This window comes from Hyalangium sp., from assembly GCF_045802625.1.
Taxonomy (GTDB): domain Bacteria; phylum Myxococcota; class Myxococcia; order Myxococcales; family Myxococcaceae; genus Hyalangium.
In genome coordinates, this window is sequence record NZ_JBJMQP010000124.1 from 1 (window position 1) to 55,782 (window position 55,782).

At 69.0% G+C, this 55,782-nt stretch carries 46 protein-coding genes and 1 pseudogene (1 of these 47 only partly in view); 21 read left to right on the forward strand and 26 right to left on the reverse strand.

Annotation, left to right across the window (positions count from 1 at the left end; translation table 11 throughout):
* Window positions 1–109 precede the first annotated feature (109 nt).
* The 3 genes from ACJ8AT_RS23325 to ACJ8AT_RS23335 form a co-directional block, all read right to left on the reverse strand.
* Window positions 110–292: an FMN-binding negative transcriptional regulator gene (locus tag ACJ8AT_RS23325; protein ID WP_407740028.1), complete on the reverse strand. Its 183-nt coding sequence runs from the start codon at window positions 290–292 to the stop codon at window positions 110–112.
* A gap of 82 nt (window positions 293–374) precedes the next feature.
* On the reverse strand, window positions 375–2,828 hold the full coding sequence (gene gyrB / locus ACJ8AT_RS23330; RefSeq protein ID WP_407740029.1) for a DNA topoisomerase (ATP-hydrolyzing) subunit B: 2,454 nt from the start codon (window positions 2,826–2,828) through the stop codon (window positions 375–377).
* Between the two features lie 170 nt (window positions 2,829–2,998).
* Entirely contained in the window at window positions 2,999–3,457 is a 459-nt protein-coding gene (locus tag ACJ8AT_RS23335) for a hypothetical protein (protein WP_407740030.1), read from the reverse strand.
* Between the two features lie 69 nt (window positions 3,458–3,526).
* On the opposite strand from ACJ8AT_RS23335, the gene ACJ8AT_RS23340 reads away from it, so the two are divergent.
* Complete coding sequence (locus tag ACJ8AT_RS23340) at window positions 3,527–4,330, forward strand: GNAT family N-acetyltransferase (RefSeq protein WP_407740031.1); 804 nt, start codon at window positions 3,527–3,529, stop codon at window positions 4,328–4,330.
* Here ACJ8AT_RS23340 and ACJ8AT_RS23345 read toward each other — a convergent pair.
* Window positions 4,308–4,673, reverse strand: a complete 366-nt coding sequence (locus tag ACJ8AT_RS23345) for a response regulator (protein WP_407740032.1) — start codon at window positions 4,671–4,673, stop codon at window positions 4,308–4,310. The two genes, ACJ8AT_RS23340 and ACJ8AT_RS23345, sit on opposite strands and share 23 nt — an antisense overlap.
* Window positions 4,670–5,146 carry a sensor histidine kinase gene (locus ACJ8AT_RS23350; RefSeq protein WP_407740033.1) on the reverse strand — a complete coding sequence of 159 codons (477 nt, stop codon included), beginning with the start codon at window positions 5,144–5,146 and terminating at the stop codon, window positions 4,670–4,672. The genes ACJ8AT_RS23345 and ACJ8AT_RS23350 overlap by 4 nt, the downstream gene beginning before the upstream one ends.
* Before the next feature lie 207 nt (window positions 5,147–5,353).
* Between ACJ8AT_RS23350 and ACJ8AT_RS23355 the strand changes: the two genes are divergently transcribed.
* The 6 genes and pseudogenes from ACJ8AT_RS23355 to ACJ8AT_RS23380 all read left to right on the forward strand — a co-directional run bounded on the left by ACJ8AT_RS23355 (window position 5,354) and on the right by ACJ8AT_RS23380 (window position 10,639).
* The gene (locus ACJ8AT_RS23355) at window positions 5,354–5,641 is read left to right on the forward strand and encodes a type II toxin-antitoxin system RelE family toxin (RefSeq protein WP_407740034.1); all 288 of its coding nucleotides are present in this window, start codon (window positions 5,354–5,356) and stop codon (window positions 5,639–5,641) included.
* A gap of 263 nt (window positions 5,642–5,904) precedes the next feature.
* Window positions 5,905–5,958: pseudogene (locus ACJ8AT_RS23360) on the forward strand (hypothetical protein); the annotation flags it as partial.
* Between the two features lie 76 nt (window positions 5,959–6,034).
* The gene (locus ACJ8AT_RS23365; protein ID WP_407740035.1) at window positions 6,035–6,352 is read left to right on the forward strand and encodes a B12-binding domain-containing protein; all 318 of its coding nucleotides are present in this window, start codon (window positions 6,035–6,037) and stop codon (window positions 6,350–6,352) included.
* Window positions 6,353–6,358: 6 nt separating this feature from the next.
* Window positions 6,359–7,069 carry a hypothetical protein gene (locus ACJ8AT_RS23370; RefSeq protein ID WP_407740036.1) on the forward strand — a complete coding sequence of 237 codons (711 nt, stop codon included), beginning with the start codon at window positions 6,359–6,361 and terminating at the stop codon, window positions 7,067–7,069.
* The gene (locus ACJ8AT_RS23375; protein WP_407740037.1) at window positions 7,066–9,114 is read left to right on the forward strand and encodes an ATP-binding protein; all 2,049 of its coding nucleotides are present in this window, start codon (window positions 7,066–7,068) and stop codon (window positions 9,112–9,114) included. The genes ACJ8AT_RS23370 and ACJ8AT_RS23375 overlap by 4 nt, the downstream gene beginning before the upstream one ends.
* Complete coding sequence (locus tag ACJ8AT_RS23380) at window positions 9,107–10,639, forward strand: response regulator (RefSeq protein WP_407740039.1); 1,533 nt, start codon at window positions 9,107–9,109, stop codon at window positions 10,637–10,639. The genes ACJ8AT_RS23375 and ACJ8AT_RS23380 overlap by 8 nt, the downstream gene beginning before the upstream one ends.
* 9 nt (window positions 10,640–10,648) lie before the next feature.
* On the opposite strand, the gene ACJ8AT_RS23385 is transcribed toward ACJ8AT_RS23380, so the two are convergent.
* Window positions 10,649–11,020 carry a helix-turn-helix transcriptional regulator gene (locus ACJ8AT_RS23385; RefSeq protein ID WP_407740040.1) on the reverse strand — a complete coding sequence of 124 codons (372 nt, stop codon included), beginning with the start codon at window positions 11,018–11,020 and terminating at the stop codon, window positions 10,649–10,651.
* A gap of 504 nt (window positions 11,021–11,524) precedes the next feature.
* On the opposite strand from ACJ8AT_RS23385, the gene ACJ8AT_RS23390 reads away from it, so the two are divergent.
* The gene (locus tag ACJ8AT_RS23390) at window positions 11,525–13,204 is read left to right on the forward strand and encodes a methyl-accepting chemotaxis protein (RefSeq protein ID WP_407740041.1); all 1,680 of its coding nucleotides are present in this window, start codon (window positions 11,525–11,527) and stop codon (window positions 13,202–13,204) included.
* A 21-nt stretch (window positions 13,205–13,225) separates the two neighbouring features.
* Here the strand turns inward: ACJ8AT_RS23390 and ACJ8AT_RS23395 are convergent, their stop codons facing one another.
* On the reverse strand, window positions 13,226–14,743 hold the full coding sequence (locus ACJ8AT_RS23395; protein ID WP_407740042.1) for an acyl-CoA synthetase: 1,518 nt from the start codon (window positions 14,741–14,743) through the stop codon (window positions 13,226–13,228).
* Between the two features lie 62 nt (window positions 14,744–14,805).
* Between ACJ8AT_RS23395 and ACJ8AT_RS23400 the strand changes: the two genes are divergently transcribed.
* Both ACJ8AT_RS23400 and ACJ8AT_RS23405 read left to right on the forward strand, forming a co-directional pair.
* Window positions 14,806–15,576: a 3-hydroxybutyrate dehydrogenase gene (locus tag ACJ8AT_RS23400; protein WP_407740043.1), complete on the forward strand. Its 771-nt coding sequence runs from the start codon at window positions 14,806–14,808 to the stop codon at window positions 15,574–15,576.
* 99 nt (window positions 15,577–15,675) lie between these two features.
* On the forward strand, window positions 15,676–17,052 hold the full coding sequence (locus tag ACJ8AT_RS23405) for an L-serine ammonia-lyase (RefSeq protein ID WP_407740044.1): 1,377 nt from the start codon (window positions 15,676–15,678) through the stop codon (window positions 17,050–17,052).
* A 53-nt stretch (window positions 17,053–17,105) separates the two neighbouring features.
* Here the strand turns inward: ACJ8AT_RS23405 and ACJ8AT_RS23410 are convergent, their stop codons facing one another.
* Both ACJ8AT_RS23410 and ACJ8AT_RS23415 read right to left on the reverse strand, forming a co-directional pair.
* A complete protein-coding gene (locus tag ACJ8AT_RS23410; RefSeq protein ID WP_407740045.1) occupies window positions 17,106–18,542 on the reverse strand; it encodes a hypothetical protein in 1,437 nt (478 codons plus the stop codon).
* 95 nt (window positions 18,543–18,637) lie between these two features.
* Window positions 18,638–20,071, reverse strand: coding sequence for an esterase/lipase family protein (locus tag ACJ8AT_RS23415; protein WP_407740046.1), 1,434 nt, complete (start codon window positions 20,069–20,071; stop codon window positions 18,638–18,640).
* A gap of 242 nt (window positions 20,072–20,313) precedes the next feature.
* Here ACJ8AT_RS23415 and ACJ8AT_RS23420 point away from each other — a divergent pair, with 242 nt between their 5' ends.
* Window positions 20,314–20,898 carry a hypothetical protein gene (locus ACJ8AT_RS23420; protein WP_407740047.1) on the forward strand — a complete coding sequence of 195 codons (585 nt, stop codon included), beginning with the start codon at window positions 20,314–20,316 and terminating at the stop codon, window positions 20,896–20,898.
* Here ACJ8AT_RS23420 and ACJ8AT_RS23425 read toward each other — a convergent pair.
* Together ACJ8AT_RS23425 and ACJ8AT_RS23430 are read right to left on the reverse strand one after the other, a co-directional pair.
* The gene (locus ACJ8AT_RS23425; protein WP_407740048.1) at window positions 20,887–22,146 is read right to left on the reverse strand and encodes an MFS transporter; all 1,260 of its coding nucleotides are present in this window, start codon (window positions 22,144–22,146) and stop codon (window positions 20,887–20,889) included. The genes ACJ8AT_RS23420 and ACJ8AT_RS23425 overlap by 12 nt on opposite strands.
* A gap of 45 nt (window positions 22,147–22,191) precedes the next feature.
* Window positions 22,192–23,229: a synaptic vesicle VAT-1 family membrane protein gene (locus ACJ8AT_RS23430; protein WP_407740049.1), complete on the reverse strand. Its 1,038-nt coding sequence runs from the start codon at window positions 23,227–23,229 to the stop codon at window positions 22,192–22,194.
* A 207-nt stretch (window positions 23,230–23,436) separates the two neighbouring features.
* Between ACJ8AT_RS23430 and ACJ8AT_RS23435 the strand changes: the two genes are divergently transcribed.
* Window positions 23,437–24,462, forward strand: coding sequence for a lipase (locus ACJ8AT_RS23435; protein ID WP_407740123.1), 1,026 nt, complete (start codon window positions 23,437–23,439; stop codon window positions 24,460–24,462).
* 41 nt (window positions 24,463–24,503) lie between these two features.
* Here ACJ8AT_RS23435 and ACJ8AT_RS23440 read toward each other — a convergent pair whose 3' ends face one another.
* From ACJ8AT_RS23440 to ACJ8AT_RS23465, 6 genes are all read right to left on the reverse strand, one after another.
* Entirely contained in the window at window positions 24,504–25,589 is a 1,086-nt protein-coding gene (locus tag ACJ8AT_RS23440) for an alpha/beta fold hydrolase (protein WP_407740050.1), read from the reverse strand.
* A 2-nt stretch (window positions 25,590–25,591) separates the two neighbouring features.
* Window positions 25,592–27,250, reverse strand: coding sequence for a hypothetical protein (locus tag ACJ8AT_RS23445; RefSeq protein WP_407740052.1), 1,659 nt, complete (start codon window positions 27,248–27,250; stop codon window positions 25,592–25,594).
* 51 nt (window positions 27,251–27,301) lie between these two features.
* Window positions 27,302–27,925 carry a hypothetical protein gene (locus ACJ8AT_RS23450; protein ID WP_407740053.1) on the reverse strand — a complete coding sequence of 208 codons (624 nt, stop codon included), beginning with the start codon at window positions 27,923–27,925 and terminating at the stop codon, window positions 27,302–27,304.
* Between the two features lie 90 nt (window positions 27,926–28,015).
* On the reverse strand, window positions 28,016–29,581 hold the full coding sequence (locus tag ACJ8AT_RS23455) for an acyl-CoA synthetase (protein ID WP_407740054.1): 1,566 nt from the start codon (window positions 29,579–29,581) through the stop codon (window positions 28,016–28,018).
* 36 nt (window positions 29,582–29,617) lie between these two features.
* A complete protein-coding gene (locus tag ACJ8AT_RS23460; protein WP_407740055.1) occupies window positions 29,618–30,613 on the reverse strand; it encodes a 3-oxoacyl-ACP synthase III family protein in 996 nt (331 codons plus the stop codon).
* The gene (locus tag ACJ8AT_RS23465) at window positions 30,610–31,320 is read right to left on the reverse strand and encodes a TetR/AcrR family transcriptional regulator (RefSeq protein ID WP_407740056.1); all 711 of its coding nucleotides are present in this window, start codon (window positions 31,318–31,320) and stop codon (window positions 30,610–30,612) included. The genes ACJ8AT_RS23460 and ACJ8AT_RS23465 overlap by 4 nt, the downstream gene beginning before the upstream one ends.
* Window positions 31,321–31,605: 285 nt before the next feature.
* Between ACJ8AT_RS23465 and ACJ8AT_RS23470 the strand changes: the two genes are divergently transcribed.
* Entirely contained in the window at window positions 31,606–32,352 is a 747-nt protein-coding gene (locus tag ACJ8AT_RS23470) for an SDR family oxidoreductase (protein WP_407740057.1), read from the forward strand.
* Between the two features lie 405 nt (window positions 32,353–32,757).
* On the opposite strand, the gene ACJ8AT_RS23475 is transcribed toward ACJ8AT_RS23470, so the two are convergent.
* From ACJ8AT_RS23475 to ACJ8AT_RS23485, 3 genes are all read right to left on the reverse strand, one after another.
* On the reverse strand, window positions 32,758–33,168 hold the full coding sequence (locus ACJ8AT_RS23475; protein WP_407740058.1) for a hypothetical protein: 411 nt from the start codon (window positions 33,166–33,168) through the stop codon (window positions 32,758–32,760).
* Window positions 33,169–33,226: 58 nt separating this feature from the next.
* Window positions 33,227–34,633 (reverse strand): S8 family peptidase, encoded by a 1,407-nt coding sequence (locus tag ACJ8AT_RS23480; protein ID WP_407740059.1) that lies wholly within the window; start codon window positions 34,631–34,633, stop codon window positions 33,227–33,229.
* 97 nt (window positions 34,634–34,730) lie between these two features.
* Entirely contained in the window at window positions 34,731–36,413 is a 1,683-nt protein-coding gene (locus ACJ8AT_RS23485) for a S8 family serine peptidase (protein ID WP_407740060.1), read from the reverse strand.
* A gap of 347 nt (window positions 36,414–36,760) precedes the next feature.
* Between ACJ8AT_RS23485 and ACJ8AT_RS23490 the strand changes: the two genes are divergently transcribed.
* Window positions 36,761–37,564, forward strand: coding sequence for a prolipoprotein diacylglyceryl transferase (locus tag ACJ8AT_RS23490; protein WP_407740061.1), 804 nt, complete (start codon window positions 36,761–36,763; stop codon window positions 37,562–37,564).
* A 32-nt stretch (window positions 37,565–37,596) separates the two neighbouring features.
* Here the strand turns inward: ACJ8AT_RS23490 and ACJ8AT_RS23495 are convergent, their stop codons facing one another.
* Entirely contained in the window at window positions 37,597–37,878 is a 282-nt protein-coding gene (locus ACJ8AT_RS23495; RefSeq protein WP_407740062.1) for a rhodanese-like domain-containing protein, read from the reverse strand.
* 150 nt (window positions 37,879–38,028) lie between these two features.
* Here ACJ8AT_RS23495 and ACJ8AT_RS23500 point away from each other — a divergent pair, with 150 nt between their 5' ends.
* The gene (locus tag ACJ8AT_RS23500; protein ID WP_407740063.1) at window positions 38,029–40,560 is read left to right on the forward strand and encodes an ATP-binding protein; all 2,532 of its coding nucleotides are present in this window, start codon (window positions 38,029–38,031) and stop codon (window positions 40,558–40,560) included.
* Window positions 40,561–40,574: 14 nt separating this feature from the next.
* On the opposite strand, the gene ACJ8AT_RS23505 is transcribed toward ACJ8AT_RS23500, so the two are convergent.
* Window positions 40,575–42,197 (reverse strand): ATP-binding protein, encoded by a 1,623-nt coding sequence (locus tag ACJ8AT_RS23505; protein ID WP_407740064.1) that lies wholly within the window; start codon window positions 42,195–42,197, stop codon window positions 40,575–40,577.
* Window positions 42,198–42,564: 367 nt separating this feature from the next.
* On the opposite strand from ACJ8AT_RS23505, the gene ACJ8AT_RS23510 reads away from it, so the two are divergent.
* The 4 genes from ACJ8AT_RS23510 (at window position 42,565) to ACJ8AT_RS23525 (ending at window position 49,729) form a co-directional block, all read left to right on the forward strand.
* Entirely contained in the window at window positions 42,565–45,462 is a 2,898-nt protein-coding gene (locus ACJ8AT_RS23510; protein WP_407740065.1) for a PAS domain S-box protein, read from the forward strand.
* A gap of 143 nt (window positions 45,463–45,605) precedes the next feature.
* Window positions 45,606–47,015: a vWA domain-containing protein gene (locus tag ACJ8AT_RS23515; RefSeq protein ID WP_407740066.1), complete on the forward strand. Its 1,410-nt coding sequence runs from the start codon at window positions 45,606–45,608 to the stop codon at window positions 47,013–47,015.
* Between the two features lie 17 nt (window positions 47,016–47,032).
* Window positions 47,033–48,136, forward strand: a complete 1,104-nt coding sequence (locus tag ACJ8AT_RS23520) for a hypothetical protein (RefSeq protein WP_407740067.1) — start codon at window positions 47,033–47,035, stop codon at window positions 48,134–48,136.
* A 102-nt stretch (window positions 48,137–48,238) separates the two neighbouring features.
* On the forward strand, window positions 48,239–49,729 hold the full coding sequence (locus ACJ8AT_RS23525) for a serine/threonine-protein kinase (protein WP_407740068.1): 1,491 nt from the start codon (window positions 48,239–48,241) through the stop codon (window positions 49,727–49,729).
* A 397-nt stretch (window positions 49,730–50,126) separates the two neighbouring features.
* Here the strand turns inward: ACJ8AT_RS23525 and ACJ8AT_RS23530 are convergent, their stop codons facing one another.
* The 4 genes from ACJ8AT_RS23530 to ACJ8AT_RS23545 all read right to left on the reverse strand — a co-directional run bounded on the left by ACJ8AT_RS23530 (window position 50,127) and on the right by ACJ8AT_RS23545 (window position 53,542).
* Window positions 50,127–50,690: an imm11 family protein gene (locus ACJ8AT_RS23530; protein ID WP_407740069.1), complete on the reverse strand. Its 564-nt coding sequence runs from the start codon at window positions 50,688–50,690 to the stop codon at window positions 50,127–50,129.
* A gap of 21 nt (window positions 50,691–50,711) precedes the next feature.
* The gene (locus ACJ8AT_RS23535) at window positions 50,712–52,403 is read right to left on the reverse strand and encodes an AHH domain-containing protein (RefSeq protein WP_407740070.1); all 1,692 of its coding nucleotides are present in this window, start codon (window positions 52,401–52,403) and stop codon (window positions 50,712–50,714) included.
* Window positions 52,400–53,077 (reverse strand): hypothetical protein, encoded by a 678-nt coding sequence (locus ACJ8AT_RS23540; RefSeq protein ID WP_407740071.1) that lies wholly within the window; start codon window positions 53,075–53,077, stop codon window positions 52,400–52,402. Before ACJ8AT_RS23540 ends, ACJ8AT_RS23535 begins: the two co-directional genes overlap by 4 nt.
* A gap of 168 nt (window positions 53,078–53,245) precedes the next feature.
* Window positions 53,246–53,542, reverse strand: a complete 297-nt coding sequence (locus tag ACJ8AT_RS23545) for a hypothetical protein (RefSeq protein ID WP_407740072.1) — start codon at window positions 53,540–53,542, stop codon at window positions 53,246–53,248.
* 227 nt (window positions 53,543–53,769) lie between these two features.
* Here ACJ8AT_RS23545 and ACJ8AT_RS23550 point away from each other — a divergent pair, with 227 nt between their 5' ends.
* A complete protein-coding gene (locus tag ACJ8AT_RS23550) occupies window positions 53,770–54,156 on the forward strand; it encodes a BlaI/MecI/CopY family transcriptional regulator (RefSeq protein ID WP_407740073.1) in 387 nt (128 codons plus the stop codon).
* A protein-coding gene (locus tag ACJ8AT_RS23555; protein ID WP_407740074.1) for a M56 family metallopeptidase crosses the window boundary here: on the forward strand, window positions 54,153–55,782 show its 5' portion. The gene runs 440 nt beyond the window's last position; the window shows 1,630 of its 2,070 coding nt (coding positions 1–1,630); its start codon is at window positions 54,153–54,155; its stop codon lies beyond the right edge, outside the window. Before ACJ8AT_RS23550 ends, ACJ8AT_RS23555 begins: the two co-directional genes overlap by 4 nt.

Here is a 55,782-nt window from a genome sequence, read left to right on the forward strand (position 1 = left end):
GAGAGCAGCGGACCGCCGGGCGCGCCAAAGAGGCTCTCGGTGCCGTTCAGGTAGCCCAGGTTGCCGTTGACGATCTCCGTGTAGTCCTGATCCAGGGGGAAGAAGAGGGTCAGGGAGCGCTTCTTGTGGAGGGCCAGCTTGTCGCCCGCCACGTCGTAGCTGATGACGGTGCTGTTCGAGGTGCCGCCCAGCAGCGGGGCGTCACCGTGACGAGCGTGGCGAAGCTGTAGCGCCGCATGAAGGCGAAGAGGCGCTCGGAGTCCTGCTCCTGAAACAGACGCGGGAGGTACATGGGACACCGACGTGCCCCAAGCCTCCCTCGCCGTCAACCCGGTAGCCCTCCCAGCCTCTTCAAGCCGGGAGCGCGAACCGGCTCAGATGTCCAGGTTCTGCACGTCCAGCGCGTTGCGCTCGATGAACTCGCGCCGCGGCTCGACCGCCTCGCCCATCAGCAGCGAGAAGATCTCGTCGCTCTCCACCGCGTCCTTGAGCTGCACCTGCAAGAGCGTCCGCGTGGCCGGGTTCATCGTCGTGTCCCAGAGCTGCTCCGGGTTCATCTCGCCCAGCCCCTTGTACCGCTGCAGCCCCAGCCCCTTCTGCGCGTCCTTGCGCACCGCCGCCAACACCTCCTGCACCGAGTACACCGTCAGCTCTCCGCTCTCCAGCTTCACCGTGTACGGCGGCCGGCCCAACGAGGCGAACGCCCCTCGCAGCCCCACCAGCTCCAGGTACTCCGGAGACGACAGGAACGCGTGATCCAACACCGTCTCCCGCATGCTCCCGTTGATCTCGGTGTGGAACACCAGCTTCTTCGTGTGGTGCTCCGGATCATCCCGGCGCTCGTGCTTCACCCGGCCCAGCACGTCCGGCATCCGCGTGCGGAAGTAGCTGTACATCCGCTCCACCTCCATTCCCAGCGCCGCCTCGTCCTGCAGCGTCTCCGCCGTCACCCGCGCCGCCTGCACCAGCGCGTCCACCACCCGCGCGTCCCGGCGCTTGGCCTGCTTCCCCAGCCTCTCCTCGTAGGTGATGACCTTCTCCAGCAGCGCCTTCAGCTCGCTGCCGCCCAGCTCCCCGGCCGGCGTCACCACCCGCGAGTGCTCCGAGGCGCTGCGCAGCAGGAACTCGTTCAGCGCCCGCTCGTCCTTGACGTACATGTCCTTCTTGTTGCGCGTCACTTTGTAGAGCGGCGGCTGCGCGATGTAGAGGTAGCCGCGCTCCAGCAGCTCGCGCATCTGCCGGTAGAAGAACGTCAACAGCAGCGTGCGGATGTGGCTGCCGTCCACGTCGGCGTCCGTCATCAGGATGATGCGGTGGTAGCGCGCCTTGTCCGGATCGTAGTCCTCCGCCCCAATCCCCGTGCCCAGCGCCGTAATCAGCGTGACGATCTCCGCGCTCGTCAGCATCTTCTCGAAGCGCGCCTTCTCCACGTTCAAAATCTTTCCGCGCAGCGGGAGGATGGCCTGGTTGCGCCTGTCTCTGCCCTGCTTCGCCGAGCCACCTGCCGAGTCACCCTCGACGATGTAGAGCTCGCTCTCACTGGGATCCCTACTCTGGCAGTCGGCCAGCTTGCCCGGCAGGCTGCCCCCGTCCAGGATGCCCTTGCGCCGCACCGTCTCGCGCGCCTTGCGCGCCGCGATGCGCGCCCGGCATGCGTCGCCGATCTTCGCCACCACCTTCTTGCCGTTGACCGGGTTCTCTTCCAGGTACGTGGCGAGCTGATCATTCACCATCTGCTCGACCAGACCCTTGATTTCACTGTTGCCCAGCTTCGTCTTCGTCTGCCCCTCGAACTGGGGGTTGGGCAGCTTCACGGAGATGACCGCCGCCAGGCCCTCGCGTGCGTCCTCGCCCGTGGGCGTCTCCTTCAAGTCCTTCCACAGCCCGCTCTTCTCCGCGTAGCTGTTCACCGTGCGCGTCAGCGCCGCCTTGAAGCCCGACAGGTGGCTGCCGCCCTCGTGCGTGTTGATGTTGTTGGCGAAGGTGTAGATGCGCTCGTCGTAGCCATCGTTCCACTGCATGGCCAGCTCCAGCGTCACCCCCTCCTTCTCCGCGCGGAAGAAGATGGGCTTGTCGTGCAGCGCCTGCTTCGACTTGTTCAGGTACTCCACGAACGAGACGATGCCGCCTTCGAACTTGAACTCATGCTCCTTGTTCGTGCGCTCGTCGCAGATGGTGATGCGCAGGCCCGCGTTCAAGAACGCCAGCTCGCGCAGGCGCTGGCTCAGCGTCTCGAAGTCGAAGTCCCGGGCCTCCATCACCTCGGGATCCGGCTTGAACCACACCAGCGTGCCCCGCTTGTCCGTGGTTCCAACTTCCTTCACCTTCCCGTCCTGAATGCCCCGGCTGTAGCTCTGCTCGTACACCTTGCCGTTGCGCTGGATGCGCACCTTGAGCCACTCGGACAGGAAGTTCACGCACGTGACGCCCACGCCGTGCAGGCCGCCCGAGACTTTGTAGGCGCCGTTGCCGAACTTGCTGCCCGCGTGCAGCTCGGTCAGCACCACGTCCACCGTGTCCTTGTCCTTGAACTTCGGATCCGGGTGCGGCCCCACCGGAATCCCACGGCCGTTGTCCTGGACGCTCAGCGAGCCATCCACGTGGATGATGACGTCAACGTCCGTGCAGTAGCCCGCCAGCGCCTCGTCCACCGCGTTGTCCACCACCTCGTACACGAGCTTGTGCAGCCCGTACGTCATGGTGTCGCCGATGTACATGCCAGGGCGCTTGCGGACTGCCTCCCGGCCCTCGAGCTTGGTGATGCTCTCGGCCCCATACTCCACTGGCAGCGGCGCCACGGAAGCACCGGTTGCGGGGGTCTTTTCCATGCGAGATTTTTCCTTCGGAAAGCTGCCTTGGATCAGGGTGTGTGCCTATCACCTCGGGCCCCCTCCGACAAGGAGGACGGCCTGATGCAAAGCAGCGGAAATATTCAGAAAAGTCGTTCAGTCGCCTGCTCACCGTTTCAGCCCCGGTAAGGGCCTGTTCCACCCGCCGTTCAGGCGTCATGGCGAGGGGGTGGAAGCCGCTCCTCCAGTGCTGAAACCAGCTCATCAAAAACAGCTCTGCGGGCAAAGAGATGCCGGGGAACGAGCAACCGCCCCTGCTCGTTGAAGAAGAGCCCCAGCACGTCCCCCTTGCGGCCGAGCCGGCGCACGGCGCCGAGCTGCGCCCACGTCAACTCCATGGGTGGGGCGTTGCTGAAGGGCCGGGCCACCTTCACACCCAGGGTGCCCAAGGTGACGCCCCAGTCGGGCCGGGGCCGCAGCCGGTGGAAGGCGTAGAGGAACAGGAGCATCAGCCCGGCGGTGATGCCGGCGCGGGCCTCGGCAAAGGGCTCGGTGGCCTGGCGAGCGGCCGCCAGGGCCCACGCGGTGAGCACCGCGAGCACGCACGCCCCCAGAAAAAGGGCGATGCGGGTGGGGCGGGGATTGAAGGCGAAGAAGCGCGAGTCCATAGATGAGCCGCCCTGAACCTAACCGCCCTGGCACCGGGAGCGGGGACTTTCACCGAAGGGTTGTTCTCCATGAGGCGCACTCGGCCTACCCTGGTAGATGTGACGGACGCCGAGCTCTCCACGCACCTGCGCGCCAACATCGTGGCCTACAAGCAGTTCCAGACGGCTCGCGGCGCCCTGCGCCACCTGGGCCTGCCGGGCCTGTGGGCCTTTGCCCAGCCCAGCCACCCCGAGACAGTCTCTCAGCAGCAGGTCTTCTTCGAGGACGCCGGGGCACTGGAGGCCGCGCTCCCGCGCCTCGAGGACTTCTATCGGAGCCACGGCGTCCGGCTCTGGCGCGTGCTGGTGCCCCCGGGCCACTCCACCGTCGAGCAGCCCCTGGCCCGCGCCGGCTATCGGCCCGAGGGAGGCGGCACCACCGCCATGGGCATGAGCCTCGGGGACGCCGAGCTGGTGCCTCCGGGCATTGCACTGGAGGAGCTGCGGACGCAGGAGGAGCTGATCCCCGTCAACGTGGAGGCCTTCGGCCCTGGCACCTCCATCCACCTGCAGCCGTGGCACTCCGAGTCCTTCCCCCACATCCACATTCGAGGCGTGCGGGAGCACGGGCAGCTCCTCGCGGGCGGCCTGGCCCACGACGTGGGGGACGTCGCCGGCCTCTACCTGGTGGCCACGCTCACCGCCGCGCGAGGCCGAGGGCTGGCCACCGAGGTGATGCGGGGCCTGCTCCTGGACGCGCACCACCGGGGCCGCACCGTCGCCGTGCTCCAGGCCACCGAGCTGGGCTATGGCGTCTACCGGCGCGTGGGCATGAGGGACCTGGGCTCCTGGGTGAACTGGGTCTGCCGCCTCAGCGCTGCGCGTGCTGGCTGACGACCTCCAAGAGCGCGTCCAGATCCACCGGCTTGCGGACCCAGCCCTTGGCGCCGAGCCCTTGCAGGTTGGGGTGGGCGCTGGCGGAGAAGACGACCACGGGGATGCCTCCAAACCGCGGGTGTCCCCGCACCTCGGCCAGGAAGCCCGCGCCATCCAGCACGGGCATCATCATATCCAGCAGCACCAGCCCGGGCAGCGGGGCGGCCTGGGCCAGCACCTCCAGCGCATGCCGGCCGTTGCTCGCGACGATCACCTCGTAGCCCGCATCACGCAGCACGTCCGTGATGGCCTCGCGCAGGTCCGCGTCGTCGTCCACCACCAGCAGCGGTCGAGCCGTCATGCGTGCACCTCCGCCGTCTCCAGGGGCAGCTCCAGGGTGAAGGTGGCGCCTCCGCCGGGCCGGGCCTGGGCCCAGAGCTGCCCACCGTGAGCCTCCGCCGCGCGCCGCGCCAGGTACAGCCCCAGCCCCAGGCCCCCGTAGGAGCGCGAGGAGACGGCGCGCTCGAAGCGCTCGAAGATGCGCTCGAGCTGCTCGGGCGGAATCCCGATGCCCCGGTCCCGCACCTCCACGCGTCCCCTGCCTGCCGCGCCTGTCACTGAGACCTCCACTGGCTGCCCGGAGCCGAACTTGAAAGCATTGTTCAGCAGGCTCGACACCGCCTGCTCCACGCGCAGCCTATCCCAGTGGCCGATCAGACCGGAGGTGGCCTCGAGCCGCACCTCACACCGCGCCCCCTGCGCCTCCGCCGAGTGCCGGTCCACCACGTCCGCCACCAGCTCCTCCAGGTCCACGCGCTCGGGCTGAAGCAGCATCTGCCCGCTGGCGTGCCTCCTCCAGGGTGAAGCGCAAGGTCGTCCCGCTCCGGCCGCCAGACATGAGATAGATGGCGCGCCTCTGTATTTCCTTCAACAGAAGGGCTGTCATTTCTTCAGGCTGGGCTGCGGAGGACTCCTTAAGTCCCCGTCCTCTGGGGGCATCGGGTTGGCACGCGGCTCGCAAAGCGTGGACCTGGTTTCGATATGTTTCGTCAACACTCCAGAGTCGCGGGCGCCTACCGCGTCACCTTCAGCCCTGAGGCCTGGCAGGAGATTGGCCGGCTCCCCAGCACCACGTTTCAGGCGCTCCAGGAGGCGTTGGATCAGCTGGCACAGCAGGGGCGGCACGAGCCTCTGGCGGACGAGACACCGTCCGAGATCACCTTCACCATCGACTCGCTCGTCATCTCCTGCGAGCGGGATGACAAGACGCGCACCCTGACGCTGCGGCACGTCACTGGCGGTGCCAAGAGTCCGGACTCCGGGCGCTAGGCTCTTCCCACGGGCTCGCCCTCCCTCCTCACCCCAACACCCGAGCAGCCACGGAGTCCCCGTGCAGGCCGGGGATTCTCGCCTCACGACTGTTCATGAATGAAACTCCACCCGGAAGCTCTTAATCAGGAGAGTAGGGACCTCCTAACGTGCTCTCCGTGCTCGAACACCCCTCTGGAGACACCGATGGTTTCTCCGCGCTGCGTCAGCGCTACCTCGCCGCCCAGCTCTCGGGCAATCGCCGGGAAGCCCTGCGCCTGCTCGTGGATGATGGGCTGCTGCAGGGCATTCCCTTGCAGGACATCCACCTCAAGGTCATCCAGCCGGCGCAGTACGAGATTGGCCAGCTCTGGCAGGAGAACCGCATCTCCGTGCCACGAAGTGGGCGCGCGCATGGCCAGCGACTTCCTGGAGATGGCGGGCTTCGAGGTGCGCTTCCTCGGCGCCAACGTCCCCACCGCGCACCTGGTGCACATGGTGCGAGAGCAGACACCGGACCTGCTCGCGCTCTCGGTGACGATGACCTACCACCTGCCGGCCCTGCGCGCGGCCGTGGACCAGGTGCGCTCGGCCTTCCCTCAGCTTCGCATCGCGGTAGGCGGGCTGGCCTTCAACTGGGTCCCTGGCCTGGAGAACGACTTGAACGTCTCCTTCCATGGAAGGGACGCCCGCGAACTGGTCGCCTCCGCTTGCCGGCTCCTCGGAGTTTGATCCCCCATGGAAATCCTCGCCCGCCAGCTCGAAGAGCGCGCAGCGCGCCTTGCCTCGGCCTCCGTCGATTGGATGTACCAGGATCCGTTCTGGGAGGCGCGCTACGGCGCCGAGCGGGCCCGTCGCTTCGGCGGCGAGGACGCGCAGTTCCACGTGCGCTACCTGGTGCAGGCGCTGACGGAGCAGCGCCCCTCGGTGCAGGAGGGCTACGCCTCGTGGCTGCGCATGGTGCTCGTGTCGCGCGGCATGTGCACGCTCCACCTGGACCAGAACTTCGCCGGGCTCCAGGCGGCGCTGGCCACCGAGGGCTTCGGCTCGGACTCTCCCGCGCAGGCCTATGCCCAGGCCGCGCGCGAGGCGCTGCGCTACACGACCGAACCGGCGCGCACCCTTCAGGAGCGGGCCCCGGAGCTGGCCCGCCACGCCGCGCAGGCGCTGCGCTCGGAGGTGCCGGCCGCGCTCCACCCGCGGCTGGAGGAGGAGCTGCTGCTGCACCTCTCCTATCTGGCGGACGCGCTCAACCTGGAGCGCGCGGCTCTCTTCGCACGGCACCTCGAGTGGTACCAGGGCTTCTGGCCTCGGCGTGAGCTGGGAGGGCTGACCCTCTCCCGGCTGGAGGCGGCGCTGGAGGCGGCGCTGGAGGCCACCCTCCCGGGCCAGGACAAGGTGAAGGCCGTGTTCACCTCGGCACGGACCTCCAAGGAGCAGCACGCATGATGACGGCCCCCTTCGCCACGCGCGAGTTCGACACGCTGAGCCGGGAGGTAGTGCTCGTCTGTGACTCCGCGGGCACCATTGTCTGGGCGGACCCGCGGGCCGAGACGCTTCTCTGCGCCCAGCCCGGGCAGCAGCTGCGCACCCTGGCGGCCCAGGGCAGCGAGGAGAAGGTGGACCGGCTGCTGCTGCGGGCCCGGGACGAGCGCGTGGATGGGTGGGAGCTCATCCTCTGCTGCAAGGGCGAGCGGCCCACCACGTTCGCCTTCAATGCCCGGCCCCAGGAGGGGCACCTGGTGCTGGTGGGCAGCCTGGTACCCGAGGACTACGGCGCGGCGCTGGCCCAGGTGAGCTCCACCCTGAGCGAGCTGGCCGCGCTCCACCGCGAGACGGAGCGCCAGCAGCGGGAGCTCCACCGCCGCGCCGAGGAGCTGCGGCGCCTCAACAGCGACCTGGAGGAGTCCAACCGCGGGGTGCGCAGCCTCCACGCCGCGCTGGACGAGAAGGCCGAGAGCCTCCAGCGCGCCGCGGAGGTGAAGAGCCGCGTGGTGGCCAACGTCAGCCACGAGTTCCGCACCCCGCTGCACTCCATCCTCGGGCTGTCCAAGGTGCTGCTCAACCCGCTCAACGGCCCGCTCTCCTCGGAGCAGGAGAAGCAGGTGCAGTTCATCCGCACCTCGGCCGAGGCCCTCTACGAGCTGGTCAATGACTTGCTGGACTTGTCCAAGGTGGAGGCCGGCAAGGCGGTGCTGCGCCACACCCGCTTCACGGCGGCCGAGTTCCTGCGGGCGCTGCGCGGGATGATGCGGCCGCTGCTGCCGCCGGAGGCGCAGGTGGAGCTGGTCTTCCCGGACGCGCCCGAGGGGCTGGAGCTGGAGACGGACGAGGCCAAGCTCAGCCAGGTGCTGCGCAACCTGGTGTCCAACGCGGTGAAGTTCACCGAGCAGGGCAGCATCACCGTCAGCGTGGTGCCGGGCCCGCGCGACACCGTGTCCTTCTCCGTGAAGGACACCGGCATCGGCATCCCCCCGGAGTACCAGGAGCGCGTCTTCGAGGAGTTCATCCAGGTGGACACGCCCCTGCACAAGAAGGTGAAGGGCACGGGCCTGGGCCTGCCGCTGGCCCGCCGCCTCGCGGAGATGCTGGGCGGTGTGCTCACCGTGCGGAGCACGCCGGGCCAGGGCTCCACCTTCACCGTCACCATCCCCCGGGTGCACTCGGAGGTGCGGGAGATGGTCGGCCTCACCGAGCGCAGCCAGCACCTGGATCCGGCCAAGGCCCCCGTGCTGGTGCTGGAGGACGACCGGCAGACGCTGTTCCTCTATGAGAAGTACCTGGAGCGCTCCGGCTTCCAGGTAATGGCGGTGCGCACCGTGGAGGACGCGCGCCGCACCGTCCAGCGCGTGCGCCCGGCCGCCATGGTGCTGGACGTGATGCTGGAGGGAGAGACGAGCTGGAACTTCCTGGCGGAGATGAAGACGAAGGAGGACACCCGGGACATCCCCATCCTCGTCGTCACCATCACCGACCGCGAGCAGAAGGCGCGCGCCCTGGGCGCGGACGAGTTCTGGCTCAAGCCGGTGGAGGCCACCCAATTGCTGCGCAAGCTGGGAGAGCTCTCACACCGCGGCCCCGTGGAGCGCATCCTCATCATCGACGACGACGAGGTACACCGTTACGTGTTGAAGCACCTGCTCAAGGACACGCCGTATGTGCTGACAGAGGCCACCGGCGGACAAGAGGGCATCCGGCTGGCCCGCGAGAAGGCCCCGCACCTCATCTTCCTGGACTTCCTCCTCCAGGATATGACGGCCTTCGACGTGCTGGATGAGCTGAAGGCGGATCCGCGCACGCGGGAGATCCCCGTCATCCTGCAGACGGCGCATGAGCTGAAGGAGGACGAGCGCACCCGGCTGGCCCACGAGACGGCGGCCATCCTGGCCAAGCACACCCTCAGCCGCGAGGTGGCCATTGCCCGCATTCGCGACGCCTTGAACAAGGCGGGCCTGGGCTCGCGCGTGGAGGAGCGGGAGGCCCGCCGTGGTTGAGCCCCTGCTTGCCACCGTCCTCGTCGTCAACGACGACGAAGCCAGCCGCTACACGGCCAGCCGCATCCTGGAGCTGGCGGGCCACCGCGTCCTCGAGGCCGCCACGGGTGGTGAGGCGCTCCGGCTGGCCTCGCAGCTGCGGCCGGACCTCATCGTCCTGGACGTGAAGCTGCCGGACCTCAGCGGCTACGAGGTGGCCGCGCGGCTGCGCTCCCACCCGGACACGGCCTCCATCGCGGTGATGCACACCTCGGCCACCTTCGTCACCGCGGACAAGCGGGTGCTGGGCCTGGACAGCGGCGCGGACGCCTACCTCACCGAGCCCTTCGAGCCCGCCGAGCTCATCGCCATGGTGAAGAGCCTGCTGCGCCTGCGCCGCGCCGAGCGGGAGCTGCGCCAGCGCGCCGACCAGCTCACGGACGCGGACCGCCGCAAGGACGAGTTCCTCGCCATGCTCGCGCACGAGCTGCGCAACCCCCTGGCCGCCATCATGACGGCCATCGGCATCCTGGAGCGCAAGCCCACGGAGGATGCGAAGGAGTCGCGCATGCGCTCCATCATCCAGCGGCAGACGCACCACCTGGCGCGGCTGGTGGATGATCTGCTGGACGTCAGCCGCATCACCCGGGGCAAGGTGGAGCTGCGCCGCGAGCGGTTGGACTTGTGCGGGGTGCTCCAGCAGGTGCTCGTCCTCATACGCCCGGTGGCCGAGGGGCGGCAGCTCCGGCTGGAGAGCCACCTGCCGGACAGCCCCCTCTGGCTGAACGCGGACGCCACCCGGCTGGAGCAGGTCTTCATGAACCTGCTGGACAACGCCACCAAGTACACGGACGCCGGTGGCTCCATCTCCCTGCGCGTCCTCCAGGAGGGCTCGGGCGGAGGCGCCCGCGCGGTGGTGCGCCTCCAGGACACGGGCATTGGCATCCCCGCGCACAAGCTGCCCTCCATCTTCGAGCTGTTCTCCCAGGCGGACGAGTCCCTCGAGCGCTCGCGCGGGGGCCTGGGCATTGGCCTCACGCTGGTGCGCAACCTGGTGGAGCTGCACGGCGGCAGCATCTCGGCCCACAGCGCGGGGCCGGGCCGCGGCAGCGAGTTCGTGGTGAAGCTCCCCATGGCCGCCTCCATGCCAGCGCTGGCCCGGGGCCCCCTCTGCCTGGACGAGCGCCCACGCCACCGCCGCATCCTCCTGGTGGAGGACAACTCGGACGCGCGCCAGGCGCTCAAGGACCTGCTGGAGCTGTGGGGCCATCAGGTGGAGGTGGCCCAGGACGGGATGGGCGGAGTGGCGATGGCGCTTCAGGCCCGGCCGGACCTGGCGCTGGTGGACATCGGCCTGCCAGGGCTGGATGGCTACCGCGTGGCGCAGGAGCTGCGTGCGCGGGTGGGCGAGGAGATCCGGCTGGTGGCCATCACCGGCTATGGCGGGCCCGAGGACCGGCACCGCGCCCTTCAGGCGGGCTTCGACCACCACCTGGTCAAGCCCGTGAAGCCGGATGAGCTGGACCGGCTGCTCACCGAGCTCTGAGGAGGCGGCTCAGCGCCGCAGCAGCGCCTTGGCGACGAGCCCGAGCAGCTTGATGTGAGAGGGATCCAACTGGCGCAGGCTGCGCAGCAACCGGCGAATCTCCGGCCGCTCGCTGGGAGCCGAGTGCGCCTCCGCCGAGGAGCCGCCGCGGGGGCTGGGCGCGTGCTGCGACAGGCCGAGCAGCTCGTCCGAGGAGACATTCAGCTCGTGGCAGAGCTTGAGCAGCGTCTGCACACTGGGCAGCATGCCTCCGCGCTCGAGACGACCGTACACCTCCGTCGCCACGTCGATGCGCTCCGCCACGTCTGCTTGCGTGAGCTCCAGGCGCATCCGGGCGGCACGCGCCGCAGCGCCGATTGTCGATGCGAGTTTTTTGTCCATGCTTCCTAGCCCGACCCGAAAGGTGCGGTTGACGGCTTAGGACGTATGGAGGCAGACAGACAGAACTTGCCGGGTAGATCTGCGCGTCTTCACCTGGCAGGTCGTGAACTCCAACAGGATGGCGCACCGCGGCGCCAGCACTCTATGCAAGACTCGTCAAGTCGGGTCCCCGCGCCCTACGGTGTAGGACACCTGCTGATCAGCCTCCATGAGGCGGATTTCCCTCGGAGCCGAGTCTTGCTCTGATCACCCGGGCCCCGGGCCCTCCGCGCCGGCTCCGGCGCTCACGGCGGTGCCCCGGGCTCCACTTCGGTGGAATCCGCGGCCCGCTCCAGAGAGGTCCTGAACCGAAATCCAACCCTGGAGGTTGCCCGTGGCGCAGCGGCAAAAAGCACGGGCCGGTCAAGGGAGCGCCCCGGAGGGCCCCCACGGCTGCCCCGGAAGCCACGGCGGACGGCCAAGCGAGCACCCTCTCGGGGCCAGAGTGCCCTAGTCTTGGGGGTGATGGCGCTGGCACTGAGACACCGCAGTCTGCTGACGAAGTTGTACATCGCTATGGGAGTGGTGGCCCTGCCGCTGCTCCTGTTGCAGCCCCTGTACGCGCTCCCCGCGATACGGGCCCAGCTCGACGAAGACCGGACACGCTCCCTGCGGCAGGTGGTGGAGACGGCGTACAGCCTCCTCGAGTCCTTCGAGGCGCGGGTGCGTGCCGGGGAGCTGACCACGGAGCAGGCCCAGGCCGAGGCGGCGCGGCAGCTGCAACTGCTGCGCTACGGCGGCGTCGAGTACTTCTGGGTGAATGACCTGTCGACGCGGCTGGTGATGCACCCGTACCTGCCGGCCATGCTGGGCAAGGACCTGACGGGGTACCGGGACGCGGACGGCAAGGCCGTCTTCGTGGAGATCGTCAAGCTGGCGCGAGAGCGAGGCGAGGGCGTCATCTCCTATCTGGCGACGCGCCCCGGCGAGACGACGCCGCTGCCCAAGGAGTCCTACGTGAAGCTCTTCGCTCCGTGGGGCTGGGTGGTGGGCACGGGCGTGTACGTGGAGGACATCGACCGGGAGGTGCTGGGGCTTCAGCAGCGCCTGTTGCTGGCGGTGTGCGTGGCGTTGATCCTGGCGCTGCTGGTGGGCACGGCCTTCTCTCGCTCGGTGGTGAAGCCGGTGCGCGAGCTGGCCGAGGCGACGCGCCGCGTGGAGCAGGGAGACCTGAGCGCCAAGGTGCGCGTGGACTCCGAGGACGAGCTGGGCAAGCTGGGGCAGGCCTTCAACACCATGGTGCACGGTGTCCAGGAGATGGTGAAGGGGCTGGCGGATGTGGCGGTCTCCACGGTGGCGGACGCGGAGCGCATCCGGCGCTCCTCGGAGGCGCTCTCCAGGGCCACGCGCGAGCAGTCCGAGCAGCTCCAGCAGCTCGCCGAGTCCGTGCAGCAGATGAGCCGCGGCCTCTCGCAGGATGCCGACCAGGCGCTGAGCACCGCGGAGGTGGCCGCCAGCAATGGCCGGGTGGCGGAGGAGGGAGGCGAGGCGGTGAAGCACGCCTCGCGGAAGATCTCCGAGATCGTCGAGGTGGTGCAGAAGTCGGAGGAGATGGTGGTGCGGCTGCAGACCTCCGGCGCGGCGGTGGCGCAGATGCTCCAGCTCATCCAGGACGTGTCCAACGAGACGAACGTGCTGGCCGTCAACACGGCCATCGAGGCGGCGCGGGCGGGCGAGCACGGCAAGGGCTTCGGCGTGGTGGCCAACGAGGTGCGCAAGCTGGCCCACCGCTCGCGCGAGGCGGTGGAGCAGATCGAACACCTGCTGAAGAAGAACCAGGAGGACACCTCGATGGCGGCGGCGCTGATGCGGCAGGGCACCACGCGGGTGGAGGAGGGCATGCAGCTCTCGTCCACCACGGCGGAGGCGCTGGCGCGCATCGTCACCGGAGCCCGGGAGATCCACCTGCGCGTGGGGCAGCTGGCCGTGGATGGCTCGCGGCAGTCCAGCTCCGGAGAGCTCATCGCCGAGCGCATCAAGTCGCTGTCTCACAGCTCGCTGATCGCCGTCACCGGGGTGGAGCAGATCGCCCAGTCGGTGGTGGACCTGCACGCGCAGGCGCAGCAGCTGTGGTCGCTGGCGGCGCGCTTCACGCCCCAGGCTCGGCTGCAGGAAGCGCCGCCTGCTCCGGCTCCGGAGGCTTGAACCGGCGGGGAGAGCCCGGGCTCAGGGTGAGCCGTGCCGAGCCGTCAGCTCGCGCCGGTCCACCTTGCCCGCGGCGGTGCGCGGCAGGGCCTCCACGAAGCGCACGGTCTTGGGCGTCTTGTAGCGGGCCAGCCTCCCCTGGCAGTACGCCAGCAGCGCCTCGCCGGTGAGCGAAGTGCCCGGGCGGGCAACAACGAGGGCTCGCGGCACCTCGCCCCACTTCGGGTCCGGCACGCCAATGATGGCCACCTCCGCGACGTCCGGGTGTCCGGCGAGCACGCTCTCCACCTCGGCGGGGTAGATGTTCTCTCCGCCAGAGATGATGAGCTCCTTCACTCGGCCGACGATGCGGTAGCAGCCGTCCGCGTCGCGCTCGGCCAGGTCTCCCGTGTGCAGCCACCCGCCCGCCAGGGTTTTCGCGGTCTCCTCGGGGCGGCGCCAGTAGCCGGCGCATACGTGCGGCCCTCGCAGGAGCAGCTCGCCCACGTCGCCTCCTCCGTCCAGCCGCACCTCGACGTGGAAGAGGGGCACGCCAACGGCTCCCGGCTTGCGCTGCACTTCCCCAGGAGGCAGCCAGAAGTTGTTGGGCCCCGCCTCGGTGAGGCCATAGCCCGTCTTGAAGGCCACCCCTCGAGCGAAGAAGCGCTCGAAGACGGGCGCGGGGCACGGCGCTCCGCCGCTGATGAGCAGCTTGAGCCGCGAGAAGTCCACCGTGTGGAAGCGTGGGTGGCGCTGCATCTCGATGAACATGGTGGGCACACCGAAGAAGAGGCTCACCTCGCCGCGGTGGATCCGGTCGAACACCTGCTCCACCTCGAAGCCACGGCACACCACGGACGTACCGCCCACGTACACCAGCGGCGTGGTGAAGACGTTGAGACCGCCGGTGTGGAAGAGCGGCGCGTTGAGCAGCGCCACATCGTCCGCGGTGAGCCCCCAGCTCACCACGGTGTTGGCCGCGTTGGCGGTGATGGAGCCGTAGGTGAGGATGGCGGCCTTGGGCAGGCCGGTGCTGCCCCCCGTGTAGCAGAGCACCCACGGGTCGCTCGCCTCCAGCTCCACGGGCGGCAGCGGCGTGTCCGGCAGCGCGTCCCGAGCGGCGAAGAGCACCTCCGAGGCGGCTCGCGCGGGCGAATCCACCAGCGGCACCACGTGGCGCACGCTGCGAGCGTGCGGGCGCAAGGCCTCCACCTGCGCCTGAAAGTCGGGGCCGTAGATGAGGACCACGGGCTCGGCGTCCGCGAACAGTCCCTTGAGCTCCTCGGCGCTCAGGCGCCAGTTGAGCGGCTGGAGGATGGCGCCCAGCTTGGCGCAGGCGAAGACCACGTCCAGGAACTCCACGCAGTTCATCGCGAGCACCGCGACGCGGTCGCCCCGCCTCACCCCGAGAGTGTCGTGGAGCAGGCGCGCAGTGCGGTTGGCGGCGGCGTTCCACTCGCGCCAGGTGATGCGGCGGTCGCCGCTGATGGCATCAATGAGCGCGACACGATCGGGCGAGAGCTGCGCGCGCCGGGCCAGCCAGTCATGAACGATGGGCATCGCTCAGGAGGGTAGAACTTCGCGGTGGCTTGCTCCACCATGTCGAACATCGAGGGAGGCACATGGGAGAACTGTCGGAAAAGTGCGCACTGGTGACGGGGGCGGCGAACGGCATCGGCCTGGCGGTGGCGCAGGCGCTGAGCGCCCAGGGCGTCCGGGTGCTGATGGCGGACATCGACGAGACACGAGGCCAGGCCGAGGCACTGGCCCTGCCCAACGCGGTGTTCCAGCGGGCGGACATGGCCTCGCGAGAGGACTGCCGCGCCCTGGTCGCCCGAGCGGAGAAGGAGTGGGGGCGGCTGGACATCCTCATCAACAACGCCGGGCTGCAGCACGTGTCGCCGGTGGAGGAGTTCCCGGAGGACCGCTGGGAGCACCTCATCCGCGTCATGCTCATCGGCCCGTTCCTGCTGACGCGCTACGGGCTGCCCTTGATGTACGCCCGGGGCTGGGGGCGCATCATCAACATCTCCTCGCTGCACGGGTTGGTGGCCTCGCCCTACAAGTCCGCCTACATCTCGGCGAAGCACGGGCTGATGGGGCTGACGAAGACGGTGGCGCTGGAGGCCGCGGAGAAGGGCGTGACAGTGAACGCGGTGTGCCCCAGCTACGTGCGCACGCCCCTGGTGGAGAAGCAGATCGCGGACCAGGCCCGGGTGCACGGCATCTCGGAGACCGAAGTGGTGGAGAAGATCATGCTCGCGCCCGCGGCGGTGAAGCGGCTGCTGGAGCCGAGCGAGGTGGCTGCCTACGTGACGTTCCTGTGCTCGGAGGCGGCGCGAGGCATCACCGGAGCCGCCCAGGTCATGGACTGCGGCTGGACGGCGCGCTGAGCGCCTGCTGCCCTCCTCGCTGTCCGTCTCCAGCAGGATGAGGGCTCTTCAGCTCTCATGTTACCTGCGGCACCCCTTCACCCCGAGCACCCCTCCTTCATGGCTGTCAGCTCCTTCGAACTCTTCAAGATCGGTATTGGCCCGTCCTCCTCACACACCGTGGGGCCCATGCGGGCCGCCCGGCGCTTCGCCGAGGCCCTGGCGGATACCGAGCTGCTCGGGCGTACGGCCTCCATCAAGGCGGAGCTGTTCGGCTCCCTCGGAGCGACAGGCAAGGGGCACGGCAGCCCCAAGGCGGTGATCCTTGGCCTCCAGGGCGAGCTGCCTGATCAGGTGGATACGGACGCCATCCCCGCGACCCTCGAGCGCGTGCACTCCGAGCGCAGCCTGCGCCTGCTGGGCCGCCAGCCCATCACCTTCAATGATGGGGAGGACATCGTCCTGCACAAGCGGGCGTCGCTGCCCAAGCACCCGAACGGCATGCGCTTCTCCGCCTTCGACGCCGAGCGCAAGGAGCTGCTCTCCCGGGTCTACTACTCGGTGGGCGGCGGCTTCGTGGTCAACGACGACGTCAGCGCCGAGCTGCCCTTCATGGAGGACAAGAAGCCCCTACCCTACCCCTTCAAGAGCGGCGGCGAGCTCCTGGGCCAGTGCAAGATGAACGGCCTATCGATCTCGACGCTCATGTTGGAGAACGAGAAGGCCTGGCGTCCCGAGAACCAGGTACGCGAGGGCCTGCTCACCATCTGGAAGACCATGGAGGCGTGCGTCAAGCGCGGCTGCGAGCGCGAGGGCATCCTGCCCGGCGGGCTCAAGGTGGTCCGCCGTGCTCCGGCGCTGTTTCGCAAGCTGAAGACGGACACGCAGGCGGGAGGAGATCCGCTGCTGGTCATGGACTGGGTCGACCTCTACGCCCTGGCGGTGAACGAGGAGAACGCCGCGGGCGGGCGCGTGGTGACGGCCCCCACCAACGGAGCGGCAGGCGTCATCCCGGCCGTGCTGCACTACTACATGCGCCACGTCGCCGGAGCGGACGAGGACGGCGCCATCCGCTTCCTGCTCACCTCCGCGGCCATCGGCATCCTCTACAAGGAGAACGCCTCCATCTCGGGCGCCGAGGTCGGCTGCCAGGGCGAGGTGGGCGTGGCCTGCTCCATGGCCGCCGCCGGTCTGACCGAAGTCCTCGGCGGCACCCCCGAGCAGGTCGAGAACGCCGCCGAGATCGGCATGGAGCACAACCTGGGGCTGACGTGTGATCCGGTCGGCGGCTTGGTCCAGGTGCCCTGCATCGAGCGCAACGCCATGGGCGCGGTGAAGGCCATCAACGCGGCGCGGCTGGCGCTGCGCGGGGACGGCTCGCATAAGGTCTCGCTGGACAAGGTCATCAAGACCATGCGCGAGACGGGCGCTGACATGAAGACCAAGTACAAGGAGACGGCGCGCGGCGGCCTCGCCGTCAACATCATCGAGTGCTGAGCGAGCCAGGGTGAAGAGCCGAAGCCCTTCACCCGCCTCAGGCCTCGAGCCGTCTACAGCAGCATGCGCAGCGTGAGGAAGTAGGAGGCATCGAGCTCATCCTCGATGGCCGTCTGCTTCTTCTGGTAGTGCGCGTAGCGCGCGCCGAGCGCCACCTCATCGGTGAGCCACCACGTGGCACCCACGTTGATGTACGTCTGGAGGGTGTGGGTGACAGGCTCGCTGGCGGGAGTGCTGCCCGAGGGGGCAATGAAGCTGGGCGAGCGGTCCGACACACGCGCGACCTCGAAGCCCACGCCCGAGCGGCCCTTCACGTTCACGTCCAGGCCCGCGGAGAAGGTGTTGGCGAGGTACTTCGTCTCCAGCAGCTGGTCGGCGAAGCCGGCAGTGCTGTTGGTCACATCGTTCTCGACGCGCGCATAGTTGATGAACGGAGTGATGAGCAGCGGGAGGCCCGGATCCACGCGCAGCTTGCCCAGCAGGTTGCCGCGCACGTTGTAGCCCTTGATGTGCGGATCCGTCCGCGAGTTGGTCTGGTAGTTCACGTCGAACGCCTGCACCTCGGCCTTGGCCTCGAACAGCTCGTGCGTGTACATGAGCGACGGGCTGAGCATCTGGAAGTGCAGGTCATCATCCGGCTGGCCGATGCGGAAATTGCCCAGGGGCCGCTCCCACAGACGGCTGCCACCACCGAAGGTGCCGCCCACCTGGAAGGAGGCGGAGGTGCTCAGCGGGTTGGCGGCGACGAAGTTCAACCCGGCGCGCAGCCCCTTCCACTGGTACGACGCCTGGACGCCCTGGCCGCGATTGAAGCCGCTGTAGAGCAGCGGATCTCTCGTGTACTTGTCCGCCAGCAGCACGTCCGCGATGTGGATGGAGATGAAGTCCACGCTGCCCGGATCCGTGACGATGCCCGCGTCCACGGTGGCATCCCAGCGCTGCAGGCGCAGGTACTGGTCTCTCACGCTCAAGGAGGCCGTGCCCTCCCACACACCCGAGCCGTGCGCGCGGAGGTTGCGCTCGAACTCGCTGCGGAAGGACACGTAGGTGCCCAGCTTGCCCTCCAGGCCGAAGCGCGTGAGCGCCACCGTCGTCGTGCGGCTCTCTCGGTTCTTGTTGAGCGTCTGGATGAGCTGCTCCGCGTCCAGCCCGCCCGCGATGGCCAGGATGGGCTTGACGTAGAAGGTGTCATCCCCGAAGGCCAGGCGCGGCTTGCTGGGAGGAAGCGCCGGAGGCGTCAGCAGCTCTGACTTGCCCGCGCCCGCTGCCGCGGCCTTCGCCCGCGCGTCCGCGGGAGAGGACTCCGCGGGTACCGCCGTCGTGGGCTGACCGGAGGCCTCGGGCGCGGCCGTGCCCTCGGGAGTGGAGGCCGCTGTCCCGCTCGCGGGAGCGGAGGCCGGAGGAGCCTCCGAGGGGCTCGCGCCCGCGGTCTGGGCCCACGCCGGTGCGGCAGACAAGGCCGCGATGAAGAACACGGAGAGTCGCTTCATGGAGAGGTGCTTGCGCATGAGGAGGAGGGAGAACAAACGGGGCCACGGCCGCGCACCACGCGCGAGCCGGGCCCCTGGTGCGAAGTGGAGAGGGACTACTGCGCCAGGTAATCGAGCGCCAGCTTCAAGCCCGCCTCGGAGCGCAGCGAGCCGAAGTGGTTGGCGATGAAGCCCTTGTTGAAGTAGCCGCTGGTGTCGTAGTCGCTCAGCGTGTTGAGGTGGTTGGTCACGCAGCCCTCCATGTCCAGGCGCGAGGCCGCCTCGGAGACGTAGAGGTCCTGGTAGTTGGTCCCCTTCTCCTTATCGGTCATGGTGATGGTGAGGTACTTCACCACGTTGCCCTCGCACTGCCCCGTCTTGCCGAAGGCGTAGTCGCCGTCCGCGCACGGCGTGGAGAACAGATCCCTCGGCCCGTTGAGCGGCTTGGCGAAGTACGTCTCCACGTAGTTGGAGCGGCTGCCCATCTCGCAGACGACGGTGCCGCGCATCGTCTTGTTGTTGGCGCACAGCGCGCCGAGCGCCGGATCATACGTGGACACGCCGTGGTTGGCGCCCGAGCCGAGGATGACATGGCTCACGTGCGCATACGGGTTGACGGCGCCCTCGGTGCCTCGGAGGTGCTCCACGTAGAGCCGGCGCAGGGCATCGCGCGCCACGGTGACGCCCATCGAGTGGCCAATGAGGGCCAGCTTGCGGTTGGGGTTGTTCTTGATCACGGCCTTGACGAGCGACTGGAGGATGGGAGTCGCCCAGCCGTGGTCGATGTTGCCGGAGGAGTTCTGCGTGGTGCTGTTGGCCGCGGGATCCACGTTGGTGACGGCGTCCGTGCGGAAGTCCACGGCGATGACGCGGTAGCGCAGCGCGATCAGCTTCTCGGCGAGCTGGTCCCGCGCCACCGAGTCCGGAGTGAACTGGACGTTCTCGTAGGCGGTGGTGGGCTGGGTGCCCGCCGGCAGGAGGAACTTCTCCCAGGTGTGCGGCCGCGTGGAGTTGCCGTGCACCAGGATGACGATGGGCTTGGAGGTGTCCTCATCCCGCTGGGTGTACTCCTTGGCCGCGCAGGGATAGCCGTCGATGACGGCCCTGTCCCCGTCGACGAAGTTGGTGGCGGCGTTGGGCCCACCGAACACCGTGGCGCCGGTCCACTTCCCGTCGTTGTTGCCATCGACGTACTTCGTCGTGCCGGTGGCGTTGCCCTTGTCGTAGTAGAGGTTGTCGATGAAGCAGCCCGGGTGGCCCGCCAGCGGCCGGTAGTGGCCGTCGTACTGCAGATAGCTGTCCTGCGTCTGGGGCACCGTGGTGGTGAGCTCCGCCATCTCCGGCGCGTCGGTGATGGGCCAGTTGTCGATGTCGATGCCCGCCGCCTTCACCTCCTCCGTCTTCGCGGCGATGCGCTCCCGGCACGCGACCACCTCCGCGGGCGTGGGCGTCTTTCCGTCATCGGGGCCTCCGCTCTGCTGCGTGCACGCTCCCCCGAGCATGCCGAGAACCGCCACTACGAAAGGACCGCTGATGCGAAGTGCCCTCATCCGTTGCTCCTTTGCAATTGTCTGCCAGTGGCCAAGTACCAAAGAGCCTCACCTGGGAGCAAATAAAGTTGAAAGGTGATTCACCTTTGCAGTGCGTCATTCACGGGCCATGCGGCGAGACAGGACTCACGGCGCGTCATGAAGGCGTTGAGTGAGCCCGGCTCGCCGTGTGTAAATCCAGCTTTCCGCGAGGACACTCACGCGCATCCGCGTTTTCCTCGGGTTGCGACACAGGAGAAGCCATGAAGCGCCGCAAGCCGAAGCCGCACGTGTCCTTGACCGAGGTGGCCACGCTGCACCGGCGGGCCTCGCGGATGAAGAAGCCGGACGAGGCGCTCCGGTCCCTGGAGCTGCTGGACGAGGTGCTGGAGGCGTGTCCCGCGTACGTGCCCGCGCTGCTGCTGGCGGGCAGGCGGCTGCAGACCACCGGCTCCAGCGGGCCCGCGGAGACGCGCGCTCGGGTGGGCAAGGTGCGCCGGTATCTGCAGCAGGCGGTGATCGCCTCGGATCGCTCGGCGGCGTCGATGGTGGAGCTGGGTTACTTCCTATACGCCGTGGAGGGCTCGACGGAGTCGGCGGAGCGTTACCTGGAAGCGGGCGTGGAGAAGGCCCTGACGGTGCTCGAGGACGGCTGGAGCGGCCTCATCGACGTGCTGTACGCGCAGGGCCGCCTGGAAGAGGCGGCGGCGCTGGGCAGACGGGCGCAGCAGCTCTTTCCCGGCTCGGTGCGCCTGGCCACCTCGCTCACGCCCGTGCTGTTGGCTCTCTCGGAGCCGAAGCACGAGCCCGTCCGCCCCCTGGGCCGCAGCAGGAGCTCATTCGGCTAGGCGCGCCGCGTCCTTCACGCTCGCCTTCGAGGTCTCCTCGTAGTCGAGATCCCGCGAGAACGTCTCCTCGATGCGCGTGAGCGCCAGCAGCGCGAGGCCAAAGCAGAGGGTCCCCACGGTGAGCGCCGCGGTGGCCACCGGCATCTGCCCCTTCAGAGCCGCGAACCCGCTGGCCGCCAGCGCCGCCGAGCCGCGCACGAAGTTGGGCACCGTCGTCGCCACCGTGGCGCGGATGTTGGTGCCGAACTGCTCGGCCGCCATGGTCACCAGCACCGCCCAGTAGCCCACGGTGATGCCGATGAGGAAGCTGAGGACATAGACGACCGTGTTCGTGAGGCCAGGGACGAGCCCGTACACGAGCATCAGCCCGAAGCCCAACGTCAGGTTCAGCCCCACCGCGCGCTTGCGGCTCTTGAGCCACTGGCTGAACACGCCGGCCAGCAGGTCGCCGATGGTCAATCCAATGGAGCCGTACAGGATGGCGTTGCCGGCCGTCACCTCTCCTTGAACGTTCAGGCCCTTGGTCAGCTCCGGGGCGAACGTGAAGAGGATGCCCGTCGTGAAGTAGATGGGCACGCCGATGAGAATGCAGGAGATGTACTTGAGGAAGCGCCCGCCCTGGAGCAGCAGGAAGGGATTGGCGCTGGAGGCATCGGTCTTCTTGGCGAAGAGCTCGGACTCCGAGACCTTGAAGCGCGCGAACAGCAGCGCCAGGCCCATCGCTCCGCCGGTCAGGTACGCCGTCTTCCACTTCAGGTGCTGGCCGATGAGCGCCGCGGCGACGATACCGAGCATGCCGAGCGTGGCCACGATCGTCGTGCCGAGGCCGCGCTTGTCCTTGGGGAGGGACTCGGCCACGAGCGTGATCGCCGCCCCGAGCTCGCCCGCGAGCCCCACGCCACCCAGGAAGCGGCAGACCGCGTAGCTCGTCACATCCCAGGCAAAGGAGTTGGCGATGTTGGCGAACGAGTACAGGAGGATCGATCCGAACATCACCGACAGGCGGCCGCGCTTGTCGCCGAGCACGCCCCAGAGCATGCCGCCGATCATCATCCCGATCATCTGACAGTTGTAGATGAGCAGGCCCTTCGCGAGGATCTCCCCCGAGTCAGTGAGGCCCAGATCCTTGAGCGAGGCGACGCGCACCACACCGAACAAGGTGATGTCGAAGAGATCGACGAAATAGCCGAGCCCGGCCACGAGGACCGTCAGAGTCAGGACCGAGCGGAGATCACGCAGGAATTTCATGGGGGCGATTCAGGTGGGTACGGCGGTGGGTGGATAGCAGAGGCCTCAAGGCACCAGCACGAGCTTGCCGACGGTGGTTCCCGACTCGATCGCGCGGTGGGCCTCGGCCACCTGGTCGAGCGGGAACCGTGTCACGGGCGGAGCCACGAGCTTGCCCTCCTCGACCCAGGCGAGCAGGCGGGCCATGGCCTCGGCGAGGATCTCTCGCCGCTCGAACAGGTAGGAGAGGTTGAAGGCGAGCACGCTGGTGTTGTCGTTGGTGAGCGTGAGCGGGTTGTAGCGGGGAGTGCGCAGCCAGTCCCAGGCGAGCTTCAGCCAGTTCGGCCGTCCGCCCTGGCGCGGCATCATGGAGTGGAAGCCATAGATGATGAGCTTGCCGGGCGAGGCCAGGTGCTCATAGCTCTGCGGGAGCGTGGAGACCCCGTTGGCATCGAGCACGACGTCATAGCCTTTGGGCGAGGCCTGCTCCGCCGCCTTCCACAGGTCCTCGCGGGACTTGTCGATGACGACATCAGCGCCCATGGCACGCGCCGTCTCGACCTTGTGCGAGCTGCCGACAACCCCCACCACGCGGCACCCGGCGATGCGCCCGAGCTGCACGAGCGCGCTGCCCACCCCGCCCGCGGCCGAGTGGACGAGGATGTTCGCCCCAGGGCGAGGGTGCGCCAGCTCGAAGAGCGCGTAGTACGCGGTGAGGAACGCGGTGGGGAAGCCCGCGGCCTGCGCGACATCGAGCCGCGACGGCAGCAGGAAGACCTGGTGTCGAGGCACGGCGACATGCGTGGAGTACCCGCCGAACAGCGTCACCCCGAGCACCTTCGCGCCCGGCGCGAGGTCCGTGACACCCTCGCCCACGGCGGCGACAGTGCCGGCGAACTCGAAGCCGGGCGTGATGGGCCAGCCGACGAACTCCTTGGCCGAGGCATACAGCCCCATGCGGATGATGCAGTCCGCATAGTTGACGCCGATGGCCTCCGTGGCGACCACCACCTCTCCGGCTTGGGGCGCCGGAACGGCGAGCGGCTCTTGCATGAGCCGCTCGTACCCACCAGGGCGATGGATGACCACCTTCCGCGCTGTCATGAGAGGGACATTATGACCCATGACGCACCGCGCAGCTGAATGAACCTTCACCTTTCTCCCCATGACGCACTGCAAAGGTGAATCACCTTTCAACTCCGCGTCCATTTGGCTGACTGTGTTTTCCCTGGAAGCCCGTACACTCCAGGACATGCCCGCCTGCCCTCTCCAACCACGCGGGTAATCCCCCACACTCCAAGGAGAATCATGATGCGTCTGCGCTCTTCCCTGTCCCTGCTGGGTGCGCTGTGCCTGGGCTCGCTGTCCGCTGGCTGCGGCGAGGGCACTGAACCCGCCCCGGTGAAAGCCGAAGCTCCTGCAACGGAGTTGTCCACGCAGCAGTCGGCCGTCACGACGACGGGCTTCACCTCGCACTTCCGCTCGTGGCTGCAGACCAACGGCTATGAGCCCACGTACAACCTGGTCCGGGATGATCTGGTGGGCGGCAGCTACGGCGGCAAGGCCAGCAGCACGGACACGGTGGTGAACCAGCCGGTCATCTTCATCCACGGCAACTCGGACAAGGCCATCGGCACGGGCGCCACGGGCCAGACGGGCTGGAACGCCTCCATCGACTACTTCCTGTCCCATGGCTACAAGACGAGCGAGCTGTACGCGACGACGTGGGGCCCCGCGGACTCCACGATGTCGGCGTACCAGTACCACTCGAGGACGTACGTGATGAAGGTCCGCAAGTTCATCGAGGCGGTGAAGGCGTACACCGGCGCGACGAAGGTGGACATCATCACCCACTCGATGGGCGTGACGCTGGCGCGCAAGGCCATCCTCGGCGGCTACGCGACGGACGCGGCGGATGGCGGCCAGTACTACATTGGCCCGCCGCTGACCTCGTCGGTGGACACGTTCGTGGGCATCGCGGGCGCCAACCTGGGCCTGACCAGCTGCTACCAGACGGGCGGCTCCACGCCCACCTGCGCCGCCACCAACGGGCTGTACCCGGGCTACTGGAACGGCATCGGCGTGTCGGGCCGCTCGGCCTACCTGGACAACCTGATGTCCAGCAGCAGCTACGAGGGCGCCTTCCGCTACACCATCTGGTCCAGCGTGGATGAGATCATCGGCTACGGGGATGTCGTCTACTACGACTACACCTCGCGCATCCCCGGGCAGACGGGCGAGAAGACGTACTCGGCCGCCCCGTACGGCCACTTCGGCCTGAAGGATCTCACGCAGGCCGTGCAGTACAGCATGGTGAAGAACCACACCATCCCGTAGCGCCCCCGCGTGGAGGGGGAGCCACCGCTCCCCTTCCATGATCAAGGCGGGGTCGGCGCCTTCGGCTCCTGCGCGGCCGGCTCCTGCTTCGGCGCTCCTCCCGTGCTGGCCGGCAGCTTCTTGAGGAACGCGCTCACCGCCTCGTTGTACTCCTGGGGGCAGTCGAGCTGCACCGAGTGGCCGCAGCGATCCAGCCCCACCAGCTCGGAGCCGTGGATGCCCTGGTGCCCGTACTCCATGATCTCCCGGCCTCTCCCACCGTGCAGGAACGGGTTGGGGATGAGCCGGTCGTCCTCGCCGAAGACGATGATCGTCGGCGCCTGGATGTGCCCCAGGTTGTCGCGCACGAAGTCGTCGTGAGCCAGCCCGTCCACCGTGCGCACGTTGGCGTAGGCGTACGCGTCGAAGTCCGGCGATGACACCACGCGCACGCGCTCCTCGATGAGCCACTCCAGCTCCGGGCGCCAGCGCGCGAAGTTGGACTGCCGCACGCTGCCCCAGATGCCGTACTCGGGCGAGGCCTTGATCAGCGTGGAGCTGAAGACGCGCTTGAACCAGGCCTTCTCCTTCCAGGAGAACTTCTCGAAGCCGGCGGGCGAGGTGAGCACCAGCGCGGCGGGCTCCTCCGGGTAGCGGATGGCGTAGGAGAGCGCCGTCTGCCCGCCCATCGAGTGCCCCACCAGCACGGGCCGCTCCACCCCGAGCGCGTGCACCAGCTCGCGCACCGCGTCGGCCATGGCCTCCATGGTGTACGGGAACGTGGCGGGCTTGTCGGACTTGCCATAGCCGGGCAGGTCCACGGCGATGACGCGGTAGCCCTGGGCCGCGAAGGTGTCGAGCTGGTAGCGCCAGAACTTCAGGTACGAGCCCAGCCCGTGGATGAAGACGAGCGTGCGCTGGCCCTCGGGGTTGAGCTCCACGTAGGCCACCTCGGGGACGGTGGCCATGCCGTAGGCCTGTGCCGTCTTCGGCAGCGGCATGCGCTTGAGCGGCCACGCCTGTCCCTGGGGCGAGGTGTAGGGGAAGTCCTGGAAGGTGAGCGGCGGCTCTTCCCGGTACGAGCGGACACACCCCGAGGCGAGCGCGGCGGAGAGCAGCAGAACCGAGGCGGCGCGAGCAGTCGTCATGGTTAGAACGCGTACCAGGTGAAGGTGGTGAAGGCCGCCCACGGGTTGGAAGTCACCAGTGGCGCCCCGTCATAGAAGCTGCCCTTGAACATGTAGCCGGTGTGCAGGCCCACCGTCATGAGGTAGCGGATGGTGTACCTCAGCTCCGCGTTCACCTCGGCGCCGATGAAGCGCCCGCGCGGCACGTCCGCGCTCCAGCGCGGCGGCGTCACGTCGCTGCTGGCCAGGGCGGCGCCCAGCTTCAGGTTCAGCTTGTTGGGGATGAGGTCCATCGCGCCCGCGGCGATGGCCGAGCGCAGGCCGTAGCCCTGGTTGGAGATGTCCGACACCGCGCCCGTGTAGTTGTTGGCCGTGCTGGTGAAGGGGAACAGCAGCAGCGTCTTGTGGTCGAACCACACCGCGCCCGGCAGGCCGTACATGTTGAGCGTGAAGGCGCCCTTGTACTTGCCGTCGTTCAGATCGCTGTCGCCCGTGGTGTACATGCCCTCGAGCGACACCACGTCATTGGGAGTGTGGCCCCAGTTGTAGAGCACCTCCGCGTTGGCCGACAGGCCGCTGATCTTCACCTCGGTGTTATTGGGGGTGTTCTCGACGCTGCTCTTGTACGAGCCCCCGTTGTACATGACGAAGCCGGAGGCGGCGAGGCGCCCGGTCCGGAAGTCGATGTTGTGGTTGAAGTGCGCGCCCAGCCAGAACACCGTGCCCGTGGGCCGCTCGATGTTGAAGCGGGGGGTGCCGGTGAAGCCGCCCAGACCCGTGGAGGCGGGGCCGCTCTTGACCAGGCCCTCGTAGGCGAAGGCATCTCCCTTGGTGTCATCCCGCAGGCCCCAGGCCGACACGCCCACGTTCGTCCCGGGCTGTACCGGGTAGGTGTAGTCCCCGGTGAACAGCCAGATGTACTTGAGGCGCGGATCATCCCCGAGCGCCTTGTCCGGCTGCGCGGTGCCCAGCGGCAGCAGGCTCAGCTTGGCGTTCCCCTTGTAGCTGCTGAACACAGAGAGGCCCGTGGCGTCGCTGCCGAGGAAGGTCAGCTTGTAGCCGGTGCGGATGATGTCGTTGAGCGGCGTGCGCGTCGGATCGTAGTAGGTGTCGTAGACGGGCTGGGTGCCGATGAGGATGGTGAGCTTGGTGGGGTCGCGGAACGGGTAGAACGCCACGTTGACGTTCTTGGTCTGGATGTTGACCTGATCCGCGTTGAAGCCGCCGCCCTCGTTGGGCTGAACGGTGTTGGCCGCGCGGCCCCACAGGTAGTCCACCTCGAACTGGGCCCGGAAGCTGGCCAGCCCGTCCACGAACCACGGGCTGTACTCGATGACGGGGATCCACCGCTGCTCGGCGTAGTACGCCTTCAGGTCCGTCACGCGCACCGCGCTGCCCACCGGACTGCCAATGGGCCCCAGCGATACGCCCTTGAGGCCGCTGGGGTCTCCCACCTGGTTGGTGAGCGTGAAGCGCGAGAAGAAGTAGTTGATGAGGACGAACTCGCGCGGCTCGGCGTCCTGATCACGGTTCTTCTCGTCCTGATATTTGTCGTAGTACGCGCCCGGCACCGTCGTGGGACTGGCGCTCGCCAGAGACGACAGCCCCACCACGGCCAGGACGAGCGCCGTCGCGCCGCCTCGCAGGGCCCTGCCTGCTTCAACCTTCAGCCACCACGTCATAGACCCCTCTGGAATGCGAAGAAGACAGGGCGCGCGAGGCGCGCGAGCGTGTTACTGCGCGGAGACGGCGTAGACCTGCTGCGCGTCGCCGGCGAGGGGCTGCCCGTTGACCGTGACCGTCTGCGAGCCCACCGCGCCGTCCTTGCAGGTGTTGCCCGTGGCCTTGCCCTCGAAGTACAGCTCCAGCGTGATCTGCTTGCCATCCGCGCTCAGCTTGCCCCGCCCCACCTGCTTGAAGCCGGGGTAGGTCACGCTGATGTCGAAGCAGCTCGCGTCCGCCGCCACGTTCTCGATGAGGACCGCGGTCGAGTCGAAGTTCTGCACACCGCTGACGGCCTCATGGTCGCACGTGCCCTTGTTGAACACAGCCGGGGCGTCGCGCAGGGTGGCCAGGTTGCTGCTCACGTGGAAGCTGCCACTCGAGACGGTGATCTGCACCTTCTGGTAGCACTGCGTGGCGGCGCCGTAGTTGACGTCCTCGTCATAGCCGTTGGGGAAGCTGGGGATGTTGGTCCCCTCCATCACCAGGGCCTTGCCCTCGAGGTAGTTGCGGATGTTGTCGGCCGTGTCGAACTTCGGCACCGAGGGCGTCTGGGGCGTCGTGGTGTCATTGCCTCCACAGCCCACGAGGCTCAGCGCTCCCAACACCACCGCGGACAGCAGCTTCTTCTTCATACGCGTACTCCTCATGTCTCCGGCGGAACTGCCGGGGAAGACGTGTTGCGGGAGGCTCACCCAGCCTCCCCGAAAGACTTCACCGCGAACTCAACTGCCCTGGGACTGGCCGCGCGCCTCCGCCGCGATGGCGGCCTCCCTCAGCTCTCGCTTGAGGATCTTCCCGGCGGCGGAGATGGGCAGGCGCTCCATCAACTCCACCCGCTTGGGAACCTTGAAGCGCGCCACCCGCTCGCGCAGGTGCGCCAGCAGCTCCTCCGCGCTGGCCGAGCTGCCCGGCTTGAGCACCACGAAGGCGCGCCCCACCTCGCCCCACTTCGCGTCAGGCACGCCCACCACCGAGCACTGCTGCACGGCGGGGTGCTCGTAGAGGGCCGTCTCCAGCTCCAGCGGGTACACGTTCTCGCCGCCGGAGATGAACATGTCCTTCTTGCGCCCGGAGATGGTGAAGAAGCCGTCCGCGTCCCGGCGCGCCAGGTCTCCCGTGTGGAACCAGCCCTGCGCGTCGATGGCCTCCTTCGTGGCGGCCTCGTCGTTGAAGTAGCCGGAGCACATGGAGGGGCCCTTGAGGACCAGCTCTCCCACCTCGCCCACGGGCGCCTCGCGGCCGTGATCATCCACCAGCCGCGCGTCGATGAAGTAGTTGGGCCGGCCGATGGAGCCCGCCTTGGAGATGGCGAACTCCGGCCCCATGCTGAAGATGCCGGGGCCGAACTCCGTCATCCCGAAGCCCTGCTTGAAGGGCACCGAGTGCACGGCCTGCCACGCCTGGATGAGCGGCACCGGCAGGGGCGCGCCGCCGCTCGTCATGAAGCGCACGGTGGAGAAGTTCGTGGAGCGGAAGCGCGGCGAGTCCAAGAGCTGCTGGTATTGCGTGGGCACCGCGAAGAAGAGCGTCACCTTCTCGCGCTGGACCAGGGTGAGCAGCTCCTCGGGATCCCACCGGCGCATGATGACGACGGTGCCGCCCACGGTGAGCAGCGGCACCGTGTACACGAGCAGCCCGCCCGTGTGGAACATGGGCGTGTGGGTGATGGTGACGTCCCCGGACCGCACCTCGTGGACCAGCGTGTTGAGCGTGTTCCACGCCACCATGCGGTAGGAGATCATCGCTCCCTTGGAGCGCCCGGTGGTGCCGCCGGTGAAGAGCAGACAGAGGGTCTCCTCGGCATCCACCGCGTCGTTCTTCACTGGCGCGGCGGGCCGGTGCAGCAGCGTCTCCGCGTAGGGCATGCTGCCCGGCAGGCTGCTGGACTCCAGGTGGACGAGCCGCAGGGAGTCGCCAATCCGGTCCTTCACCTGGGCCACGTTGTCGCGGAAGTCGTCACCGAAGAGGAGCACCCGGGGCGTGGTGTCGCGCACCAGGTCCGTCAGCTCGTTGGCGTGCAGGCGCCAGTTGTACGGCACGAAGATGGCGCCGATCTTCCCGCAGGCGAAGAGGACATCCAGGTACTCCACGCCGTTGTGGGCCACCAGGCCCACGCGATCTCCGCGCTGCACACCCGCCACATCGCGCAGCCAGCCGCCCAGCGCCTCGGCTCGAGCGTTCAGCGCGCGGTAGGTGAACCGGCCCGCCTCGCCCTTGGCCAGGTCCACCACGGCCAGGTTCTCGGGCCAGTACAGGGCGCCTCGTCCCATCCAATCGCCGATGAACATGCGCGTTCCCCCTCAATCCGTGTGGGGCCGTCCGGCTCAGGCCGTCCAGCGGTAGAGAGCCGAGGCCATGGAGAGCCCGCCGCCGCTGGCGCAGAAGGCCACCAGGTCCCCACGCCGGACCTTGCCCTTCTCCACCGCGTCATCGAGCGTCATGGGGATGCAGGCCGAGCCCGTGTAGCCCCACTTGTCCATGGTGTAGTGCGCCTTCTCCATCGGCTGGCCGAGCACCTTCATGGTGGCCTCGATGGTGCGCAGGTTGAGCTGGGTGAAGACGAACTGCCGCACGTCGTTCAGCGAGAGCCCGGCGCGCTTGAGCAGGATGTCCAGCAGCTGCGGCCAGCGCTCGGTGTTGAAGGTGGCGGGGAACTTGCGGACGAACTGCACCGCGGGCTTGCCGCCGGTGAGCGCGAGCGACTCGGCCGTGGCCGGCCGGAACGTGCCGCCGGTGTAGACGCCGAGCGCGTCGTGGTACTCGCCGTTGGCCAGCAGCCGCGCGCCCATGAAGCCGGGCTTGTCATCGGCGCCCAGCACCACCGCGCCCGCTCCGTCCGCGAAGAGCGTGCACGTCTTCTTGTCCTTCCAGTTGATGTAGCGCGACATGCCGTACGCGCCCAGCACCAGGACGCGCCGGTAGCTGTCGTCCGCGGCGATGGTCTTGCTGGCCACGTCCAGCGCCGTCACCCACCCGGCGCAGGCGCAGTTGAGATCGTACGTGCCCGCGTTGATCGCCCCCAGCTTGGCCTGCACCACCGAGGAGGTGGCCGGGCTCAAGTAGTCCGGCGTGTCCGTGGCGACGATGACGAGGTCCAGCTCATCGGGGCGGGTGCCCGCGCGCTCGAGCGCCTGCCGCGCGGCGGCCACGCACAGGTCCGAGGTGGCCTGGTCCTCCGCCATGATGTGCCGCTCGCGGATGCCCACGTTCTGCACGAGCCAGTCGCCCACCGGCTCTCCGACGATGCGGTCCATCTCGGCGTTGGTGATGACCTTCTCGGGGACGTACCGGCCGGTGGAGAGGATCTGCGCGTATCTCATGATGTCGTGCTCCGGAGGGTGTTGCGCGCGGGACGTGCACCGCGCTTGGCGGAAGAGCTCGTGGCCTTGGCAGGGGCCTTACCCCCGCGAGGCGCGGGGCGCGGATCCAGGCCGTATTGGATGAGGGCCATGGCGGTGTCCAGCACGCGCTCCAGGCCCGGGTCCTCCTCCCAGATGATCCAGCGCATCCCCAGGAAGTCACCGATGCCCATCAGGCAGTAGGCGAGCGCCTCTGGATCCATGCCGCGGATCTGCCCGGCGTCCATGGCCTGGGTGAGCCCTTTGACATAGCCCCTGGCGAAGCGATCGTAGTAGCGGCGGTAGCAGGCCTGGTCGACGAACTCGGCCTGGCGGACCACGCGGTAGAGGTTGGGGTGCTCGCGGGCGAACTCGAAGAAGGCGCGCAGGCCCTCGCGCTCCACGTCGATGCGGTGGGTGAAGCCCGTCACGGACTCGGCGATGAGGCGGCGCAGGCGCTCGCCCAGCTCGTCCACCACCTCCACGAAGATGGACTGCTTGTCCGGGAAATAAACGTAGAAGGTTCCGAGCGCCACGCCGCTCTTGCGGGTAATATCCGCGATGGAGGCACGCTCGTAGCCCTTCTCCCCGAAGATGGCCTCAGCGGCCCGCAGCAGCTTCTGGCGGGTCTTCTGGCCCCGGGGCGTGACGGGCAGCATCCGCTCGGATGAAGTTGAAGGGCGATTCATGTTTCATATACGGGTAGCATCGCCCGGACGGGCTTGTCAAAACCTCCCGCACGGGAGTTGCTTGGCCCCGTGCGTCATGCCCCGGCGGGGAGCGCCGCGGTGGGGTGCGGCGGGTGGACGGCCTGGGCTACCTTCGAGCCTGAAACCCGGCTCATGGGAAGTTGAAGGCCGATTCAGGTTTCAGGAACATCCCCCCCTGGTCAGCGCCCGGGCATTGGGCGTACCCTCCGCGCCACTTTTCCAGGCGGCCGGGCCTCCTCGGCGCCTCACTCCACGGGAGATGACATGCAGCTCAAGGACCTGAAGGTGGTGGTGACGGGCGGTGCCCAGGGCATGGGTGCCCACTTCGCTCAGCGGCTCCACGAGGCCGGCGCCCAGGTGGCCGTGGGCGACATCAGCGAGGAGAAGCTCGCCGCGCTGCCCGCGGGCATCCACCGCCGCCGCCTCGACGTGTCCAACGAGGAGGACTGCATCGCCTTCGTCGGCTGGGCCCACCAGGCCATGGGCGGCCTCAACGGGCTGATCAACAACGCCGGCATCCTCCGCGACGCCCTGCTGGTGAAGAAGGACAAGACCACCGGCCAGGTGAAGAAGCTGAGCACCGCGGACTGGAACGCCGTCATCGGCGTCAACCTCACCGGCGCCACCTTCATGGTGCGCGAGGTGGTGGCGAAGATGGTGGAGACGGAGCAGAAGCCCGGCGTCATCGTCAACATGTCCTCCATCGCCCGCCACGGGAACCGCGGCCAGTCCAACTATGTCTCCGCCAAGGCGGCGCTCGCCGCCAACACCGTCACCTGGTCGAAGGAGTTCGCTCCGTTCGGCATCCGCGTGGGCGCGGTGGCCCCCGGAATGATCGAGACGCCGATGACCCAGGGCATGAACCAGAAGGCCCGGGACACCCTGGTGGCCAACATCCCCGTGGGCCGCATCGGCGTGCCCGAGGACATCTGGGTGGCCGTGAAGTTCATCTTCGAGTGCGACTACTTCAACGGCCGCACCATCGACGTGGACGGCGGTCTGGCGTTCTGAGCCGAGCTGCGCCCTCGCGGCCCGCGCTCGAGGCGGGCCGCGGATGGCGGCCTCACGCTTGTCTGCCTTTCGAGCCGCCAGGCAGGCCCTTGTCTCGCATTCCCATCGGTCGATTGGCCGCCTCAAGAATCGAGAAAAAGAGCCGTCCGCGAGAGAACAAAAAATCCTCTCGGGTGTCTCATGAATGACAGGGATTTAGGACTGGGAGCCCCCTGGCAGCTTGCCGGGAGAATCCTGAGTTTCTAGGTTATTCAGGAAGACGCGAGGCGGGTCGTTGGTTCAAAGAGACGAGAACGCACGAGGGCCGCGGCTTCCCGGGAGGTGGCCTCCCGCAAAAAAGCGCCACTCGCGGCCGTCCTTCTCATGAAGGAGGAGGGCCTGCGAAAGGGTGGGTGAGGCTGCGCCTTACGAGTGAAGCTCGAGGGACATGCTCGTGCCCGCTTCAAACTCCGGTGTGCGCCGCAGCTGATCCAGCACGCGCGGCGCACAGCGGACGGTCAACATGGGCAGGGAGCCGCCCGGCTCGCTGATGGACCGTACTGCGCCTTGGAGCTTGTGGGCCTCCAGCCAGCGCATGAAGTCATCGCGAAAGCGCGCGCTCTCGGCCAGGCCCTCCTGGTAGACGGCCGCCCGGCTGCGCGCCACCTCACGGGGCGCACGGCGCTGCGGCGCGCCGCTCTCGGCTGGCATGACCGTGACGTCGATCCACTCGGCCGTGGCCGCGTCCTGGCCGCCCCTCCCCGGCAGGCCCCGAACCGAGGGAACCGCCCGCAGGTACAGGCTGCTCTTCCCCGGTCCATTCTGCTTCCTGCTCATTGGCCCTTCCTCCTCCAGGCCCGGCGCTCCCTCGGCGCCGGCCCCGGACGCTACGTCGTCAGCGGTACACGGCCAAACCCTTGCCCGTTCGGTGTCCTGGCGAGCGCTTGAGCTTGACCGTGTTGGACATAATCAAATCCTTCACTTCAAGCGCCGTCAAGTCAGGCGCACGGCAACGATACAGTGCTGCAATACCGGCAACATAAGGGGCAGCCATGCTGGTGCCACTCATTCGCTCGTAGAACGCCTGGTTGTTGCACCGCCGCTCGGTGCTTGAATAGATGTTGACACCGTAACCCATCACATCCGGCACGGAGCGCTTCCCCACCACTCCGCTGGCCGAGAAGCTGGCCACTTTCCTGTCGAAGTCGACTGCACCGATGGCCAGTGCCTCCGGAAAGCCTGCTGGGTAACCAACCGTGTTCGGTCCACTGTTGCCCGCCGCGACAACGGGCAGGACGTTGCTGTCCAGCAGGCGACGAATCATGGTCTGCAGGGCGCGCAGGTTGAGGCGGTAGTCCGCCTCGCCAATGCCCGTGGGGCACTGCACCGGGAAGCCCAGCGACATGTTCACCACCGCCGGCCGCATGGCGTTCTCCGGCCGGGAGAACTGGTGCAGCAGCCACTCCATGCCGGCGGCCACGCGGCCGAGGCTGGTGCGGATGGTCTCCGATTCGATGACCGAGGCGACGTAGAGGTCCACCTCGGGCGCCACGCCGTGGTGCACGCCCGCGGCGATACCCGCCACGTGCGTGCCGTGGCCGTCCGGATCAAACCCGCGCACGTCTCGCGCCGGCGTGTGCGGCGAGTTGGGGAAGAGCGAGACGTAGCGGAACTGCACCACCTTGCTGGCGTGCTCCGGGTGGTCCGCGTCGATGCCGGTGTCGAGGATGCCCAGCATGACGCCGGCGCCGCGGATGCCCTGGGCGTGGGCCAGGGGCACTCCGCACTCGGCGGGCCACTCGCGCTCGGCCAGCGAGGCCATGCCGCGGTTGCGCGGGCCCGTCTCTCCGGCCACCGGGCCGGGGAAGGACAGCGGCACCACGTCCGGGATGAACTCGAAGTCGCGCGAGAGCTCGCCGCGGGCGGAGCGCTCGGCCTTGTCCGAGTAGAAGTGCGCCATCGTCGCGCCGATGAGCGGCATGTAGCGGTACGAGCCGGCCTCCGTGCCGGTCATCTCCGACACCGGGCCGGGGATGGGCGTGGCGGCGACCCTGACGACCCGGCCACCCTTGCCGCGCCTGCCGCGCTTGCCGCCGCTCGGCTCGCTGACGGAAGGCCGCGCGCCGGGCAGGGTCGCCGAGCGCAGGCCGAGCTGCTGCAGCGCCTCGGCGGCCCGCTCGGCTCCGACGAAGCGCAGCGCCGTGGAGCGCTGAAGCTGCCGCTCACCCCGCGTTGTCCCCCTCACCCCCACGCGCGCCTGGGTCTCGATGCTCTCCTTGGGAACCAATAGATAGGACTTCATGGAAGTTTCACTCCTTACTGGGGACTGCGACTGCACGGGACTGCTGACTGCGCGGGTGCTGCGAAGGGAGGACGGGGGAGGTTCCTCCAGGAAGGTTTCATGGGAGCTCCAGCCGGGCCCGGAGCCTCTCGGACACGACGGGGGCAATCGAGGCCTGGGCGGCCTGCTGCACGCCGGCGGTGTGCGTGGCCCAGAGCAACTCAATCTGGTCCGCGTCCACCTGGGAACCGGCGGGGGCACCTGGCAGTCCGATGCCGAGCAGCTTCAGCAAGGACCAGCTCACGTCATCTCGTGGCTGGGCCTGTAGACCCCGGACGGGTTTGATGCGCAGGGTGGCCTCCACGTTGAGCCGGCCGTCTCCGAAGTACTCGTTGAACGTGCGAGACGGCTCCTCCGGACGCGGATGATACGGGTAGGGTCCCACGTCGTCGGCGCCCAGCAGCAGCGCGCGACGGCAGGCCTCCACCCGCTCGACGGGCGAGAAGTCCGCGAGCGCCTGGCGGTGGTACGACAGCCAGAGCGCGGCGGCCGCGGCCACCTGCGGGGTCGCGGAGGAGGTGCCTCGGCCCAACCGGTAACCCTTGGGGGGCGAGGCCCACAGCACATCGGGCGTCGGCGCGCACAGATCCACCTCCGGCCCGTCATTGCCCGACATGCGATCGTTGAAGCGGTAACGCTTCAGGTTCTGGGTGATGCCGCTCACGGCGAGCACGCGGTTGAAGCGCGCCGGGTACACCACGCTCGTCGGCGTCCGCAGCGCGCCGCCGAGCGGGAAGTGGTTGCCGGCCGCCGCGCAGATGAGCACGCCCTGCTCGTAGGCGTAGTTCACCGCGTCCGCCCAGAGCCGGCTGGGCAGCCCGCCCATGCTGATGTTGATCACCTGGGCGCCCTGGCTGACGCAGTGGAGGATGCCCAGCGCCAGCGACTGCGTGGCCACCTGGATCACCGAGGGCGACACGCGCACCGGCAACACGGAGGCGTGGGTGGCGATGCCCTGGTACTCGGCGTGGTCGGCCGCCAGCAGGCAGAGGGTCGCCGTGCCGTGCCCGGGTGAGAGCCCCAGGCCCGCCTCGAGCGGATCCCTCGCGTCCGACCGGTCCCGGTCCCACAGGTCCACGCCGGGCATCAGCCGGTCCGGACCGGGCAGCGCGGGGTGCATCGACCAGCCGGTGTCCAGGTGGCCGATGAGGATGCCCTCGCCGGGCAGGTGCCCGGCCTTCTCCAGCAGCCGCCACGCCTGCGGCACGCGGATGGCGCGCAGGTGCCAGTCCTTCGGGAGGTTCTTCCCCAAGGGCTCCTCGAGGTCGGCCACGGGGTGCAGCATCACCGCGGCCGGCTCGGCGTACTCCACCTCCGGCTGCTCCATCAGCGCGTGCACCGCGCCCCACACGTCATCCGCGGAGGGGCCCGAGGGCAGCACCGGAGCCGCGCCGCCGCGCATCGCCATGGCCACACCCTGAGGGCCTGCCTGCGGCCGCGAGCCCTTGGACTTCTTCGAGCCGCCGCCTCCCGGGAGCTTCACGGTGTGCCAGCGCGCCACCTCTCCGCCCGGCCGCACGAGCGGCAGATCCACCGAGAGCTTGGCGCCATGGTACGAGGGAGTGGCAGGCAGGGCGTCCACCATGGAGCCCACCGCGCGGACACCCGCCGAGCGGGCAATGGCCGTCAGCGTGCGGACCCGCGGCGCACGCGCCATCGTCAGGCGCGCCGGAGCGGTCTCTCGCAGCTTCACGTGGATCTCGCCGGTGTAGTGCACCCCCGGCGCCGTCACGGCCTTCATTTTTCATCCCCCACTTCGGACTTCGAGGTGGCCCACGGTGGAACTAGAACGGGGGCCCCTGACAAATAATTACGGAATTCCCTTAGTAGACGCCAATCCGGGACGTACAGGTCCTTCGGCTCATTCATGGAACGTCGGGAATTGGGAAGCATTCCATGGGAGGCGCCCCAAAGTGCCTGCTGGCGCACAGAAGAGGTGTCGGCCAAACAACCCCGGTGTATGCAAGCACCCGAGCCACGGCCCGCCGACAGACTGGCACCGGCCGTGGATGATTCGGCGGCACGAATTGTTCGTCAGGTTCGTGGCATCCGGGTAAGGGGGTACTCCCCGCCCGCTGGAGAGCTCTCTTGATTCCTTATTTTGACCCGCACTCGCTGAAGATTGGCCCCATTGAGCCCTTCGGCGTCTTCGTGGCGCTGGGCATCTTCCTGGCGGCACGCATCGTCGTGAATCAGTCGGCCAAGCAGGGGCTCGACCCCAACCCGATCCACGACTATGCCCCGTGGGGCGTGGGCGCGGGCGTTGTCGCCGGCCACCTCGTCCACCTGCTCTTCTACCACCCCGAGGAGCTCCACAAGAGCACCTTCCAGCTCTTCCGAGTCTGGGACGGCCTGTCCTCGTTCGGTGGCCTGCTGGGCGGCGTCATCGCGGCCATCGTCTACTTCCGCTACCGGAAGGTTGCGTTCTCCAAGTACTCTGATGCCTTCGCGCTCGGCGTGGCGCCCGGGTGGGGCGTGGCGCGCATCGGCTGCTTCGTCGCCCATGATCACCCCGGCCTGCGCACCGACTTCTTCCTCGCCGTGAACTACCCCGTCGTCCCCTACGGCGGACCCCGGCACGATCTGGGCCTCTACGACGCCATCCTCCTGTTCGCCATCGCCGGCCTGCTCTTCGCGCTGCGCAACTCCGGCAAGCTCCAGAACCGCCTGCTCCACCTGATGGCGCTGATCTACGCCTGCGGCCGCTTCTTCTTCGACACCCTGCGCGCCACCGATCTCAACTACGTCGACGCGCGCTACTTCGGCTTCACCCCCGCCCAGTACGGGTGCGCCCTCCTGGTCATCTACGGCATCTGGGGGCTCGTGACGAAGCGCGCGTCCCAGGCGACCCCCACGCGCGCATCCACCGGCTCGGTAGGCACCGCCCGGTAGCGCGAAGTGACGTCCGCCGCCGCCCGCGCGCCCTACCAGTACGAGACGGACTTCAAGTCGAACACGTCCGGGTAGCCGCTGCGGCGCAACAGCCCGGCGGCCATCGCGCTGCGGCCTCCGCTGGCGCAGTACACCACCACCTTCGTGCCCGGCGGCCCCACCTCGGCCAGCCGCTGCTGCAGCTCCTGCACGGGGATGTTGCGCGCGGGCTCCGGGTGCCCCTGACGGAACTCGTCCGGCGTGCGCACGTCCAGCAGGAGCGCGCCCTCGGCGACGAGCTGCCGAGCCTTCTCTGAGAGCTCTTTCGGTGTCATCGCTCCGGTACTGTAGGCGACATGTGGGGCCGGTGAGCAGCCCGAGATGGCGTGATCTGCACATCCCAGCCACACATCGTGTCCGAGCCTCAACGTTCGCGCTCGGGGCAGGTGGATCCCAGGCCCCTCGGCGCGCGTCAATTTCAGGGAATGCCCCCACCTCCCCAGACGCGCACGCCTCCGGCGCAGCCGCTGATAGCACCGCTGGCGCTATCCTGGCCCGCCGCGCTCATCGGCCTCGTCTTCGGGGTGCTGATGACGTACGTGCCCTACGAGTTCCGGGTGGCCTCGTTCCGGCCCCTGTACCCGTACGTCCGGGAGATGGGCATCACCTACCTGGCCAGCAGCCTGGCGATGATGGGCGCGCTGCTCTACCCCCACGCTCCACGCTGGCTCGATGTGCTGGGACGCGCGGGCTTCATCCTCACCACCACCGCGTACTGGTGGGTGCTCAACGTCCTCAACGGCAGCTACACGGGCATCCTCCTCTACCCGCTGCTCTTCATCGGGCTGGGGCTGGAGGCCATGCCCTCCTTCCGCCGCCGCCCCCTGTTCCGCTTCTTCGCCGCCCTCATCGGCGTGGGCTTTGGCCCTCCGATGATCTTCTCGCCCGAGCGCTTCCCCTCGGCCATCTACGCTCACCTGTCTCCCTTGATGGAGATGACGGGCGTGCTCTTCACCGTGGCGGGCCTGGCGCTGCTGCTGCCGCTGGGCCGGTGGCGCCCGGGGCTGCCTCGCGCGGTGCTGGGCGTGCTCGCCGGGCCCTACGCGCTGCTGTCCTGGGGCCTGGGCCGAGGCCAGTTCTGGATGGGCATGTCCGTGTACGTCATCCTCACCCTCGGGTGTGTGGCCGAGGCCGTGGCCTGGCGCCCCCGCGCGCCGCGCACCGTGGGCTGGAAGCTGCTCCGGGGCCTGGCCTTCGCGGGGCTGGTGCCCCTGCTGGCGCTGGGAGGTGTCGCCTCGTTCCTCGCCCAGCGCGCCATTGAGGAGCAGGTGCGCGAGGACACGGTGCGCACCGCCCTGGGCGAGGCGGACTTCGTGCGGCGCTACCTGGAGGATGCCCACTCGTCCCTGCAGCTGCTGCTGGACTCGCCGGGCTTCCGCCAGGCCTTCGCGGACGGAGATCCGCGCAGGCTCGAGCCCTACCTGCTCAACATCGCCACCCGCCAGCGAGCCTTCGGCGCCGTGCTGGCCATGGGCGCGGAGGGCACGGTGCTAGCCTCCTCCACGAGCGTGGAGGGGCTGGGCCCGCTGCCGCCTCTGTCCGAGGCCGCCTCCGAGCCCTTCATCATCCAGGGCTCGCGCCCCCAGCTGGCCATGGCCCTGCCTTTTGACGAGGGCGGCCACCGCCGGGGCGTATTGGTGGGGCTGCTGTCGCTGGAGCAGTTCTCGTCGGCCTCCACCCCCGCCGCGCGGCGCTTCCGCGTCCGGGTGCTGGACCAGCGCGGCCTGCTGCTCATCCGGGACACCGCGCCCAGCGCTCCGCTGCTCAGCCCGGCCTATCTGCCCGAGGCGCTGCACGAGGCGGTCCAGCGCTCGGGCCAGGCGGTGGTCGAGACGTTCGATGCCGTGGACCGCCGCATCCTGGGCACCGAGGCCGCCGTGCCCGGCACGCACTGGAGCGTGGTGGTGACCCAGGAGCTGGGCGTGGCCTACGCGGCCATCACCCGGGTGAGCGCGGCCGTGGTGGGCATGCTGATGTTCGGCGTGCTGCTGGCCCTGGCGCTCTCGCAGTTCGTGGCGCGGGACGTCATCCGCCGGCTCACCGCGCTGCGCGAGGCCACGGCGGCGCTGGCCGCGGGAGAGCTGGAGCGGCGCGTGGAGGTGGAGGAGGACGACGAGCTGGGCGAGCTGGCGCGCGGCTTCAACGACATGGCCATCCGCACCGGCGCCACCCAGGCGGAGCTGCGCGAGGCGGTGAAGGCTCGCGAGGAGTTCCTCAGCGTGGCCAGCCACGAGCTGCGCACCCCGCTCACCCCGCTCAAGGGCTTCGCCAGCCTCACCCTCCAGCGCCTGGAGCAGGACGACGGCCACCCCGAGCAAGCGTGGCTGCTCAAGGCGATGCGCTCCATGTCTCGGCAGACGGACCGGCTGGCCCGGCTGGTGGATGATCTGCTGGACACCGCGCGCATCCAGTCCGGGCGCTTCGATCTGAGCTGCAAGCCGGTGGATCTGCTGCCCGTGGTGAGCGAGGTGCTCGAGCGCTTCGAGCTGCGAGGCGCCGAGGGGCTGCGCTTCCAGCTGGAGCCTCCCTCGGGCCCGCTGGAGGGCACCTGGGACGCGGCGCGGCTGGATCAGGTCATCACCAACCTGCTGAGCAACGCCGTGCGCTACTCGCCGCAGGGGGGCACCGTGCGCATCTCGTTCAGCGAGAGCCCCTCGCACGTGGAGCTCCAGGTCCGGGATGAGGGCATCGGCATCCCCCCGGAGTCCCTGGAGCGGCTGTTCCACCCCTTCTCCCGCGCCACCAACGCCACCTCGCGGCACTTCGGCGGCCTGGGCCTGGGCCTGTTCATCTGCCGGGAGATCATCGAGCGCCACGGCGGCACCATCTGGGCCGAGAGCCCGGGCGCGCAGAGGGGCAGCTGCTTCCACGTCCGGCTGCCTCGCGTCCCGCCCCCGGCCGTGCTCCCGCCCGGGCCCACGCCCCCGTCAGCGGGCCTCTCGACCCATGCGGCCTGAACGCAGGCCCTGCCTCAGTCGATGGACGGGATGATGGGCAGCTGGCCGCGCGGCAGCTCCAGCGTGAACGTGGAGCCATGGCCGGGCTGGCTGGTGACGCGCACCGTGCCGCCGAACGCCTCGACGATCTGCCGGGTGATGTAGAGCCCCAGCCCCAACCCGCCGTAGTGCCTATCACTCACCGCGCGCTCGAAGCGCTCGAAGATGCGCCCCAGGTCCTCCTCGGCGATGCCGATGCCCTGATCCTCCACCGTCAGCCGCGCCCGCTCGCCGTCCTCCTCCACCCGCACCACCACCGGCCGGCCCGCGCCGTACTTCAGCGCGTTGGACAAGAGGTTCGTCACCAGCTGCTCCACCCGGAGCCTGTCCCACCGGCCGAACACCGGCTCCGGCGCGTGCAGCTCCAGCGCGCAGCCCAGCTTCTCCGCCGAGGGCGCGAACCGTGAGAGCAGCTCCGCCGCCACCGACGACAGGTCCACCTCTTCCAGCTCCAGCCGCAGCCGCCCCGCGCTGATCCGCGACACGTCCAGCAGGTTGTCCACCAGGTCCGTCAGCTTGCGCACCTGGCGCAGCGCCACATCCAGCGAGTCCGACACCTTCTCCGGAGACAGCGCCGCCCCGCCGATCAGCGCATCGCTGGCCTGGCGCTGGAGCGCCTGCAGCTTCAGCCGCAGCGGCGTCAGCGGCGTCTTCAGCTCGTGGCTGGCGATGCCCAGGAACTCGTCCCTCAGGTGCACCGCCTCCTCGGCCTCGTGGTAGAGCCGGGCGTTGTCCACCGCGGCCACCACCCGCCGCGCGAGCTCCTCCACCATCTCCAGATCTTCAGGCCCGTAGCGCCGGCCCGCGTCACACGAGGCGAAGGTGAACAGGCCCATGGCCTGCCCGCGCGAGCGCATGGGGATGATCATCACCGAGCACGCGCCCAGCCGCTCCAGCAGCGCCCGCTGCTCGGGGGTGCGCGTCATCTGCTCGCGGTGCTCCGGCAGGAAGTCCGGGTAGAGCCGGGACTCGCCCCGCGCCAGCGCCTGGAACAGCCCGCTGCCCTCCTCCGTGGTGGCCGGGTAGCGCGGGGCCTCGCGCAGCATCGGCTCGAGCTCCGGCTCCCGGTGCGCCGCCGCCACCCGCCGGAAGGTGCCGTTCTCCTCCAGCACATCCACCAGGCACCAGGTGGCCACCGAGCTCGCCGCCAGGTGCGCCACGCCCGCCAGGATGGCGTCCGGCTCGGCCCGCACCTCGGCCAGCTCGCGGCTGGCGTCCGAGAGAAAGCGCAGCGCCTCCTCCGCCCGGCGGCGCTGCGTCAGATCCTGCACCAGCACCAGCGTGCGCTCGGGCGACTCGAGCCTCAACGCCGCCAGCAGCACCGGCACGCGCGTGCCGTCCGTGCGGACATACTCCGTCTCCAGCGGGCCGGCGGTGCCCAGCCGGCGCAGCGCATCCACCGCCTGCGCTCCCGCCGCGGGCGTCTCCGGGGCGGCCAGCGCGTCCCAGCGCACCTGCCCCGCCTCCACCGCCTCGCGCGTCTCACCCGTCAGCCGCAGGAAGGTGTCATTCGCGTCCAGCAGCCGGCCCTGGGAGTCGGTGAGCAGCAGCGCCGGCAGCGGCACCCGCATCAGGTTGCGCAGCAGCTGGCCATCCACGGCGCGGCTCCGCCTCACCCGTGGCACAGGCGCACCCGACTCGATTTGCGTCTCTGGCGCTTCGGCCTCCGACGACGCGGCCAACGGAGCGCGATCCAATGCCATTTCGAACCATCCCCCCAAGGGGCGCCCCATTGTGCTCGACCCACCCGAGTTTTCGGAAGCACCCCTCCCCGAGTGGATGCAGGCTTGGAACCTACCCGGGCCGACATCCGAAAGCTTCAGGCTGAACGCTCGCCGAGCCACCTGACGGGTGCCCGCAGACCCAACTTGTCGTACATCCCGTTTTCGGGGACTTTCGGGTTCGTCCATCAGTCCCCTGTAGGCGTGAGATACTGGGGGTCTGACCTCCGAGGCTTCTAGAGCCATGTCTCCGCCCCCCCCCGCGTCCAGCCCCAGCGAGAGCCTCTACCGGCAGATCATCGACAGCCTCAAGGAAGTGGTGTTCCAGGCGGATGCGCAGGGGCGCTGGACGTTCCTCACGCCGATGTGGACGGAGCTGACGGGCTTTCCCGTGGATCAGAGCCTGGGCCGCCGGGCGGTGGAGTTCATCCACTCCGAGGATCGGCTGCGCGCCCAGGAGCTGTTCCACCTGGTGCTCAACCGGCAGACGGACTCGCGCCACGAGGTGCGCTTTCTGCCGCTCGAGGGCCGCCCGCTGTGGGTGGAGCTGTTCGCCCGGCCCCTGCTGGGCGATGACGGCCGCCTGCAGGGGGTGTGCGGCACGCTGACGGATGTGACGGGGCGGCGGCGCACCAGTGACGCGCTGGCCCGGCGCGAGCGCTACCTGAGCGCGCTGGTGGAGATGCAGCACCGGCTGCTGGCCGCGCAGCAGGAGGGCAACCTCTACAAGGACGTGCTGGAGCCCATTGGGCGCGCCTCGGGCGCCAGCCGCGTGTACCTCTTCGAGGTGCAGCGCAGCGACAGCGGGCAGCAGTTCATGCACCAGCGCGCCGAGTGGTGCGCGCCCGGGGTGAAGCCGGAGTTCGGCAACCCGCGGCTGCAGCACCTGCCGGTGGAGCCGGACTTCCACCGCTGGGGCGAGCTGCTGTCACGCGGAGAGGTGGTGTCGGGGCTGGTGAAGGACTTTCCCCCGAGCGAGCGGGCCGTGCTCGAGCCGCAGGGCATCCGCTCCATCCTGGTGCTGCCCCTGCGCGTGAACGACGTGTGGGCCGGCTGCGTCGGCTTCGACAACTGCGTGGAGGAGCGGGAGTGGGACCGGCTGGAGGTGGATCTGCTGTCGGCGGCGGCCGGCGCCATCTCGCTGGAGCTGGAGCACCGCCAGTCGGAGAGCGCGCTGCGCGAGCGGGAGACGCGCTACCGGCAGCTGGCGGAGAACGCCTCGGACATCCAGTACCGCTACCGGATGGAGCCCCCGCGCGCCTTCCTCTACGTCAGCCGCGTGGTGAGCGACAGGCTGGGCTACAGCCCCGAGGAGCACTACGCCAACCCCGAGCTGTGGCGGCAGCGGGTGCACCCCGAGGATCTGCCGCTGCTCACGCAGACGATGGAGGCGCCGCAGCAGGTCGGCTCCAAGCCGGTGGTGCTGCGCTTCAACGCCCGGAACGGGCGCACGCGCTGGCTGGAGCACACGGTGGCGCCGGTGCTCAACAGCAACGGCCGCGCGGTGCTGGTGGAGGGCATCGCCCGCGACATCACCGAGCGGCGCGAGGTGGAGGAGCAGCTCAAGCTCTCCGAGGCCAGCTTCCGCATCCTCCTGGAGGGAGTGCCGGACGCGGCGGCCATCCAGCGGGATGGGCGCATCGTCTACGCCAACAACGCGCTCGTCTCCGCGCTGGGGTTCGACCGGGCCGAGCAGCTCGTCGGGCGCGCGCTCTCGCAGTTCGTCGAGGACGACGTCGAGGAGGTGCCGGGCCCGCCGCCGGACCCCAGCGGCATCAAGGGCATGGTCACCGGCGAGCGGCGGCTGGTGCGCCGGGACGGCAAGACGCGCGTGGCGGAGATCGTCTCCCTGCCGCTGCTCTTCGACGGGGCGCCCGCGGTGGTCTCCATCGCCCGGGATGTCACCGAGCAGCGCCAGCTCCAGGCGCGCTTGACGCTGGCGGACCGGCTGGCCTCGGTGGGCACGCTGGCGGCGGGCATCGCCCACGAGATCAACAACCCGCTGGCCTTCGTCATCTCCAACCTGAGCTTCCTGTCCGAGGAGATGCGGCGCAGCCAGCTCTCGCTGGAGGCCGGGGGCGTGGGCAGCACCACCCACCCGCCTGCCACGCCCAAGCAGCGCAGCCGCGCGGAGCTGGACCTGGTGGAGTGGCAGGAGGTGCTCAGCGAGGCCTACGAGGGCGCCGAGCGCGTGCGGCAGATCGTCCGCCAGCTCAAGACGTTCTCGCGGCCGGACGAGGAGCGCCTGTCGCCGGTGGACGTGCACCAGGTGCTGGACTCGGTGGTGATGATGGCGGCCAACGAGATCCGCCACCGCGCGCAGCTGCACAAGGACTTCGGCCCGGTGCCCAACGTCATGGCCAACGAGAGCCGGCTGTCCCAGGTGTTCCTCAACCTGGTGGTGAACGCCGCGCAGGCCATCCCCGAGGGCCAGGCCCACCACAACGCCATCCGGCTGGTGACTCGGCGGCTGGATCCGGGGCGGGTGCTCATCGAGGTGCAGGACACGGGCTCGGGCATTCCGCGCGAGGCGCTGGGCCGCATCTTTGATCCGTTCTTCACCACCAAGCCGGTGGGCGTGGGCACGGGGCTGGGCCTGTCCATCTGCCACGGCATCATCACCAACCTGGGCGGGGAGATCTCCGTCGAGAGCGAGCTGGGCAAGGGCACCACCTTCCGCGTGGTGCTGCCGTCGCTGGAGCCGCGCACCCGCTCGCGGCCCTCGAACCAGCCGGCGCAGGTGAGCCTCACGCAGCGCCGCGGGCGCGTGCTGGTGGTGGACGACGAGCCCGGCGTGGGCAAGGTGCTGCGGCGCATCCTCAAGGACCACGAGGTGGAGGTGGCCGCCGGCGGGCGCCAGGCCCTGGAGCGGCTGCAGCGCGAGCCGGATCACTTCGACGCGGTGCTGTGCGACGTGATGATGCCGGACCTGGGCGGCAAGGATCTCTACGAGGCGGTGCGCCGCACGCACTCCGGCCTGGAGCGCCGCTTCATCTTCGTGTCGGGCGGCGCCTTCACCACCAACGCCCGCGAGTTCCTGGAGGCCATCCCCAACCCGAAGCTGGAGAAGCCCTTCAACGAGCCGGCGCTGCGGCAGATCGTCCAGGAGCTGGTGAGCCGAGGCCCCTCCTCCACCCGGTGAGTCAGACCCTGTGCCGGCGGGGGACCCTCCTCCCGATGACCGATGCGGCGAGGTAGGTGGAACCAGGACCGTCCTCCCGCTGTCCGATGCGGCACGGCGGGAAAGCCCGTAACGTGCGCCGTGTCTCGATTTCGAGGTGCCCCATGAATCGCACCACCCTGCTGCTGTCCGCCGCCGGATTGCTCGCCCTCGTGGCGCTGGCGCTGGGCCTGCCCAAGCCTCCGCCCGTCACCAACACCACCCACACCCTGGCGCAGCCCGGCGATCCAGAGCCCACGCTGACGCTGCCCCTGGCCACCTCGGGGGACGGCTCGCTGACGCTGGAGGGCAAGCTGTCCGGCGCCTATGTGCAGGCCGGCCCCAGCGAGGCCTTCGCCGTGCTGGAGGTGAAGGCCCACCAGCCCAAGGAGCAGCACCGGGTGCCGGTGAACGTGGCGCTGGTGATTGACCGCTCCGGCTCCATGCGCGGGCAGAAGCTGGACGATGCCAAGCGCGCCGCACGCGAGTTCGTCCAGCGGCTCACGGAGGTGGATCGGCTGGCGATTGTGCACTACGGCACCGAGGTCACCGCCTTCCCCAGCACGCTGGTCACCGAGGAGAACCGGGCCCAGATGCTGGCCTTCGTGAACGGCATCGAGGATGACGGCTCCACCAACATCAGCGGCGCCCTGGAGGCGGCCGCCCAGCAGCTTCGCCCGTACGTGAGCCAGTTCCGGGTGAGCCGCGCCATCCTCATGAGCGACGGGCAGCCCACCACGGGCCTGGTGAGCGAGGCGAACCTGACGGGGCTGGCGCGCCAGCTCCGCGCCGAGGGCATCGCCGTGAGCGCCCTGGGCGTGGGCGGGGACTTCAACGAGAACCTGATGCAGGGCATCGCGGATCAGGGCGGCGGCTTCTCCGGCTTCCTCGACTCGAACCAGCTCGCCGAGGTGTTCAGCCGGGAGCTGGAGCAGGCCACCAACACCGTGGCGCGCTCGGTGGAAGTGAAGCTGGAGCTGCCCTCCCAGGTGAAGAGCGTGGAGGTGATGGGCACCACGGCCACGCGCGAGGGCAACACCGTGCGCGTGCCGCTGTATGACATGGCCGGCGGCCAGTCCGCTCGGCTGGTGGTGAAGCTGACGCTGGAGACGCAGCCCTCCGAGCAGCCGCTCGAGCTGCTGGCCGCCAAGGTCACCTACATGGACGTGGAGCAGGACCGGCCGGCCGAGGCGCACGTGACGCTGTCGGCTCGCGCCACCGAGGACGTGGCCGTGGTGCGCGCCAACCTGGACAAGGATGTGCACGTACACGCGGTGCGGGCGTTGGGCACGCAACAACTGCGCGCCGCGGCCGAGGAGATGAAGCGGGGCAACCGGGAGTCGGCGCTGGGCATGCTGAGCAACGCGCGCCGGCTGTTTGGCGCTTCCGCCTCGGCGCTCTCGGGGGAGCTTGCGGACGTGGACCGGACCAAGGCAGCCTATGAGAAAGCCCAGGACGCCGAGAGCCAGCGTAACGAGGCGCGGCAACTGCAAAAGAAGTCGATGAAGAACTTCGGCTTCAGCAACTCGTATTGACGTAGGACGTGACCGCCATGGCCTTCTCCCTGCAACTGCTCCACCGCGAGGACTTCGAGAGGCGCACCTTGCGCGCGCTGGCGGGAGGAGCGGCCGTGGGCGTGCTGGCCGCCCTGGCCCAGCGGGTGGGGATCTCCTCGATCGATCCCGGCTTCGCGGTGGTGGCGGGGGCGCTGGCCGGGGCCAGGCCGGTGCTGGGCTACTCGGCCGCGCTGAGGCTGGCGCTGGCGGTGCTGCCCTCGCTGCCCTACTTCTTCGATGCCGCGGATCCGGTGCCCCAGGCCTGCTCCGGAGCCGTCGCCGCGGCCCTGGTGGCATGGGCAGGCCAGGGCAACGAGCGGTTCGGCAAGGCCTCCGAGGTGGCCGCGGGCGCGGTGGCCGCGGGCGCGCTGGTGCCGGTGGGCATGTACGTGCAGCAGGTGCTCAACGCGCGCTTCTTCTCCCATGGGGGGCTGCTGGGCGCGCTGGTGGGGTTCTCGGCCATAGCCCTCTTCTGGAGCGTGGGCACGCTGGCCTCGCACGTGACGCTGCACATGGATCCGGTGGAGTCCCGGGGCGGGACGCTGCAGAGCACCCTGAGCGGCGAGGCGAAGGATCTGGTGGGGCGCACGCTCACGCTGTACCGGCAGTGCCTCGCGGTGACGATGAAGATGGCGGCGGGCGCCGGGCGCAACGAGCTGGTGGAGGTGCTGCGCAAGATGGCGCGCGAGGCCTTCAACCTGGCCGAGTCCCATGCTGGCCTGGAGGCGCAGCTGCAGTCCGTGGCGCAGGGGGACGTGGATGCGCAGGTGAAGGATCTGCGGGCCCGCGCGGCGGCCACGGAGGACGCGGTGGCGCGGCGGCAGTTGGAGCTGGCGGCCTCTTCGCTGGGGGAGGAGCTCAACCGGCTGGACACGCTGTCGCGCAAGCGCGAGCGGCTGCTGGCACAGCTCCACGCCCAGGTGGCGCTGCTGGAGCGAGCGCGCGTGTCGCTGGTGGGCGCGGCGGGCACCGAGGCCAGCGCGAAGGGGGCGCAGGCGGCCCAGCTCGCCAAGCGGCTCGCGTCGCTGGGTGAGGAGGCGCCTCCCGCGCCCGAGGCGGAGGCGGCGCCTCGGCCCGCTTCCACGCGCGTCTCAAGCTGAGCAGATCGAACCCAACCCATGGCAGCGGAATGGCGCGCGCCTACTCATTGAGTAGGCTGTGCAAGAGCGGAACTTTCCGCTCTCTGCACGGAGAAGTACGCCATGACGGACGCCCTCACACCCGACTCGCTCCGGCCCGGGGACTTGGTGGGACCTTGGCGCATCGAGGGCTACGCCGGGCGCGGCACCTATGGCGTGGTCTTCCGAGCCCGGCGCGCGGGGCACCCGGGCTCCGTGCCGGTGGCGCTCAAGGTGGCCCTCTTCGCGTATGACCCGCGCTTCCTCCGCGAGGTGGGGCTGCTCTCTCGCGTTCGTCACCCCGCCGTGCCGGAGTTGCTGGACCGGGGCTGGTGGACGATCGATGAAGGGCGGGTGCACCCCTACCTCGTCATGCAGTGGGTGAACGGGCTGCCGCTGTATGAGTGGGCCCGGGTGCACAACCCCACCTGCCGCCAGGTATTGCAGGTGCTGGCCCAGGTGGCCTGGGCCCTGGAGGTGCTGCACACGACGGAGGGCATCCACCGGGACGTCAAGGGGGACAACATCCTGGTGGAGCCCGAAGGCCGAGCCTTCCTCATGGACTTCGGCTCGGGCACCTGGGCCGGAGCGCCTCCCCTCACCGAGAGCCTCATGCCTCCCGGGACTCGCGAGTACCGCGGCCCCGAGGCGCTGCGCTTTCAGTGGCACCACCTGCGTCAGCGCGAGGTTCACTACGAGGCGCGCACCTTTGATGATCTCTATGCGCTGGGGGTCAGCCTCTACCGATTGGTGACCGGCGTGTACCCGCCACCGGGCACGGATCCGGAGGCGAGACTGGCTCCCATCCGGCCACTGCTTCCCCCTCCACCTCGGGAGCCACCTCAGCAGCTCAATGCGCGAGTGGTGCCGGAATTGGCGGCCCTCATCGAGCGGATGCTGGCAGCCATCCCCGAGGAGCGAGGACTCGCTCGCGACGTGGCTCTGGCCGCGGAGTCAGCGGCGGAGCATGCGGGGCCTGAGGCGGATGTTCCGCTGTTCGAGCCCATGCGTCCTGCCGCCGCGACTGTCCGTGCCCCAGTGCTCGTCGCTGCAACGCCTCGAGTCTCCGCGGCGGGCCAGGGACAGGCTCCTGCTCCAGCCGTCAGCGTGCCGGTGCTCGCGCGAGCCGAGACCCACGCGGACGATACGGGAGCGATGCTGGGGTGCCTGACCGTGCTCCTTGTCCCGATAACGATCGTGTTCGTCCTGTGCATAGGCCGTGGGCCACACACGGAGACTCCCACAATCGCTCAGGCGGAAAAGCCGGACGCTGGAGAGGGCAGAGACGCAGGAACCACCGGAGTCGGAGACACCTCGCTGACCTCGCAGGTGACCTCGATCGACATACCCAATTCAACGGAGCCCATAGCAACGGACATGCCGGATGAACCACTCCCGGGCCAAATGCGCGCGCCCTGCAGACGTCGTGGAGCGATCGAGATCAATGGGGGGTGTTGGATCCGGTGGACCGATCTCGCCCCGCCTTGCGGCGAAGATGCCTACGAATGGAAGAAGACCTGCTACTGGCCTATCTTGGAGTCGAAACGGACACCTACTTCAAAGAAGCGTCAGTAGACAGATGCGTTCCAAATCTCATACCGATGGCCAGATGATGCGAGCAGCACTCGGAGCCGTTGGTGTCATGCTGTGGGTGCCTTTGCCAACAGCAATCGGCAACGCTTCGCTCAGTTCGCAGGTTGCATCTCATGTTTCGCTCATGGCGCCGGAGTCCATCGCTTTGGACATGCCGAATCAACCGCTCCCCGGCCAGCAGCGCGCCCCTTGTCGAATTCGTGGTGCTGTGGAGATCAACGGCGGGTGCTGGGGATTGGCCAAGGAGGAACCACCATGCGGAGACGCGTCCTATGAGTGGAAGAGCGCATGCTACTGGCCCGTTCCCGCGCGCTCGCGCCCGCCCACTTCCAAGAAGCATCAGTAGACAGATGCGCTCCGAACCTCATACCGACCGTGCTTACACCTCCTCGAATCTCGGGCCAGTGGCGCCCATACGCTCCAAGGCAGCCTTGATCTTCTCAGAGATGATCAGCGCGCCTTCCCAACCCTCGCAACGAAAGACCTGGGCGTTGCCCACCTTCGCCTTGTCGATACGTAGATCCCGCACGGAGAAATAGCGCCCGACCATATGCGGCAACCCGGCGTCATGAGGCCAGAGTTGGATCCGCGACGCCTGCTCATCGATACAGCGGAACCGGCGTGTCGCGACAAGGATCAGGTATTGATCCGGCTGGCCCTCCACATCTACGGGGAGCAACTGCACGTCATTGGGGGCCAGTTCCGCGAACATGGACGCAACCCGGACATGGACCACCGGGAGCCGGACGCCCGCTTCGGTGTAGTCCAGGGGCTTGCCTGCACCCTCGACGGGGATTCTCAAGCGTTCCTGGATGTGGACGGGTTCCCCAAGCCTGAACTGCCAATCGTCCAATTCGAGGCTCTGGCTGTTCCTGGGCATCCCCAAGTCCCAGCGGTGCGGGATGTACACATCGTCGGAGAGTTCAAAAAAACGCTCGGGCATGGACTCCACTTGGCGCGGTGGCTACTTGGTGACGAGTTGGTTGAGTTCGGTGCCCGAGGTAGCGATCTCCTTCGCCAGTTGCCGGAGTCGGCTGGTCAGCGCTCCCCGGCACTCTACGACGCTCCGGCAACCCCGCATCGCATCGTCCAGTTCCCTAAAGATAATCTCGTGGTACTGCTGGGGGTGCGGCCCGTAATGCCCTTCAAGAGGCATCTTGTTCGCGGGGTCCTCCATCGACATTCCAGCCTTGGCGAAGATGTCCCGGAACCTGGGAGTCCACGGCCCTCCGCGCTCGGCTCGGTAGCGCAGCAGGCCCAGCACCTGGGGGCTCTCCTGCGCCCCTGGGCGTGGCTCTCGTGAGAGCGTCCCGATGATGTCCACCTGCTCGGAGCCCTCTCCAGCCGGGCAGGTGCGGAACTCGACTCGCAGCCCGAAGGTGGGCAGGGGCAGCCCACGCCAGCGCACCCGCCGGCCGCGGATGGAGACACCGCCGCATTCAAGCGCTCGCACCTCCATCTCCACCTCCAGGCCCTGTTCGACGAACACCTCGTAGAGCGTGCCGCTCCTCACCACGAAGTCCGAGTCGAACACTCGCAGCGCCCCGTGGCAGTACAGCTCTCGCACGAAGTGCATGGTGCCATCCACGCGCCGGAACGTGCGGAAGCGCGCGGGGAAGGCTCTCGCGCCAGACTCCGACACGCCCTGCCCCAGCAACCGCGTGGCCAGCCACGCGATGAGGTGCGCTCCCCTGCCGCGCAGATCCACGGACGCGCTCACCGTGTACGCACCCGGGTTCGAGTAAAAGCGCACCACCCGCGCGTCCACCTCCGCCACGCCCCCGCCCAGCGTCGCCGCCAGCAGCGGCCAGCTGTCCGTGGGGCCTGCCTGCTGACCTCGGCGCAAGCTGCGCACTCCACGCCGGTACACCCTCGCCGCCGTCCACGCCGTCAGGAAGCTCGAGAGCAACAGCCACGCCCCACGCCGATCGCCCAGCAGGCCCTCGGGCCCTGGCCCACGAGACCACAGCAGCGCACGCGCCGTCGCCAGCGCGTAGTGGCGCAGCAGGCTCCAGCCCGCGTGGATCAGCCGGCCCACCGCGAGCGCCATCCCGTGAGCCATCGCCGTCTCCCCCGGCACCGCTCCCGCCAACGCCGGCTGATCGAACAGGCGCGCCCCCAGCGTCATCTCCAGGTGCTGCACCAGCAGCCGCCACAGGGGCTCTTCCGCGTGCAGCCGCGCCTCGGCGAGGAAGGCCGCCTCCAGTCCCGCCTCGCGCGCCTGGGCCACGTCGCGCATGTGAGCGTCGATCCACAGCTCGTCACGCACCTCGATGGGCAGCCCTTCCTCGCACGCTCGCGCATACGCCTCCCACGCCTGCGTCCGTGGCCAGCCCGAGGCATCCACCGGCATCACCGCCTCGCCCAGCCGGGCGAAGGGCGCGGACATGCCCCAGAAGCGACCCAGCATCACCGCGCTCGAGACGAGCAGGTGCACCCGGGTCATCCGGCACGGGTGGGCCCGGTAGAAATCCTCCAGCCCCGCCAGGTGTCGACGGCACTCCCGCTGCCGGAGCACGAAGGCGGCCAGCTCCTCTCGCGAGGCCCGCGGAAGATGAGCGCGAGCCTCCGCAAGCTCCGTGGGCTCCAGCGGAGCCGCGGCCTCCGCTCCGGAGTGCCCGGAGACGCTCCAGGCCTGCTGCACGAGCGTGCTCATGACGCCACCTCCGCCAGCGCCTGAGCGGCAGGCACCACCCGGGCAGACTCACGGCCCGTTCCCAGCCAGCTGCGCGCGGCTCCCCGCACGGGGGCTCTCCCCAACGAGCGCGCGAGGAAGAAGAGGACAAAGCGCCACCGCGAGCGGCGCCGAGCCACCGCGCCCTCATCTCCCGCGCACCACTGCCGCAGCGTCTCGAAGCTCCACTCGGTGGCCAGCTGCATCATCGGACGGAAGAGGTAGAAGTCGAGCAGCTCGCCCACCACCCCGTGGCGCGTCTGGTAGTCGAACACCGTCTTGAAGAAGGTGCCCTCGGGGCGGCGCTCATAGAGCCACACCCCACGCCCGTGGGTGATCAGGCTCTTCGGATCCTCCGAGCCGAACTCGAACGTGGAGCGCACCCGCGGCTCATTGCTCAGGTAGCGGCCCCACCCCGCCACCTGGAGCCCGAAGCCGAGCCGCGTCAGGTACTCCATCAGGTGGAAGCCTCGTGCGTCCTGCTCGGGCAGCGCCGCGCCGTGGAAGCGCAGGTGGGCCACCCACACGAACTGGAGCGCGTACACGAGGTGCCGCACGGTGTGCCAGAGCACCTCACGCTGGCACTCGGGCCTCAGGTGCAGGCGGCACCGGTAGATGTGGAAATAGACGACGTCAAAGGCCCCGAGCAGGCCCATGCGAGCAGCAGATAGAAAGCGGCAGTCATTCCTGGGGCTCAGTGCAACCCCTTGGCCACCCTGTAAGTGCTCGAAACACGGACCGTGCCGCCCAGCTCGGCGCCCGGCGCTGTCAACGGCGTGGACAGCGCCGACAAGCGTGCTGACTGCCCGGGCCAGCGCCTGGGCTCAGGCCTTCGCGCGACGACGGCGCCCGCCCGTGGCTCCGGCCTCCGCCTTGGGAGCGGGCCGGTTGTGCCACTGGGTCTCGATGCGGGCTTCGATCTCCTCACGCATCCGGCGCGCATCGGCCAGCGCGGTGTCGATCTCCTCACGCACCCGCGCGGCCTGCTCCTGAGCGGCGGCCCGGTACTCCGCGGTGTCTCGACGCACCTGGATGCGGCCCGTGGTCCGCTTCGCACCGCCCGCCTGCCGCTTCCCCGCCCCCTGCCGCTTCCCCGTCTTGCCGGTGCTCGTCCGCGCCATCGAAGCCTCCAGAGTTTTCTGCTCTCCGGAAGGTGGAGCCCCCCTCCTCCGCGCGGAACCCCCACCTCCAGGGCCAGTCCACCTGTGCCTGCTGGACAACCAGGCTCACGGGCAAAAGCTGATCGGCGGTGGACAGATGAACACCCGCACAACCTACGAAGACCTTCGTTGAAATCTACGAACAGCTTCGTATATTTGTCCGGGGAACGCTGGACGTCGAGGGAGCCATGAGCGAATCGAAGCTGCCGAGACCCACCGACGCGGAGCTGGGCATCCTCCGCGTGCTGTGGGAGCGAGGCCCCTGCACGGTGCGAGCGGTGCACGAGGCCCTCCAGGACGGGAGCGGGTACACCACCATCCTCAAGCTGATGCAGATCATGACCGAGAAGGGGCTCGTGGTGAGAGATGAGTCCCAGCGAGCACACGTGTACAGCTCGCGCGTGACGCAGCAGAAGACGCAACGCCAGCTGGTGACGGATCTGGTGGATCGCGCGTTTGGTGGCTCACCGGCTCAGCTCGCCATGCAGGCGCTGTCCACGAAGAAGACTTCCCCCGAGGAGCTGGCCGAGCTGCGCCAGCTGCTCGATTCCCTGGAGAAGGAGGTGGAGCCGTGAACGGTCTCGTCCTGGAGTCCCTGGGTTGGGCGCTGCTGCACCTGCTGTGGCAGGGCGCGCTCGTGGCGGCGGTGCTGGCCGTGGCGCTGCGCGTGCTCGGGCGGCGGGCCGCGGTGGCGCGCTATGCCCTGGCCTGTTGCGCGCTGGTGATGATGCTCGCGCTCCCCATGGCTACCGGCTGGAGGCACTACTCCACTGCGTCCGCCCGGACCGTGGAGCTCTCCCTCACGCCTTCCTCGATCGATGCACCGGCCACGTTCATGGCGGGAGTCGAGAGGCTGCCGGCACCTCGGCGCCCGGCCGTGGCCGCCGCTCCGGTGTCTACCGCTGCCACTGCCTCCGAGCCGCTGCTGGAGCGGGCGCTGGCGCTCGTCGGTCAGCACCTGCCGTGGCTGGTGCTCGCGTGGGGCCTGGGCGTGGCCCTGTCCTCGCTGCGGCTGCTGGCCGGGTGGATGCGCCTGCGCCGGCACGTGCGTGAGGCGGTTGCCGCGCCCATCGAGTGGCAGGAGCGGCTGGAGGGGCTCTCCCGGCGCCTGGGGCTGAAGCGTGCGGTGCGCCTGCTCCAGTCCGCGGCGCTGGATGTGCCCTCGGCGGTGGGCTGGCTGCGGCCCGTGGTGCTGCTGCCCGCCTCCGCGCTCACCGGCCTGCCCCCCCGTCAGCTCGAGATGATCCTCGCCCACGAACTGGCTCACATCCTCCGCTATGACTTCGCGGTGAACCTGGCGCAGACGCTGGTGGAGACGCTGCTCTTCTACCACCCGGCCGTCTGGTGGATGTCCGACGTCATCCGCGTGGAGCGCGAGCACTGCTGCGACGACATCGCCGCCAGCACCAGCGGCAGCACCCTCTCCTACGCCCGGGCGCTCACCGCGCTGGAGGAGCTGCGTGTGCTCCCCTCGCTCGCGCCGAGCCCGGCCCTGTCCGCGCTGGGGGGCTCGCTGCCGGAGCGCGTGCGCCGGCTGGTGGTCTCCCCCGCCTCGCGCTGCTCCTCTCGCTGGGTGGCCGGCGCCTCCGTGCTCACGCTGATCAGCAGCCTCGCGGTGGCCGCTCCCGTCACCGCGTTGATGCTCCCCGCGCAGGGCGAGCACGTCGTGGTCGCCGCGGCGCCTCCGCCCAACCTGTCTGACAGTCAGACAGGTTCGTCCAGCATCGCTCCGCCGCCTCCCCCTGCTCCCATCCCGGTGGCCGCGCCGGCGCTCCCGCCCACCCCGGAGCCCACTCCCGGCCCCATGCGCCACGTGGCCGCGAGCCCCAAGGCCGAGCCCCACCCGAACCCCAACCCCAACCCCAACCCCCGCCACGGCCGGGACGGGGATGACGACGACAACGATGACGATGACGAGCTGGATGGGCGCACTGTCGTGGGCGAGGGGAAGCTCTCGGTGGATCAGCTCGTCGAGCTGAAGGTGGCGGGAGTCTCCCCGGAGACGGTCGAGGCGGTGAAGGGCATGGGCTACCAGCCCACGGTGAGCAACCTGGTGGAGTTCGGCCACGCGGGCGTCACCCCCGAGTACGCCAAGGACATGAACGCCCGCTTCGGCCAGAAGCTGTCCGCCGACGAGCTGGTGGAGATGAAGCACATGGGCGTCACCCCGGCCTGGCTGGAGGCGATGAAGGCCCAGGGCT

Excerpts from the sequence above, each read along its gene's own strand:
- ACJ8AT_RS23325 (WP_407740028.1), bottom strand. The coding sequence starts at position 292 with ATGTACCTCCCGCGTCTGTTTCAGGAGCAGGACTCCGAGCGCCTCTTC.
- gyrB (WP_407740029.1), bottom strand. The coding sequence starts at position 2,828 with ATGGAAAAGACCCCCGCAACCGGTGCTTCCGTGGCGCCGCTGCCAGTG.
- ACJ8AT_RS23335 (WP_407740030.1), bottom strand. The coding sequence starts at position 3,457 with ATGGACTCGCGCTTCTTCGCCTTCAATCCCCGCCCCACCCGCATCGCC.
- ACJ8AT_RS23340 (WP_407740031.1), top strand. The coding sequence starts at position 3,527 with ATGAGGCGCACTCGGCCTACCCTGGTAGATGTGACGGACGCCGAGCTC.
- ACJ8AT_RS23345 (WP_407740032.1), bottom strand. The coding sequence starts at position 4,673 with ATGACGGCTCGACCGCTGCTGGTGGTGGACGACGACGCGGACCTGCGC.
- ACJ8AT_RS23350 (WP_407740033.1), bottom strand. The coding sequence starts at position 5,146 with ATGCTGCTTCAGCCCGAGCGCGTGGACCTGGAGGAGCTGGTGGCGGAC.
- ACJ8AT_RS23355 (WP_407740034.1), top strand. The coding sequence starts at position 5,354 with ATGTTTCGTCAACACTCCAGAGTCGCGGGCGCCTACCGCGTCACCTTC.
- ACJ8AT_RS23365 (WP_407740035.1), top strand. The coding sequence starts at position 6,035 with ATGGCCAGCGACTTCCTGGAGATGGCGGGCTTCGAGGTGCGCTTCCTC.
- ACJ8AT_RS23370 (WP_407740036.1), top strand. The coding sequence starts at position 6,359 with ATGGAAATCCTCGCCCGCCAGCTCGAAGAGCGCGCAGCGCGCCTTGCC.
- ACJ8AT_RS23375 (WP_407740037.1), top strand. The coding sequence starts at position 7,066 with ATGATGACGGCCCCCTTCGCCACGCGCGAGTTCGACACGCTGAGCCGG.
- ACJ8AT_RS23385 (WP_407740040.1), bottom strand. The coding sequence starts at position 11,020 with ATGGACAAAAAACTCGCATCGACAATCGGCGCTGCGGCGCGTGCCGCC.
- ACJ8AT_RS23390 (WP_407740041.1), top strand. The coding sequence starts at position 11,525 with ATGGCGCTGGCACTGAGACACCGCAGTCTGCTGACGAAGTTGTACATC.
- ACJ8AT_RS23395 (WP_407740042.1), bottom strand. The coding sequence starts at position 14,743 with ATGCCCATCGTTCATGACTGGCTGGCCCGGCGCGCGCAGCTCTCGCCC.
- ACJ8AT_RS23400 (WP_407740043.1), top strand. The coding sequence starts at position 14,806 with ATGGGAGAACTGTCGGAAAAGTGCGCACTGGTGACGGGGGCGGCGAAC.
- ACJ8AT_RS23405 (WP_407740044.1), top strand. The coding sequence starts at position 15,676 with ATGGCTGTCAGCTCCTTCGAACTCTTCAAGATCGGTATTGGCCCGTCC.
- ACJ8AT_RS23410 (WP_407740045.1), bottom strand. The coding sequence starts at position 18,542 with ATGAAGCGACTCTCCGTGTTCTTCATCGCGGCCTTGTCTGCCGCACCG.
- ACJ8AT_RS23415 (WP_407740046.1), bottom strand. The coding sequence starts at position 20,071 with ATGAGGGCACTTCGCATCAGCGGTCCTTTCGTAGTGGCGGTTCTCGGC.
- ACJ8AT_RS23420 (WP_407740047.1), top strand. The coding sequence starts at position 20,314 with ATGAAGCGCCGCAAGCCGAAGCCGCACGTGTCCTTGACCGAGGTGGCC.
- ACJ8AT_RS23425 (WP_407740048.1), bottom strand. The coding sequence starts at position 22,146 with ATGAAATTCCTGCGTGATCTCCGCTCGGTCCTGACTCTGACGGTCCTC.
- ACJ8AT_RS23430 (WP_407740049.1), bottom strand. The coding sequence starts at position 23,229 with ATGACAGCGCGGAAGGTGGTCATCCATCGCCCTGGTGGGTACGAGCGG.
- ACJ8AT_RS23435 (WP_407740123.1), top strand. The coding sequence starts at position 23,437 with ATGCGTCTGCGCTCTTCCCTGTCCCTGCTGGGTGCGCTGTGCCTGGGC.
- ACJ8AT_RS23440 (WP_407740050.1), bottom strand. The coding sequence starts at position 25,589 with ATGACGACTGCTCGCGCCGCCTCGGTTCTGCTGCTCTCCGCCGCGCTC.
- ACJ8AT_RS23445 (WP_407740052.1), bottom strand. The coding sequence starts at position 27,250 with ATGACGTGGTGGCTGAAGGTTGAAGCAGGCAGGGCCCTGCGAGGCGGC.
- ACJ8AT_RS23450 (WP_407740053.1), bottom strand. The coding sequence starts at position 27,925 with ATGAAGAAGAAGCTGCTGTCCGCGGTGGTGTTGGGAGCGCTGAGCCTC.
- ACJ8AT_RS23455 (WP_407740054.1), bottom strand. The coding sequence starts at position 29,581 with ATGTTCATCGGCGATTGGATGGGACGAGGCGCCCTGTACTGGCCCGAG.
- ACJ8AT_RS23460 (WP_407740055.1), bottom strand. The coding sequence starts at position 30,613 with ATGAGATACGCGCAGATCCTCTCCACCGGCCGGTACGTCCCCGAGAAG.
- ACJ8AT_RS23465 (WP_407740056.1), bottom strand. The coding sequence starts at position 31,320 with ATGAATCGCCCTTCAACTTCATCCGAGCGGATGCTGCCCGTCACGCCC.
- ACJ8AT_RS23470 (WP_407740057.1), top strand. The coding sequence starts at position 31,606 with ATGCAGCTCAAGGACCTGAAGGTGGTGGTGACGGGCGGTGCCCAGGGC.
- ACJ8AT_RS23475 (WP_407740058.1), bottom strand. The coding sequence starts at position 33,168 with ATGAGCAGGAAGCAGAATGGACCGGGGAAGAGCAGCCTGTACCTGCGG.
- ACJ8AT_RS23480 (WP_407740059.1), bottom strand. The coding sequence starts at position 34,633 with ATGAAGTCCTATCTATTGGTTCCCAAGGAGAGCATCGAGACCCAGGCG.
- ACJ8AT_RS23485 (WP_407740060.1), bottom strand. The coding sequence starts at position 36,413 with ATGAAGGCCGTGACGGCGCCGGGGGTGCACTACACCGGCGAGATCCAC.
- ACJ8AT_RS23495 (WP_407740062.1), bottom strand. The coding sequence starts at position 37,878 with ATGACACCGAAAGAGCTCTCAGAGAAGGCTCGGCAGCTCGTCGCCGAG.
- ACJ8AT_RS23500 (WP_407740063.1), top strand. The coding sequence starts at position 38,029 with ATGCCCCCACCTCCCCAGACGCGCACGCCTCCGGCGCAGCCGCTGATA.
- ACJ8AT_RS23510 (WP_407740065.1), top strand. The coding sequence starts at position 42,565 with ATGTCTCCGCCCCCCCCCGCGTCCAGCCCCAGCGAGAGCCTCTACCGG.
- ACJ8AT_RS23515 (WP_407740066.1), top strand. The coding sequence starts at position 45,606 with ATGAATCGCACCACCCTGCTGCTGTCCGCCGCCGGATTGCTCGCCCTC.
- ACJ8AT_RS23520 (WP_407740067.1), top strand. The coding sequence starts at position 47,033 with ATGGCCTTCTCCCTGCAACTGCTCCACCGCGAGGACTTCGAGAGGCGC.
- ACJ8AT_RS23525 (WP_407740068.1), top strand. The coding sequence starts at position 48,239 with ATGACGGACGCCCTCACACCCGACTCGCTCCGGCCCGGGGACTTGGTG.
- ACJ8AT_RS23530 (WP_407740069.1), bottom strand. The coding sequence starts at position 50,690 with ATGCCCGAGCGTTTTTTTGAACTCTCCGACGATGTGTACATCCCGCAC.
- ACJ8AT_RS23535 (WP_407740070.1), bottom strand. The coding sequence starts at position 52,403 with ATGAGCACGCTCGTGCAGCAGGCCTGGAGCGTCTCCGGGCACTCCGGA.
- ACJ8AT_RS23540 (WP_407740071.1), bottom strand. The coding sequence starts at position 53,077 with ATGGGCCTGCTCGGGGCCTTTGACGTCGTCTATTTCCACATCTACCGG.
- ACJ8AT_RS23545 (WP_407740072.1), bottom strand. The coding sequence starts at position 53,542 with ATGGCGCGGACGAGCACCGGCAAGACGGGGAAGCGGCAGGGGGCGGGG.
- ACJ8AT_RS23550 (WP_407740073.1), top strand. The coding sequence starts at position 53,770 with ATGAGCGAATCGAAGCTGCCGAGACCCACCGACGCGGAGCTGGGCATC.